Origin of the sequence: Pseudomonas sp. Sample_16 (assembly GCF_004307665.1) — a bacterium.
GTDB lineage: Bacteria > Pseudomonadota > Gammaproteobacteria > Pseudomonadales > Pseudomonadaceae > Aquipseudomonas.
This window is the reverse complement of record NZ_RCOB01000057.1, coordinates 1-56459: the sequence shown is the minus strand read 5'-3', so window position 1 is coordinate 56459 and position 56459 is coordinate 1. Positions and strand designations below refer to the sequence as shown.

At 58.6% G+C, this 56459-nt stretch carries 54 protein-coding genes and 1 pseudogene (1 of these 55 running past the window's edge); 31 read left to right on the top strand and 24 right to left on the bottom strand.

The window, feature by feature from the left end; all coding sequences use genetic code 11:
* Both D8U69_RS08355 and D8U69_RS08350 read left to right on the top strand, forming a co-directional pair.
* The coding region annotated (locus D8U69_RS08355; RefSeq protein WP_130907096.1) for a carbon starvation CstA family protein crosses the window boundary (this coding region is incomplete at its 5' end): on the top strand, positions 1-439 show 439 of its 1448 nt. 1009 nt of the annotated region lie to the left of the window's left edge.
* A gap of 2 nt (positions 440-441) precedes the next feature.
* Complete coding sequence (locus D8U69_RS08350; protein WP_056856655.1) at positions 442-639, top strand: YbdD/YjiX family protein; 198 nt, start codon at positions 442-444, stop codon at positions 637-639.
* A 64-nt stretch (positions 640-703) separates the two neighbouring features.
* Here D8U69_RS08350 and D8U69_RS08345 read toward each other — a convergent pair whose 3' ends face one another.
* The gene (locus D8U69_RS08345; protein ID WP_056856654.1) at positions 704-904 is read right to left on the bottom strand and encodes a hypothetical protein; all 201 of its coding nucleotides are present in this window, start codon (positions 902-904) and stop codon (positions 704-706) included.
* 242 nt (positions 905-1146) lie between these two features.
* Here D8U69_RS08345 and D8U69_RS08340 point away from each other — a divergent pair, with 242 nt between their 5' ends.
* A complete protein-coding gene (locus D8U69_RS08340; protein ID WP_177434557.1) occupies positions 1147-2301 on the top strand; it encodes a diguanylate cyclase in 1155 nt (384 codons plus the stop codon).
* On the opposite strand, the gene D8U69_RS08335 is transcribed toward D8U69_RS08340, so the two are convergent.
* Complete coding sequence (locus tag D8U69_RS08335) at positions 2236-3801, bottom strand: aldehyde dehydrogenase (NADP(+)) (RefSeq protein WP_130907094.1); 1566 nt, start codon at positions 3799-3801, stop codon at positions 2236-2238. The two genes, D8U69_RS08340 and D8U69_RS08335, sit on opposite strands and share 66 nt — an antisense overlap.
* A gap of 7 nt (positions 3802-3808) precedes the next feature.
* Complete coding sequence (locus tag D8U69_RS08330; RefSeq protein WP_056856651.1) at positions 3809-4432, bottom strand: isochorismatase family cysteine hydrolase; 624 nt, start codon at positions 4430-4432, stop codon at positions 3809-3811.
* 99 nt (positions 4433-4531) lie between these two features.
* Here D8U69_RS08330 and D8U69_RS08325 point away from each other — a divergent pair, with 99 nt between their 5' ends.
* Together D8U69_RS08325 and D8U69_RS08320 are read left to right on the top strand one after the other, a co-directional pair.
* The gene (locus D8U69_RS08325) at positions 4532-5059 is read left to right on the top strand and encodes a helix-turn-helix domain-containing protein (RefSeq protein WP_056856650.1); all 528 of its coding nucleotides are present in this window, start codon (positions 4532-4534) and stop codon (positions 5057-5059) included.
* 136 nt (positions 5060-5195) lie between these two features.
* Entirely contained in the window at positions 5196-5522 is a 327-nt protein-coding gene (locus D8U69_RS08320) for a hypothetical protein (RefSeq protein ID WP_056856908.1), read from the top strand.
* Positions 5523-5553: 31 nt separating this feature from the next.
* Here the strand turns inward: D8U69_RS08320 and D8U69_RS08315 are convergent, their stop codons facing one another.
* Complete coding sequence (locus tag D8U69_RS08315; RefSeq protein ID WP_130904571.1) at positions 5554-6552, bottom strand: LacI family DNA-binding transcriptional regulator; 999 nt, start codon at positions 6550-6552, stop codon at positions 5554-5556.
* A 177-nt stretch (positions 6553-6729) separates the two neighbouring features.
* Between D8U69_RS08315 and D8U69_RS08310 the strand changes: the two genes are divergently transcribed.
* The 4 genes from D8U69_RS08310 to D8U69_RS08295 all read left to right on the top strand — a co-directional run bounded on the left by D8U69_RS08310 (position 6730) and on the right by D8U69_RS08295 (position 12650).
* Positions 6730-7896 (top strand): Gfo/Idh/MocA family oxidoreductase, encoded by a 1167-nt coding sequence (locus tag D8U69_RS08310; protein ID WP_130907093.1) that lies wholly within the window; start codon positions 6730-6732, stop codon positions 7894-7896.
* A gap of 14 nt (positions 7897-7910) precedes the next feature.
* Positions 7911-8993: a sugar phosphate isomerase/epimerase family protein gene (locus tag D8U69_RS08305; RefSeq protein ID WP_241668647.1), complete on the top strand. Its 1083-nt coding sequence runs from the start codon at positions 7911-7913 to the stop codon at positions 8991-8993.
* A gap of 46 nt (positions 8994-9039) precedes the next feature.
* Positions 9040-10275, top strand: coding sequence for a nucleoside permease (locus tag D8U69_RS08300; RefSeq protein WP_130904569.1), 1236 nt, complete (start codon positions 9040-9042; stop codon positions 10273-10275).
* Between the two features lie 170 nt (positions 10276-10445).
* On the top strand, positions 10446-12650 hold the full coding sequence (locus tag D8U69_RS08295; RefSeq protein ID WP_130907092.1) for an OsmC domain/YcaO domain-containing protein: 2205 nt from the start codon (positions 10446-10448) through the stop codon (positions 12648-12650).
* Positions 12651-13115: 465 nt separating this feature from the next.
* Here D8U69_RS08295 and D8U69_RS08285 read toward each other — a convergent pair whose 3' ends face one another.
* Positions 13116-14045: a LysR family transcriptional regulator gene (locus tag D8U69_RS08285; RefSeq protein ID WP_130904568.1), complete on the bottom strand. Its 930-nt coding sequence runs from the start codon at positions 14043-14045 to the stop codon at positions 13116-13118.
* Positions 14046-14152: 107 nt separating this feature from the next.
* On the opposite strand from D8U69_RS08285, the gene D8U69_RS08280 reads away from it, so the two are divergent.
* From D8U69_RS08280 to D8U69_RS08255, 6 genes are all read left to right on the top strand, one after another.
* The gene (locus tag D8U69_RS08280) at positions 14153-14905 is read left to right on the top strand and encodes a 3-oxoacyl-ACP reductase family protein (protein ID WP_130907091.1); all 753 of its coding nucleotides are present in this window, start codon (positions 14153-14155) and stop codon (positions 14903-14905) included.
* A 376-nt stretch (positions 14906-15281) separates the two neighbouring features.
* Complete coding sequence (locus D8U69_RS08275; RefSeq protein WP_130904566.1) at positions 15282-16532, top strand: OprD family outer membrane porin; 1251 nt, start codon at positions 15282-15284, stop codon at positions 16530-16532.
* A gap of 160 nt (positions 16533-16692) precedes the next feature.
* Positions 16693-18048, top strand: coding sequence for an MFS transporter (locus tag D8U69_RS08270; RefSeq protein ID WP_056856641.1), 1356 nt, complete (start codon positions 16693-16695; stop codon positions 18046-18048).
* Positions 18049-18133: 85 nt separating this feature from the next.
* Complete coding sequence (locus D8U69_RS08265) at positions 18134-19108, top strand: AraC family transcriptional regulator (RefSeq protein ID WP_130907090.1); 975 nt, start codon at positions 18134-18136, stop codon at positions 19106-19108.
* A 95-nt stretch (positions 19109-19203) separates the two neighbouring features.
* Positions 19204-20310, top strand: a complete 1107-nt coding sequence (locus tag D8U69_RS08260; protein ID WP_130907089.1) for an NAD/NADP-dependent octopine/nopaline dehydrogenase family protein — start codon at positions 19204-19206, stop codon at positions 20308-20310.
* Entirely contained in the window at positions 20310-21308 is a 999-nt protein-coding gene (locus tag D8U69_RS08255; protein WP_130907088.1) for a 3-hydroxybutyryl-CoA dehydrogenase, read from the top strand. Before D8U69_RS08260 ends, D8U69_RS08255 begins: the two co-directional genes overlap by 1 nt.
* 29 nt (positions 21309-21337) lie before the next feature.
* Here D8U69_RS08255 and D8U69_RS08250 read toward each other — a convergent pair whose 3' ends face one another.
* From D8U69_RS08250 to D8U69_RS08230, 5 genes are all read right to left on the bottom strand, one after another.
* Positions 21338-21781, bottom strand: coding sequence for a DUF6130 family protein (locus D8U69_RS08250; protein ID WP_130907087.1), 444 nt, complete (start codon positions 21779-21781; stop codon positions 21338-21340).
* 30 nt (positions 21782-21811) lie between these two features.
* Positions 21812-26254, bottom strand: coding sequence for a response regulator (locus D8U69_RS08245; RefSeq protein ID WP_130907086.1), 4443 nt, complete (start codon positions 26252-26254; stop codon positions 21812-21814).
* Positions 26255-26292: 38 nt separating this feature from the next.
* Positions 26293-27447: a two-component system response regulator gene (locus D8U69_RS08240; protein ID WP_130907085.1), complete on the bottom strand. Its 1155-nt coding sequence runs from the start codon at positions 27445-27447 to the stop codon at positions 26293-26295.
* A 114-nt stretch (positions 27448-27561) separates the two neighbouring features.
* A complete protein-coding gene (locus D8U69_RS08235) occupies positions 27562-28236 on the bottom strand; it encodes a MarC family NAAT transporter (protein ID WP_056856634.1) in 675 nt (224 codons plus the stop codon).
* A 48-nt stretch (positions 28237-28284) separates the two neighbouring features.
* Positions 28285-28863: a hypothetical protein gene (locus D8U69_RS08230; RefSeq protein WP_130904560.1), complete on the bottom strand. Its 579-nt coding sequence runs from the start codon at positions 28861-28863 to the stop codon at positions 28285-28287.
* 403 nt (positions 28864-29266) lie between these two features.
* On the opposite strand from D8U69_RS08230, the gene D8U69_RS08225 reads away from it, so the two are divergent.
* From D8U69_RS08225 to D8U69_RS08215, 3 genes are all read left to right on the top strand, one after another.
* The gene (locus D8U69_RS08225) at positions 29267-29569 is read left to right on the top strand and encodes a metalloregulator ArsR/SmtB family transcription factor (protein WP_056856632.1); all 303 of its coding nucleotides are present in this window, start codon (positions 29267-29269) and stop codon (positions 29567-29569) included.
* Positions 29570-29631: 62 nt separating this feature from the next.
* On the top strand, positions 29632-30606 hold the full coding sequence (locus tag D8U69_RS08220; protein WP_130904559.1) for a zinc-dependent alcohol dehydrogenase family protein: 975 nt from the start codon (positions 29632-29634) through the stop codon (positions 30604-30606).
* 42 nt (positions 30607-30648) lie between these two features.
* Positions 30649-31017, top strand: a complete 369-nt coding sequence (locus D8U69_RS08215) for an antibiotic biosynthesis monooxygenase (protein ID WP_130904558.1) — start codon at positions 30649-30651, stop codon at positions 31015-31017.
* Between the two features lie 231 nt (positions 31018-31248).
* On the opposite strand, the gene D8U69_RS08210 is transcribed toward D8U69_RS08215, so the two are convergent.
* Both D8U69_RS08210 and D8U69_RS08205 read right to left on the bottom strand, forming a co-directional pair.
* Positions 31249-32382 (bottom strand): aminotransferase class V-fold PLP-dependent enzyme, encoded by a 1134-nt coding sequence (locus D8U69_RS08210; RefSeq protein ID WP_130904557.1) that lies wholly within the window; start codon positions 32380-32382, stop codon positions 31249-31251.
* Positions 32383-32601: 219 nt separating this feature from the next.
* Positions 32602-33057 (bottom strand): GFA family protein, encoded by a 456-nt coding sequence (locus D8U69_RS08205; protein WP_130904556.1) that lies wholly within the window; start codon positions 33055-33057, stop codon positions 32602-32604.
* Between the two features lie 104 nt (positions 33058-33161).
* On the opposite strand from D8U69_RS08205, the gene D8U69_RS08200 reads away from it, so the two are divergent.
* On the top strand, positions 33162-34049 hold the full coding sequence (locus D8U69_RS08200; protein ID WP_130904555.1) for a LysR family transcriptional regulator: 888 nt from the start codon (positions 33162-33164) through the stop codon (positions 34047-34049).
* 718 nt (positions 34050-34767) lie between these two features.
* On the opposite strand, the gene D8U69_RS08195 is transcribed toward D8U69_RS08200, so the two are convergent.
* From D8U69_RS08195 to D8U69_RS08170, 6 genes and pseudogenes are all read right to left on the bottom strand, one after another.
* On the bottom strand, positions 34768-35310 hold the full coding sequence (locus D8U69_RS08195; protein ID WP_130904554.1) for a CbrC family protein: 543 nt from the start codon (positions 35308-35310) through the stop codon (positions 34768-34770).
* Between the two features lie 150 nt (positions 35311-35460).
* Positions 35461-35985: a DUF4303 domain-containing protein gene (locus tag D8U69_RS08190; protein WP_177434276.1), complete on the bottom strand. Its 525-nt coding sequence runs from the start codon at positions 35983-35985 to the stop codon at positions 35461-35463.
* 20 nt (positions 35986-36005) lie between these two features.
* A complete protein-coding gene (locus D8U69_RS08185; protein WP_130904552.1) occupies positions 36006-36338 on the bottom strand; it encodes a hypothetical protein in 333 nt (110 codons plus the stop codon).
* A 56-nt stretch (positions 36339-36394) separates the two neighbouring features.
* Positions 36395-36763: a hypothetical protein gene (locus tag D8U69_RS08180; protein ID WP_130904551.1), complete on the bottom strand. Its 369-nt coding sequence runs from the start codon at positions 36761-36763 to the stop codon at positions 36395-36397.
* Between the two features lie 46 nt (positions 36764-36809).
* Positions 36810-37556 carry a DUF1963 domain-containing protein gene (locus D8U69_RS08175; RefSeq protein WP_130904550.1) on the bottom strand — a complete coding sequence of 249 codons (747 nt, stop codon included), beginning with the start codon at positions 37554-37556 and terminating at the stop codon, positions 36810-36812.
* A gap of 327 nt (positions 37557-37883) precedes the next feature.
* A pseudogene (locus tag D8U69_RS08170) lies at positions 37884-39315 on the bottom strand (IS1182 family transposase).
* Positions 39316-39471: 156 nt separating this feature from the next.
* Between D8U69_RS08170 and D8U69_RS08165 the strand changes: the two are divergent.
* From D8U69_RS08165 to D8U69_RS08155, 3 genes are all read left to right on the top strand, one after another.
* Positions 39472-40026: a GNAT family N-acetyltransferase gene (locus tag D8U69_RS08165; protein WP_130907084.1), complete on the top strand. Its 555-nt coding sequence runs from the start codon at positions 39472-39474 to the stop codon at positions 40024-40026.
* Between the two features lie 321 nt (positions 40027-40347).
* Positions 40348-40662, top strand: coding sequence for a hypothetical protein (locus D8U69_RS08160; RefSeq protein ID WP_130907083.1), 315 nt, complete (start codon positions 40348-40350; stop codon positions 40660-40662).
* Positions 40663-40794: 132 nt separating this feature from the next.
* Positions 40795-41082 carry a hypothetical protein gene (locus D8U69_RS08155; RefSeq protein ID WP_241667746.1) on the top strand — a complete coding sequence of 96 codons (288 nt, stop codon included), beginning with the start codon at positions 40795-40797 and terminating at the stop codon, positions 41080-41082.
* A 321-nt stretch (positions 41083-41403) separates the two neighbouring features.
* Here the strand turns inward: D8U69_RS08155 and D8U69_RS08150 are convergent, their stop codons facing one another.
* From D8U69_RS08150 to D8U69_RS08140, 3 genes are all read right to left on the bottom strand, one after another.
* On the bottom strand, positions 41404-41814 hold the full coding sequence (locus tag D8U69_RS08150; protein ID WP_130904548.1) for a DUF5329 domain-containing protein: 411 nt from the start codon (positions 41812-41814) through the stop codon (positions 41404-41406).
* Between the two features lie 25 nt (positions 41815-41839).
* Positions 41840-43414 carry a phospholipase D family protein gene (locus D8U69_RS08145; protein WP_130907081.1) on the bottom strand — a complete coding sequence of 525 codons (1575 nt, stop codon included), beginning with the start codon at positions 43412-43414 and terminating at the stop codon, positions 41840-41842.
* Positions 43415-43737: 323 nt separating this feature from the next.
* Positions 43738-44559, bottom strand: a complete 822-nt coding sequence (locus D8U69_RS08140; RefSeq protein WP_130904546.1) for an AraC family transcriptional regulator — start codon at positions 44557-44559, stop codon at positions 43738-43740.
* 95 nt (positions 44560-44654) lie between these two features.
* Here D8U69_RS08140 and D8U69_RS08135 point away from each other — a divergent pair, with 95 nt between their 5' ends.
* The gene (locus D8U69_RS08135) at positions 44655-45611 is read left to right on the top strand and encodes a threonine dehydratase (protein WP_130904545.1); all 957 of its coding nucleotides are present in this window, start codon (positions 44655-44657) and stop codon (positions 45609-45611) included.
* 214 nt (positions 45612-45825) lie between these two features.
* Entirely contained in the window at positions 45826-46287 is a 462-nt protein-coding gene (locus D8U69_RS08130) for a hypothetical protein (RefSeq protein ID WP_056856622.1), read from the top strand.
* A 77-nt stretch (positions 46288-46364) separates the two neighbouring features.
* Here the strand turns inward: D8U69_RS08130 and D8U69_RS08125 are convergent, their stop codons facing one another.
* Positions 46365-47393, bottom strand: coding sequence for a D-cysteine desulfhydrase family protein (locus D8U69_RS08125; protein ID WP_130907080.1), 1029 nt, complete (start codon positions 47391-47393; stop codon positions 46365-46367).
* Positions 47394-47619: 226 nt separating this feature from the next.
* On the opposite strand from D8U69_RS08125, the gene D8U69_RS08120 reads away from it, so the two are divergent.
* Both D8U69_RS08120 and D8U69_RS08115 read left to right on the top strand, forming a co-directional pair.
* Positions 47620-48840: a YbfB/YjiJ family MFS transporter gene (locus D8U69_RS08120; RefSeq protein ID WP_130907079.1), complete on the top strand. Its 1221-nt coding sequence runs from the start codon at positions 47620-47622 to the stop codon at positions 48838-48840.
* Positions 48837-50072, top strand: a complete 1236-nt coding sequence (locus D8U69_RS08115; protein WP_130907078.1) for an MFS transporter — start codon at positions 48837-48839, stop codon at positions 50070-50072. The genes D8U69_RS08120 and D8U69_RS08115 overlap by 4 nt, the downstream gene beginning before the upstream one ends.
* Here the strand turns inward: D8U69_RS08115 and D8U69_RS08110 are convergent.
* Positions 50056-50937: a LysR family transcriptional regulator gene (locus tag D8U69_RS08110; RefSeq protein WP_130907077.1), complete on the bottom strand. Its 882-nt coding sequence runs from the start codon at positions 50935-50937 to the stop codon at positions 50056-50058. The genes D8U69_RS08115 and D8U69_RS08110 overlap by 17 nt on opposite strands.
* Before the next feature lie 260 nt (positions 50938-51197).
* On the opposite strand from D8U69_RS08110, the gene D8U69_RS08105 reads away from it, so the two are divergent.
* The 4 genes from D8U69_RS08105 to D8U69_RS08090 are packed head-to-tail and all read left to right on the top strand — an operon-like array spanning position 51198 to position 54802.
* Entirely contained in the window at positions 51198-51512 is a 315-nt protein-coding gene (locus D8U69_RS08105; protein WP_056856618.1) for a DUF485 domain-containing protein, read from the top strand.
* Positions 51509-53182, top strand: a complete 1674-nt coding sequence (locus tag D8U69_RS08100; RefSeq protein ID WP_130904540.1) for a cation acetate symporter — start codon at positions 51509-51511, stop codon at positions 53180-53182. Before D8U69_RS08105 ends, D8U69_RS08100 begins: the two co-directional genes overlap by 4 nt.
* Positions 53183-53239: 57 nt before the next feature.
* A complete protein-coding gene (locus tag D8U69_RS08095) occupies positions 53240-53794 on the top strand; it encodes a cytochrome b/b6 domain-containing protein (protein ID WP_130904539.1) in 555 nt (184 codons plus the stop codon).
* Between the two features lie 3 nt (positions 53795-53797).
* Positions 53798-54802 (top strand): nitronate monooxygenase, encoded by a 1005-nt coding sequence (locus tag D8U69_RS08090; RefSeq protein WP_130907076.1) that lies wholly within the window; start codon positions 53798-53800, stop codon positions 54800-54802.
* 202 nt (positions 54803-55004) lie between these two features.
* Here the strand turns inward: D8U69_RS08090 and D8U69_RS08085 are convergent, their stop codons facing one another.
* Complete coding sequence (locus tag D8U69_RS08085) at positions 55005-55892, bottom strand: LysR family transcriptional regulator (RefSeq protein ID WP_056856614.1); 888 nt, start codon at positions 55890-55892, stop codon at positions 55005-55007.
* A 115-nt stretch (positions 55893-56007) separates the two neighbouring features.
* Here D8U69_RS08085 and D8U69_RS08080 point away from each other — a divergent pair.
* A partial coding sequence (locus tag D8U69_RS08080; RefSeq protein WP_130907075.1) for an MOSC domain-containing protein occupies positions 56008-56459 on the top strand: 452 nt, incomplete at its 3' end.

Sequence of the window (56459 nt, the reverse complement as noted above, 5' to 3'; positions counted from 1 at the left end):
CACCTTGTGGCCGTTGTTCGGTATTTCCAACCAGATGCTGGCCGGTATTGCGCTGATGCTCGGCACCGTGGTGCTGATCAAGATGAAGCGCCAGCGTTACGTCTGGGTCACGTTGCTGCCAGCCGTTTGGCTGCTGATCTGCACCACGACGGCGGGCTTCATCAAGTTGTTCGACGCTAACCCGGCAGTCGGCTTCCTGGCCTTGGCCAAGAAGTACAGCGATGCCTTGGCCAACGGTCAGGTATTGGCGCCAGCGAAAAGCATCGACCAGATGCAGCACGTGATCTTCAACGCCTACACCAATGCAACGCTGACCGCGCTGTTCCTGTTCGTGGTGTTCAGCATCCTGTTCTTTGCGCTCAAGGTCGGCGTTGCCGCCTGGGGTACCAAAGAGCGCACGGATAAAGAAGCGCCGTATCAAGCGCTGCCGGATGCCTGATCATGTTCAATGACCTGAGTCGTCTCGGCAAATACCTCGGTCAGGCCGCGCGCCTGATGGTGGGCATGCCTGACTACGATAACTACGTCGAGCACATGCAAACCAAGCACCCGGACCAGCCGTTGATGGACTACGAGGCGTTCTTCCGCGAACGCCAGGAGGCCCGTTACGGGAGCAAGGCTGGACCGAAGTGTTGTTGAGTGAATAAAAAAACCGGCCTGAACAGGCCGGTTTTTTTATGCGCAATTCTGTAACGCCAGCGGATCACGCCGCCAGGCGAGCCGAGGCATGGTCACTGTGTGTAACCTGAACCTCGGTATTTCGTTCGCGGGGCGCCAAGTCCCGCCGTTGTTGTGCCTGCATTGCCCGATCAGCCAGTTTGGCCTTGTGGATCAGGCGACAGAATACGAAGGCGGTGGCGATTGACAGCAATGGCCAGTAGATGAACAGCGCTTTCATGGACATGGCGTTTCCTCATGCTGCCGATGTTTTTGGTGACTACCGAGTGTGTATGGCAGTGGTGTAATGTCATTGTGACATCTTTTCATGAAAAAGACTGTTCATTTCTTGTGTATCGGCATGAATAGTCGCTAGGAATGGCCATTTCAAAGTCACTTCCAAACCAAAGCGGGATAGCCGTTTGCCAGGGGTATCGGTATGCTCTGCGCGTCGTCTGAATGCCATCGATTAATAACTACAGTGATGCCATGAGCCAATCAGAATCGCGTGCGAATGTTCTAGCGCTTTATCCGGAAGACTCCCGCGAGGCCGCAGCGTTGCTCAAGCAAGCCGTGCCCCTGATGGTTCGCCACAACATTCCGCCCAATCCTGTGCATTACGCGCTCTGGTACACCTATAGCAAGGGGCTGGATCCGGAGCTCAACCGGCACCTGGACCGGGTTGTGCGGGACTTCGACGGTTGCCCGCCAGAATCCGCCACCCGGCTGTTTCGCGAATACATCATTCGTGACGAGCTGGAAGACGCCCGCGCCGAGCAGCACCAGGTCATCAGTCTGGTCGACGGGATGGAGCGCGACATTTCGCGTAGCGTGCAGGGCAGTCAGAACTTCCAGAACCGCTTGGGGCAGTGCCTTGAAATGCTCGACGAACCGGTCAGCGATCGCTTGCCGGGCATTCTCAATGAGCTGCAGCAGAGCACCCGCGTGATGCAAAGCCAGCAGGAGCACTTCCTCGGCCAGTTGCAATCTGCGCAAAACGAAATCAAGACCCTGCGCGACAAACTGGAGCGCGCCCAACGGGCCGCCACCGTCGATGGCCTGACCGAACTGCTCAATCGCACAGCGTTTACCCGTTTGCTGCAGCAGGCACTCGGCAAGGCCTCCCGGGCGGTGGCGCTGGTCATGCTCGACATCGACCATTTCAAGCAATTCAACGATCAGTACGGTCACCCATTGGGCGACCGCGTGTTGCAGCATGTCGGGCAAGTGTTGCGCGGCGCGCTGCCCGCCAATGCATTCGCAGGACGTTACGGCGGCGAGGAGTTCTGTGTCGTGCTCGAGGGCTGCGCCGATCTGGCCGCCGCCCATGCCTTCGCCGAACACCTGCGCCTGAAAGTGCAATCCCTGCGGATCAAGGCGCGTGGCACCGATACTGTGCTGGACACGATCACCGCGTCTTTCGGTGTCGCCTTCGCACAGCCCGATGACAATCTGGAAAGCCTGGTGACCCGCGCTGATGACGGACTGTATGAAGCCAAGCGCAACGGTCGCAATCAGGTGCATGCCTTGCAGAAAAGCCCGGCATCGTCTTGCGGTTGCGTCGCGCCGGATTTCTGTTTACTGACCGTCCACGCTGCGCGGCACGCCGAAGGGGTTGCTGTCACGCAAGACCTCGGGCAGTAGCGCGTCAGGGAAGCCCTGATAGGACAACGGACGCAAAAAACGCTCGATCGAGGTCATGCCCACCGAGGTGAAGCGGCTGTCTGACGATGCCGGAAACGGTCCGCCGTGAATGGTGGCGTACGACACCTCCTGCGGATGGGCGAAAGCGTTGACCACGATTCGCCCGGTACGACGCTCGAGGATCGGCAGCAATCGGCGGGCCAGTTCAAAGTCTTCTTCCTCCAAATGCATTGCCGCGCTGAGTTGGCCGCGCAGTGCACGCGCTACCGCGAGCATTTGCGCCTGATCCTTGACCTTCACCAACAGCGCTGCCGGACCGAACACTTCGTGTGCCAGGGCCGATTCGCTGAGGAAGCGATCGCCGTCCACTTCAAGCAAGGCCGACTGGCCATCCAGGTCTGCCACCGCCGCCGTGCCTTCAGCGACAGGTTGAGCGCCAGCGTTTTGCAGGTGGTCCAGACCGCTGAGGTAGGACGCGTGAATGCCCGGCGTCAGCATCGGACGCGCTGGTGCGTCAGCCACACGTTTGATCATGGCGGCACGCATGGCTTCGAACCCGGCGCCTTCGATGGCAATCAGGATCGCCGGCTTGAGGCAGGCTTGCCCGACGTTGACCAGCATGCGCTCGACAAATCCGTCACCGATCTGCGTGCCGCGCACGGCCAACGCCTGGGGCAGGATGAACGTCGGGTTGACGCTGGTCATCTCGGTGAACACCGGGATGGGCTCGGCGCGCAGCTGTGCGCGGCGGTACAGCGCCATGCCACCCTGTTCCGAACCGGTGAAGGTCACGGCCTTGATCAATGGATGGTCGACCAGCGCCTCGCCGATGGCATTGCCGCCGCCACGCACCATGGAGAACACGCCTTCGGGCAAACCGCTGTCCTGCACGGCTTTGCGAATGGCCAACGCTTGAATCTCCGAGGCACCAGGATGCGCGTTGTGCGCCTTGACGATCACCGTCGCGCCGGCCGCCAGCGCTGAAGCAGTATCGCCACCGGCTACCGAGTAGCTGATGGGAAAGTTGCTCGCACCAAAAATGGCCACCGGGCCGAGGGCGATTTTCTGCAGGCGATGATCCATGCGCGGCCGTGGCTGGCGATCAGGCTGCGCCGGATCGATGGCCAGTTGCAGGAAGCGACCTTTGCGCACCACTTCGGCGAACTGACGGAACTGGGTGGCAGCCTTCGCCGCTTCGCCCTGGAGTTGCGCCTCGGGCAGGCCGGTTTCCAGTGCGGCCCGCGCCGCCAAGGGCTGGGCGAGCGCATCGAGGTTAGCGGCGATGCGCTCGAGGAACGCCGCGCGTTCAGTCAGTGAAGTATGGCTGTAGTGGTCGAACGCTTCGTCGGCAAGATTGGCCGCCATGTCCACTTCGTTGACGCCACCGAAGGCGAAGTCCGGCTCGATGAGCAGATTGGTCGCTGGGTTGAGCGCTTTCATGGTCCCGGCACTGGCGGGGACTTCGCTGGCGCCGATCAACAGGTTTCCGGTCAGTTTCATGTTTGGCTCACGGCTTGAGGGTGGCGATCAGTTGCTCGGTCGTCACAATCGAATGGGCATACGTCGGGCCATTCAGTTCATGGGCGGCGTGCATCATTTCCGGTTTGAACGCGGCGGTGGCGTCGCGTACCAGGGTGACGTGATAGCCGAGTTCCTGGGCGTAACGGGCAGTGGCCTCAATGCAGGTGTTGGCGAGGAGGCCGACGATGATCACGTGAGTGATGCCTTTCTGTTTGAGCCGAAAATCCAGGTCGGTATTGGCAAAACCGCTGGAACCCCAATGCTCCTGGACGATGATGTCGCCTTCCTGTGGCGCGAAATCGGGATGCCATTCGCCACCCCATTCGCCACGTGCGAAGTGATGCATGTGCTGGATCTTGCATTGGGTGGGGCTGGGGTGATCCCAGTTTTCGTAGTCGCCGTGTTCCCAGCGACGGTGCGGTACGATGACCACCGGAATGTCGAGGGCGCGGACGGTGCGGTCGAGGCTGCGCAGGTTATCGAGCAAGCCGACCTGCTTGGCGATGGGCTCGAGCAAGGGGAAGATCTTGCCGCCTTCGGACAGGAAATCATTGTAGGGGTCGACCAGCAGGTAAGCGGTCCGATCAAGCGGGTAGGCTGCGTTGGACATGACGGATACTCCAGGAATTTAGACTGACCCATGCCATGGGATTGCCTTGGCATGTTGTTAGTATGATAATCATAGTAACTAGGAAAGAGGCAAGCCCGTATGGCGGTAAAGAAGAATAGTCCTGAAACGTTGTGCCCGATTGCACGGGCCGAGGACATCGTCGGCGATCGCTGGACCGTGCTGGTTTTGCGCGAGTTGTTCATGCGCAATCATCGTTATGACGAGATTCAAGTGCAGACGGGCGGCACGCCGCAGATGGTCGCGGCGCGTCTTAAAAGCCTGGAGGCTGACGGGATGGTTGAGCGCCGCGCCTACAGCGAGCGGCCGCCGCGCTACGAGTACCACCTCACTGCCAAGGGCGAGGCGTTTTACTCGGTGGTCCTGGCGTTGCGTGCCTGGGGCGAGACCTGGTGCAAATCCCCGGACGAGGGGCTGGCCGTGCGTCATATCCACCGGGTCTGCGGCCAGCCTGCGGGACTCGGGCCGTTGTGTGCCCATTGCGGCGAGTTGCTGAGTCGTGAAACGCTGATCAGCGAGCCCGCGCCAGCCTACATCGAAGAACGCGCTGCACGGCGCGACGCTTTCAAGGGCAAGCGCGGGACGGTGGTCGATAAACTCGAACAGTGAGGCGCAGGTGGCATGAGGCCGCTAACGCCGACTATTCGTTCGAGTAATAGTGACCATCATTGATCACAAGTTCTGTTGCCTGCAGCAAACAGTGAAAATTGCGCCCAACTCAAACGCTTTTAACGGAACCGGCGCGATGAAGATTTTAACTCCACTGGCCCTTGTCGCATTTGTGCTGTTGTCGGGTTGTGCCTCCACGCCAAACGACCCGACGCTGACATTGCAGACGAAAAAAGCACCTGAAGAATACGCAGAGTGCGTTCTGCCAAAACTGCATGAAGGTGCACTGCACACCACCGTCTCGGAAACTCAGCGCAGTTACCGGATCGTGGTCTCGAGCAAGGTGGCTGCCGACGACGTTCTCGAGGCCTACAAAGGCAAAGTGTTCCTGTACGAGCGCGCTTTGCTGGCGTCGACGTTCGGTCCTTCCCGGCTTGAACGCGCTGCCCAGGAATGTCTGTGAGGCACCGCTAGCAGGTTCGCTCCCGCCGGGATCAGGTTCGCGCCGCTGTGCTGCTGCGCAACGTCAACTCAAATGGCAACACCACATGCCGCTGTGCCAGCGGTTTTTTCTCGATCAGCGCGATCAACATTTCGACGGCTGTCTGGCCGAACATTTCCGCCGGTTGCGCGATGGTCGTCAGCGGCGGGTCGCAGTAAGCCGCGAAAGGGATATCGTCGAACCCCACCAACGAAACATCCTCTGGCACGCGCAGGCCTTGTTGCTTGATGTGCTTGAGCGCACCGATGGCCATCTCGTCATTTTCGCAAAACAACGCGGTGGGACGATCGGCCAGTTTCAGCATCGCTGCCGCGCCGTCATAGCCGGCTTTGAGGCTGAAATCACCGTGGCAGATCAAGGCAGGATCGGAGGCAATGCCCGCCTGATCCAAGGCAGCCTGATAACCCGCCACGCGATCGCGGGTCAGCGGGCTGCTTTTCGGGCCTTTGATCAGGCCGATGCGGCGGTGGCCGAGTGCGATCAAATGTTCAGTCATGGCCTTGGCGGCGGCGCGGTTGTCGAGGCTGATCGTTGGATGGCGACCGCCCTGGATGACTTCGCAGGCGTTGACGATGGGCGGCAGTTCGGCGTTGGGGAAGGGCGCCTCGAACGGGTCGTAGGCACGCAGCTGGATCACGCCATCGGCTTGGTGGTTGTACACCAGTTCGGCGAATTCCCGTTCGATTTCCTCCCGCCCCTGGGTGTCGCACAGTAGCAAACGATAGTTTGCGGCCTGAGCAGCCTGTTGCGCACCGCTGATGACCCGGGCGAAGAATGTATTGGCGATGGCCGGCACCAGAATCACCAGATTGCCGGTCCTGCGCGAGCGAAACTGCACCGCCATCAGGTTCGGACGGTAACCGGCCTGTTCCACGGCGGCATTGACCTTGTCGCGGGTTTCGGGGAGCACGCGCTCGGGCGACTTCAGTGTGCGGGACACCGTGGCCACCGAGACACCGGCCAACCGGGCTACTTCGCGGATATTGGACAAGACCACCTCGTTTTCAAACAGCGCGGCCGGCGAGCTTACCGCAGGTCGGTCATGGGCTGAAATGTTCGTCAAGTTTTAACCGGGGTTTGACAGGTCACTGAACTGAGCCTAAATTTCCGCCACGATGTAACCGGTTACATCATGACCGGATTCCAGCCCAGATAGAGAAAAAATGCAATGAACGCTGTCGTGCCAAAAATAAGAATGGGATTTGTCGGCGGTGGCGAAGGTGCCTTCATCGCCAAGGCCCACCGTCAGGCCGCCGGGCTCGATGGGCGCTTTGAACTGGTGTGTGGCGCGTTCAGCCGCGACGCCGAAAACAATCAAGGCACCGGCGCAGCGCTGGGCTTGGCGGCGTCACGCTGCTACAGCGACTGGCGCCAAATGCTCGAAGCCGAACGTGCCTTGCCAATGGAACAACGCATGGAACTGGTGGTGATCGTCACCCCCAATCATCTGCACGCGCCGGTTGCCAGCGAGGCGCTGAGCGCGGGGTTTCATGTATTCAGTGAAAAACCCGCAGCGTTGAATCTGGCCGAACTGCACACCCTCAAAACGGTGGTCGAGCGCAGCGATCGTTTGTACGGCCTGGCCCACACTTATCTGGGTTATCCCATGGTCTGGCAAGCGCGGGACATGGTGCGCAGTGGTGTGATCGGCGCCGTGCGGAAAGTGATTGTCGAGTATCCCCAAGGCTGGCTGAGCCAGGACGTCGCCGGGCAGGGCAACAAGCAGGCCGCCTGGCGTGATCTGCCTGAGCAGTCCGGTTTGGGTGGATGCATCGGTGATATCGGCACCCACGCGTTTTCCCTGGCCGAATTTGTCGCGGATCAACCCATTGAGCAGCTGTGCGCAATGCTGGGTATCCATATTGACGGCCGACAGCTGGACGACGATGCCTCGATGCTGTTCAAGATGGCCGATGGCGCCAGTGGCGTGCTGATTGCCAGCCAGGTCTGCGCGGGCGAAGAGAACCCGTTGAAGGTCCGTGTCTACGGCGACAAGGGCGGGTTGGAGTGGCGGCAGGAGGAACCGGCCAGCCTGATCCACCGAGCACTCGATCAGCCGTTGCGCATCCTGCGTTCCGGGGTCGGCCAGGCGTGGTTGTGCGAAGCCGCCAGCCAGCGGATGCGCCTGCCCGCTGGCCATCCCGAAGGCTATCTCGAAGCCATGGCCAATCTGTACGGCGATTTTGCCAATGCGATTCGAGGTGAGGTTGCCGGGCATGACGCGCCGGGCGTGCCCGGTATCGACGTCGGCCTGCGTGGCATGGCGTTCATTGAAACCGTCATCGCCAACCATCGCGGCGACGCCAAGTGGACCGAACTGGTCTGTACCCCATGACGCTGGAGACCTCCATGACCGACTTTTCTCAATCTTCATCCGGCATGCGCGGCCCGGGGATTTTCCTTGCGCAGTTCATGTCCGCCGAGGTTCCGTTCGATACCTTGGCCAACATCGCCCGATGGGCGGCCTCCCAGGGTTACAAAGGTATTCAGTTGCCGACGCTGGGGACGCAGTTCATCGACCTCGCACGCGCTGCCGAAAGCCAGAGCTACTGCGACGAATTGAAAGCCGTGTGTGCCGACGCGGGTGTCGAAATCAGCGAGCTGTCGACCCATCTGCAGGGGCAACTGGTGGCAGTGCATCCGGCGTTCGATACGCTGTTCGATGATTTCGCGCCACAGCATTTGCGTGGGCAGCCCGAGGCGCGCACTGCATGGGCCATCGACCAGTTGAAACTGGCCGCGCGCGCCAGTCAACGTCTGGGCTTGAAGGCTCACGCGACGTTTTCCGGTGCGTTGCTGTGGCCATACATGTACCCGTGGCCACAGCGTCCGGCCGGTTTGGTCGAGCAAGGTTTCGCCGAACTGGCCAAGCGCTGGCTGCCGATCCTCGACTGCTTCGAAGCCGCCGGGGTTGACCTGTGCTACGAAATCCACCCCGGCGAAGACCTGCATGACGGCGCTTCGTTCGAGCGTTTTCTCGAGGCAGTCGATCACCATCCCCGCGCCGCCATCCTCTACGACCCGAGCCATCTGTTGCTGCAGCAAATGGATTACCTGGGGTTCATCGACCGCTACCACGAGCGCATCCGCATGTTCCACGTCAAGGACGCCGAGTTCCGCCCCGATGCCCGTTCGGGTGTCTATGGCGGTTACCAAGGCTGGGTCGAGCGGCCGGGGCGCTTCCGCTCGTTGGGCGACGGCCAGATCGATTTCAGATCGATCTTCAGCAAATTGACCCAATACGACTTCGACGGTTGGGCCGTGCTGGAGTGGGAATGCTGCCTGAAGGATTCCGCGCAGGGTGCCGCTGAAGGTGCAGCGTTCATCGAGCGACACATGATCACCAGGACGCGCAAAGCCTTCGACGACTTCGCCGGGGTGTCTGCTGATGAGCGTTTCAATCGGCGTTTGCTGGGGTTGCCCGACGCCTGATGCAGGTCCCTTGCTGATAAAAAACAACAATAAGACGGTGACTGTTATGACGTTGATGACCGCGCGACTGAGCGCAATGATGTTCCTGCAGTTCTTTATCTGGGGTGGTTGGTTCGTCACCCTCGGTACATTCCTTGCCAGCAATCTGGGCGCCAGTGGCGGGCAGATCGGCATGGCGTTTTCGACCCAGTCCTGGGGCGCGATCATCGCGCCTTTTGTGATCGGCCTGATTGCCGACCGGTTCTTCAATGCCGAGCGCATCCTCGCGGTGTTGCACCTGGTCGGCGCGGTATTGCTCTATCAGCTGTATCAAGCGCCTGACTTCAGCACGTTCTACCCGTTTGTGCTGGCCTACATGATGATTTACATGCCGACCCTGGCGCTGGTGAACTCGGTGGCTTTCCGCCAGATGAGCGACCCGGCCCTGGAGTTTTCGCGCATTCGCGTGTGGGGCACAATCGGCTGGATCGTCGCCGGTGTGGTGATCAGTTTTGTGTTCGCCTGGGACTCGCAAGCGGCGATTTCGTCTGGCGGGTTGCGCAATACGTTCTTGATGTCGGCGATCGCCTCGCTGCTGTTGGGGCTCTACAGCTTTACCTTGCCGCGTACCGCGCCATTGCAGCCGGAAGCGGGGCGTGTCGGTCTCAAGCAAATGCTCGGGCTGGACGCCCTCGGTCTGCTCAAGGATCGCAGCTACCTGGTGTTCTTCATCGCCTCGATCCTGATCTGCATTCCACTGGCGTTTTACTACCAGAACGCCAACCCGTTCCTGGCGGAAATCGGCGTGACCAATCCCACGGCGAAAATGGCCATCGGGCAAGTCTCCGAAGTGTTGTTCATGCTGCTTCTGCCGCTGTTCATCCATCGCTTCGGGATCAAGCTCGCGCTGTTGGTGGGCATGCTGGCGTGGGCCTTGCGCTATCTGCTGTTTGCCTACGGCAATAACGGCGACCTGGCCTTCATGCTGTTCACCGGCATCGCTTTGCACGGCATCTGTTACGACTTCTTCTTCGTTTCGGGCCAGATCTACACCGACGCCAAGGCCTCGGAACGTTTCAGGAGTTCGGCCCAAGGCTTGATTACGTTGGCGACTTACGGTCTGGGCATGCTGATCGGTTTCTGGGTGGCGGGGCAGGTGACCGATCACTACGCCACGACAGCGGGCGGCCATGACTGGAAGCACATCTGGTTGTTCCCGGCAGGTTTTGCATTGGTGATCTTTTTCTTCTTCTCCCTGGCGTTCAAAGGCCGGGAGGCTGTGGAGGTGCAAACTTCGGTTTGATGATCACCTGCCAGCGCACATTCGCCGTCCGCCTGCGCGCGGGCGGTGTCGGCAACGAATTCGCCAGCGGTCTCTCCCGCTCAGCGGCCATGACTGAAAAGCACAAGACTTGCAGCTGAAAAGCCGGATAATGGCCGCCATTCGTTTAGCTCGTATTCTGGTAATCCCGTATGGAAATCAAGGTCAACTTTCTCGACAACCTTCGACTTGAAGCCAAGTTCGATGACTTCACCGTGGTTGCCGACCAACCCATCCGCTACAAGGGCGATGGTTCGGCACCGGGTCCATTCGATTACTTCCTGGCTTCGTCGGCGTTGTGTGCGGCTTACTTTGTGAAGTTGTACTGCCAGACCCGCAACATTCCCACCGACAATATCCGCCTGTCCCAGAACAATATTGTCGACCCGGAAAACCGCTACAACCAGATCTTCAAGATTCAGGTCGAGTTGCCGGCCGACATCTCCGACAAGGACCGCCAGGGCATTTTGCGCTCCATCGACCGTTGCACGGTGAAGAAGGTGGTGCAAGCCGGGCCAGAGTTCGTGATTGAAGAAGTGGAGAACCTGGACGCCGATGCCCAGGCGTTGTTGATGCCTGCTTCCATGTCCGAGGCGGGCACCTACATCGTCGGCAAGGACCTGCCGCTGGAACAAACCATCGCCAACATGTCGGGCATTCTGGCCGGCCTGGGGATGAAGATCGAAATCGCTTCGTGGCGCAATATCGTGCCCAATGTGTGGTCGTTGCATATCCGCGATGCGCACTCACCGATGTGTTTTACCAACGGCAAGGGCGCGACCAAGGAAGGCGCGTTGGCGTCGGCGTTGGGCGAATTCATCGAACGCTTGAACTGCAATTTCTTCTATAACGATCAGTTCTGGGGTGAGGAACTCGCCAACGCGGCGTTTGTGCACTATCCGGACGAGCGCTGGTTCCAGCCTGGCCCTAAAGATGAACTGCCGAGCGAAATCCTCGACGATTATTGCCTGAAGATTTACAACCGCGATGGCGAGTTGCGTGGCTCGCACCTGTACGACACCAACTCGGGCAATGAAGAACGCGGCATCGTTTCGCTGCCGTTTGTGCGCCAGTCGGACGGCGAAGTGGTGTATTTCCCGTCCAACCTGATCGAAAACCTGTACCTGAGCAACGGCATGAGTGCCGGCAACACCTTGGCCGAGGCGCAGGTGCAGTGCCTGTCGGAAATCTTCGAGCGCGCGGTCAAGCGCGAAATCATCGAAGGCGAGTTTGCCCTGCCGGACGTGCCTGCCGAGGTGCTGGCGAAATACCCGGGAATCCTCGCTGGCATTCAGGCGCTGGAAGAGCAGGGCTTCCCTGTGCTGGTGAAGGATGCGTCACTGGGTGGCGAATTCCCGGTGATGTGCGTCACCTTGATGAACCCGCGCACCGGCGGCGTGTTCGCTTCGTTCGGCGCGCACCCGAGCCTGGAAGTAGCGCTGGAACGCAGCCTGACGGAACTGCTGCAGGGCCGCAGCTTCGAAGGCCTGAACGATTTGCCCCAGCCGACGTTTGAAGGCCATGCGGTGACGGAGCCGAACAACTTTGTCGAGCACTTCATCGATTCCAGCGGTGTGGTGTCGTGGCGCTTCTTCAGTGCCCAATCGGACTACGAATTCGTAGAGTGGGACTTCTCGGGCCAGGGTGAAAACTCCAATGCCGAGGAGGCCGCGACTTTGTTCGGTATTCTCGAAAACATGGGCAAGCAAGCGTATATGGCGGTATATGAGCACATCGGTGCAGTGGCCTGCCGCATTCTGGTGCCGGACTATTCGGAAATTTATCCGCTCGACGATCTGATTTGGGACAACACCAACAAAGCCCTGTTCTTCCGTGCCGACATTCTGAACCTGCACAGCCTCGACAAGGCCGGCCTGAAAGCACTGGTCAAGCGACTGGAAGACAGCGAGCTGGATGACTACACCGATATCACCACGCTGATCGGTATCGAATTCGACGACAACACCGCCTGGGGCCAGTTGACGATCCTGGAGTTGAAACTGCTGATTTATCTCGCTCTGCAGAAATACGAAGAAGCGAAAGAAGCGGTGGAAATGTTCCTGCAATACAACGACAACACGGTCGAGCGCGGCTTGTTCTACCAGGCCGTGAACGTGGTGCTGGAGATGAAGCTGGACGAAGACCTGGAACTGGAAGACTACGAAGCCAACTTCCGCCGCATGTTCGGCAACGAGCGGATGGACGCAGCCATCGGTTCGGTGGAGAGCACCGTGCGCTTCTATGGCTTGACGCCGACGAGCATGAAACTCGAAGGCCTCGACCGGCACCAGCGGCTGATCGACAGCTACAAAAAACTCCATGCAGCGCGGGCCAATATGACGGCTTTTTCCAACTGACAGGTCTGCTGCACCAATCCGTGTAGGAGCCAGCCTGCTGGCGATGGGCCTGAAGACAGCGCGTTCATTCAGGCAGAGCGCGTCATCGTTGACGACCATCGCGGGCAAGCCCGCTCCCACAGGGGATCTACTGTGGTCGAAAATCCCGATCACACCGGGATCCACTGTGGGAGCTGGCTTGCCAGCGATGGCGCCGGCACATTCAGCACTTCTGTGACTGATACCCTGCTTTCGTCGGAACGCCGCCAGGAGCGAGCCCGCTCTCACAAGGCTTGGGAGCCGAGCACAAAATCTTCCGCCAGCCCCAAAACCTGTAGGAGCATGGCTTGCCCGCGATGGCTGCCTGGCTGCCAGCCCATCTCTGCCAGATGTTCCCAAATCCTCGCGATCTTCCAGACGAGGCGCGTCTTCGTTGATGCCCATCGCGAGCAGGCTCGCTCCTACAGCAGCATCGGCTTTTTACATTCAGCCCTCGCTTGCTGAAAACATTCGCGCCAGCTGTCGCTGTTCGAACACCTCACTGACGAAGTCGATGAACACTCTTGTCTTGGCTGGCATCAGGGCGCGAGTGGCGAAGTACATCGAAATGGTTCCCGCGTCGGCGTACCAATCCGGTAGCAGTCGCACCAGGTCGCCGCGCTCGATCCAGCTCAGCACATCCGGGACTGCGAGAAAGCAGACACCCAAGCCCAGCAATGCGGCCTCGCGCATCGCCGCCGGGTCGTTGACGACAATGGTCTCCTTGAGACGGGCGGTCATTTCTGCGCCTTGCTTGTCGCGCAGGGTCCAATGCCTGACACGACCGGTGCGGCCGGAGCGCATTACGATTCCATTCAAGTCTTCGAGTGCGCCTGGATGGGGGGGTGAGGTTTTTCCACGCATGTATTGCGGTGATGCAACCGCGATGACATGAGCCGCAGAAAGTCGGCGCGAGATGACGCCTTGAGCCAGTTCAAAGCCTGCACCAATGGCCACGTCAAACCCCTCGGCGATCAGGTCTACCTGCCTGTTCTCGAAATGCCATTCCGGGCGAACCAACGGATACCGGGCCAAAAACTCTGGTAGCAGTGGCAGAACGTGGCTGATGCCAAAGGTGGGGGGCATGCTCACTTTCAACAGCCCGGCGGGCTCACCGTGGTCCGCGGCAATCGAGCTGATGGCGTTTTGCAACGCGTCCAGGTTGCCGCCAATGCTTGTCAGAAAATGCTCTCCGGCTTCGGTCAGCGTCAGCTTGCGTGTCGAACGATGAAACAATCTCACGCCGATGTTTCGCTCGAGCATCGCCACATTGCGACTGACGGCGGCGGGGGTCAGCGCGAGTTGGCGCGCGGTAGCCGAGAAGCTGCCGGACTCTGCACTACGGACGAAACATTCGAGATTGGCCAGGGTTTCCATGGGTCACCTGATACTAATGCTTGAAAATGATGCTAATCATTGCACGCTAATCAATTCATTTTCAGCAAGCCATGATGATTTCACCCTAACTCAAGAGTGAAATGTTCATGACAACTCAAACACTCCCGCTTGCTGGAAAAGTCGCCTTGGTGACCGGTGGTTCCCGTTCGATTGGTGCTGCGATTGCCAAGCGTCTTGCCGCTGACGGCGCACGGGTTGCGCTAACCTACAGCGCCTCGCCTGACAAGGCTGAAGAAGTCGTAAAGGCCATTAACGCTGATGGTGGACGCGCCATTGCCATTTTCGCTGATGCCGGCGAGCCCGCTGCCGTGCGTGCAGCCGTTGCGCAAACCGTAGAAACATTGGGTGGTATCGACATTCTGGTGAACAACGCCGGCCTTGCGCTCGGTGGTCCGATCGAGGACATCGAGTTTGAAACCTACCAGCGCATGATCGCCGTCAATGTCACTGGCGTTTTTATCGCCACTCAGGAAGCAGTTCGCTACATGAAAGACGGCGGCCGGATTATCCACATCGGCTCTTCCATGACCCGTTATGCCGCGTTCCCTACGGCGTCCCTCTACACCCTGACCAAAGGCGCCATCAGCGGTTTCAATCGCAGCCTCGTGCGTGATCTGGGACCTAAAGGCATCACGGTCAACACCGTTCACCCAGGCCCGACAGACACCGACATGAACCCGGATGGCGGCCCGGTGAGCGACATCGTGAAACCAGGCATCGCGGTGGGGCGCTACGGTCAATCCCACGAAATTGCCAGTGTTGTCGCGTTCCTCGCAGGGCCTGAAGCCTCCTTCGTCACTGGCGCAGACATCGTCGCGGACGGTGGTTTCACGGCCTGATCCAGCTCTTCATTAAACAGCCGCAATCCAATCGTGCGCAGGATCTGCGGCTGTTTTTGTAAGGGAAATCTTTACCCGGGTTGGAGATTTCCCCCCTTCGGATGCTGTTCGTCTTAATACCGCTGCGGTGATGACTGACTTACCTTGCACAGACAAGAGGCGTGTCGTCGCAGCGGACCTTTCCCTGAGTCCGCCTGGCGTTTTACCCATAACAACAAGAGGCCTGGCAATGCTCGATTCAAACGTCCCGTACATCTCCCCTGCAAACCGCCGGTATGTGACAGGCATCTGCCGGTAACTGCTTCTGGCGACTTTTAGTTTGACACTGCTCCTATAAATACAGTGCCCCGAGCACATACAGATGTGGAGATGTTAGATGCATCAGGTAAAGCAATCTTGCCGCGGGCTCGGTATGGCCGGCGTGCTGGGGATGATCTGTGCGCCTTTGGCGGCACAGGCCGATGTCATTGATGACAGTCATTTCAAAGTGGATACCCGTAACTTCTACTTGCACCGTAACTACACCAATCACAATGCCGCGGATTCCGAAGTGCACAGTTGGTCGCAGGGCTTCGATGCGCAATTCACTTCCGGTTACACCGACACGGCGCTGGCCATCGGCCTCGATGTGGATGCGCAATACGCCCTGCGCCTGGATTCGTCTGGCAACGACGGTTCGCTGCCCTACAGTGTGAGCGACCAGCAGACGGCCGATGACTACAGTCGCGCCGGTGCAACCTTGAAAATGCGCTACAGCAAGACCGAGTTGAAGGTGGGGGATCTTCGCCCGCAATTGCCGGTGGCGTTCGATGACCCCAGTCGGCAGTTGGACACCATCTATCAAGGGGCCGTGGTTGAGTCCAGGGAAATCGACAAGTTGACGCTGACCGGAGGCCGTTTCTGGTCTGCGGTGACACGTGAGTCATCCAACCACGAGAAACTGTACAAGTACGGCTCCACCGATAACCTCGACAGTGACGGCCTGGATTTCGGCGGCGCCACTTACGACATCAGCAAAAACCTGCAAGCCAGTTACTTCTATGGCGTGTTGCACGATATTTATCAGCAACACTACTTCGGCCTGATGCATATGGCTGATCTGGGCAACGGCTACAAACTGAAAACCGATTTGCGCTACTTCAATAACAATGAAGATGGCAGTGCGCTGAACGGTGAAATCGACAACCGTTCCTATGGTGCACTGTTCAGTTTGCTCAAGGGCGCGCACATGTTTGGCGTCAGTTACCAGCGCATGCTCGGTGACAGCGTGTTCCCGACGATGAACGGCTATATCCCGCAACCCTACCTCGTGCACTGGTCATCTCTGGGCTTTGTGCGCCCGGACGAAAAGTCCTGGTCGGCGCGCTACAGCTATGACTTTGCCGGAATGGGCATGCCGGGCTTGAAGTTCTTCACCCGCTACACCAAAGGCACCAACTGGGACCGTGGTGGCAACCTCAGCGACAACGAAGAAAGCGAGCGTTTCCTGGGACTCAACTACGTGGTGCAGAGCGGGGCGCTGCAAGGCCTGGCACTGGACTTGCGTAACATCGATGTGAAGCAGAAATACGGCTACGACTACAACGAATTCCGTGTCGCCACGACCTACACCTGGAAGTTCTGGTAAACCCGGTTCACCCAGTGATTGTCCCCATAACAATAAGAGGCCTGACCATGATCGAACCCCTCATCCTTTACATCTGCCCCGCAACTTCCCAGTCGCTGCGCCGTGCAGCGTCACCCGGTGCGCTGCGCGCATGAGCGGATTCCAAAAGGAGCAAACACTAGTGAATATCCAGGTCGATAACGCGGTCCTGCAGCAGAAGAAGACTTACCTTTACGAGTGGTACGTGGTCGGCTTGTGCATGATCGCCTACATCTTTTCATTTGTGGATCGGCAGATCCTGGCGTTGATGATCGAACCGATCAAAGCCGATCTGCAAATCAGCGACACCCAGTTCAGCTTGCTGCACGGGTTGGCGTTTTCATTGTTCTACGCGTTCATGGGCATGCCCATTGCTTATCTGGCTGACCGCTTCTCCCGGCCGAAAATCATCGCCATTGGCGTGGTGTTCTGGAGCCTGGCGACGGCCGCCTGCGGCCTGAGCAAGAATTTTCTGCACATGTTTCTCGCGCGTATCGGCGTGGGTGTCGGCGAAGCTGCGCTATCGCCTTCGGCATACTCGATGTTCAGCGACATGTTCCCCAAGGAGAAGCTCGGCCGCGCAGTGGGTATCTACTCGATCGGCTCGTTCGTTGGTGGCGGCCTGGCCTTCCTGGTCGGCGGCTATGTGATCGCGATGCTCAAGGACATGAACACCATCGAAGTGGCCTTTCTCGGCGCGATGAAAGCCTGGCAGTTGGCGTTCTTCATTGTCGGTCTGCCCGGCATCCTGGTCGGCCTGCTGATCTGGCTCACCGTGCGCGACCCGGCGCGCAAAGGCCTGCAGGTCGATGCGCAGGGGCGGGCAAAGAAGGTCGCTCTGAGCGATGGCTTGCGTTTCCTCGGGCGCCACCGTGCAACGTTCACCTGCCATTACCTGGGCTTTTCGTTCTACGCCATGGTGCTGTTCTGCATGATGAGCTGGAGCCCGGCGTTGTACATCCGCAAGTTCGGTCTGTCGCCCATGGAGGCGGGCTACATGCTCGGCACCGTGCTGTTGCTGGCCAACACCGCCGGCGTGCTGTTCGGTGGATGGCTCACCGACTATCTGGCCAAGAAGGGGCACCAGGACGCCGCCATGCGCACCGGCGTCATCGGCGCCCTCGGCATGGCGGTACCGGCCGTGCTGTTCCCGCAAGTCGATCAACTGTGGCTGTCGGTCGCGCTGTTGGTGCCGGCGATGTTTTTTGCCTCGTTCCCGATGCCGGCGTCCACGGCGGCCATGCAGATCCTCGCGCCGAATCAGGTGCGGGCACAGGTCTCGGCAGTTTTCCTGCTGATCAGCAATCTGTTGGGGTTGGGTTTGGGCACTACGCTGGTGGCTCTGTTGACCGACCGCTACTTCGGTTCGCCGGCGGCGGTGGGTTCGTCGATGTCCTTGGTCATCGCCGGCGCGTCGGCGTTGACCGTGCTTCTGCTGTGGCGTGGTTGCCGTCGATTCCGTGAAAGCTATGCCCGGGAATATCCGGCTCACGCGTGATCGGTCATAGTCCATGATCGGCGCCTCGGCCTCGCTCCTTTCGACGGGAGCGGGGCCTTGGCGCTCCAGGTCAGGAGGATCCTCGATGTTGAATGACGTACACCTGCTGGAACGGCACAGCCTGCTCAGCTCGGCCGATTACCGTGAGATCAAGGACAAGGTCAGCCACTACCTGTGCCCGCACAGTTTCAACGTGCTGCGTGACGCGCCGATCCAGACCCGGCTCAACGGCGTGTTCTTCGGTGATTCGGCGCTGCTCGACTTGCGCTATGGCGCGCCGGTGGAAATCACCATCGGCGACGTTGCCGATCAATACCTGTTTCGCATTACCTTGCAGGGCCATTGCGAAGTGGCCCACGGCCGGCGCAGCGCGGCGATGCAGTCGGGCTACCTGAGCGTGTCCTCGCCGTTCGCGCAAAGCCGCATCGTCACCGATGGGCAATGCCGCAACCTGATCCTGCGCATCGACCGGGATGCCCTGGAGACCCAACTGCAACGCTTGCTCGGCCGCAGCCTGCGGCAGTCGGTGATCTTCGATGTCAGCGTCGACCCGCTGGGCGCCGGCGTTGTCAGTCTCTACCACACGCTGGACTACATCTGTCGGCTCTACGGCGATGGCGTGGACGGTTCGCGCCTCGCCAGCGGGCTGTCCGAATACCTGATGCAATTGCTGCTGACACAGTTACCGCACAACTACTCCGCGGACCTTTTGCTCGACAAGCGTGCGCCGCTGCCGCATCACGTGAAGAAGGCCCGGGACTACATCGAGGCGCACCTCGACGCACCGATCAGCCTGGCCACCCTGAGCGAGCTGTGTGGCGTTTCGGTGCGCACCTTGCAAAACGGCTTCAGGCAGTTTCTCCAGCAGGCGCCGGTGGAGTACATCCGTGACCGGCGCCTGGCGGTGATCCATGAATCGCTGAAGCAGGGCCGGGACGGTGAAACCGTCACCGATATCCTGTTGCGCCACGGCATCAACAGTTTCGGGCACTTTTCCACGGCCTATCGGCATCGCTACGGCTGCTTGCCGTCGGACACCCTGCGGCGATGCAAGCATTGAGACTTCTGCGCAATCCGTAACGCGGCTGCGCAATCGGGTAAGTGCGCGGCAGCCCGGCTCGATAGCATCGAGTCACTTACAAGAGGAGTGACTCGATGAATATTACGGTGCTGGGTGGTGGACATGGCTGTTACGCCGCTGCTGTGGAAATGGCTGAAAAGGGACATCAAACCCGCCTGTGGCGTCGTGACAGCGCCGCGCTCAAGGAATTGCAGGGCATTGGCAGCCTGACCATCAAGGACTATCGGAGCACTCGCCAGTTATCCGTGGGAAAGCAGGGCGACAAGCTGTCGTTGACCGATGACCTGGCCGAAGCCCTGGGCGATGCGCAACTGGTGATTATTCCGCTGCCGTCGACCTCCCACGAAGACCTGGCCAAACATGTAGCGCCACACCTGCACGACGGTCAGGTGGTGTTTTTGCCACCGGGCACGTTCGGCAGCTACGTGTTTGCCAAGGCCATGGCCGATTTGGGCAACCAGAGCAAAGTCGCCTTCGCCGAAACCGGTACGCTGCCGTACCTGGTGCGCAAGCATGGCGCCAGTGACCTGGTGATCAGTGGCTACGCCACGCGCCTGCCGACCGGCGTATTCCCCAGCAATCTGTCCGAGCACGCCTTCGCGGTACTGCGTGAGGCCTACCCGAGCGTGGAACCGATCGAAGACGCCCTCAGCGGCGCGTTGATGAACGCCGGTCCCATCATCCACCCGCCGTTGATCATGATGAACGCCGGTCCTCTGGAGCACTTCGAAGCCTGGGACATTCACAACGAAGGCACCCAACCGTCGATTCGCCGCGTGACCAACCAGCTCGACGCCGAACGCATGGCCGTACGCGAAGCCCTGACTTATGGCGCGCCGCATTTCCCCTTGGCCGACCACTACAACACCCACCAAGGCGACGAGTGGATGTACGGTCGCGGCGCCCACGGCAAGTTGACCGACAGCGGCGACTGGCGCGAAGACATCGACCTGCAGAAACACCGCTACATGCTCGAGGACACTCGCCTGGGCCTGTCTTTCCTGGTGTCCGTGGGGCGCTGGGCCGGTGTGCCGACCCCGGTGGCGCAGGGCTTGCTGAGCATTGCCTCGGTGGTTGCCGAGCGTGATCTCTACGCCGAGGGCCGCACCCTGGAAAATCTCGGTCTGGTTAAGCTTGACCGGGTGCAAATGACCGAACTGCTGACCAAGGGTTTTAACTGATGAACGCCCCCTTGCCTCATGTCAGCGTGGTCGGTGCCGGGCGGATGGGCGAGGGCATTGCCCTGGCGTTCATTCATGCGGGCCTGCCGGTCACCCTCATCGATATCAAGGATCGCGCCGAGGCAGAGCGTCACGATTACTTCGAGCGTGTACGCAACAGTATCCGCGGGGAACTGCAAACGCTGGTACGCCTGGGCGTGCTTCAACCGGAGCAGGCGGACATCGCGCTTTGCCGATTGACGTTGCAATGCCGGTCCGGGGCCGCAGCGACATTGCGCCTGTGCGACCTGGTGTTCGAAGCCGTGCCGGAAGTCATCGCGGTCAAGCAGCAGACCTTCGCCTGGGTCAGCGAGCATGTTCCGGCGTCGACCATCATCGCGTCTACGACCTCGACCTTTCTGGTCACCGAGTTGAGCGAAATGGTCAGTCAGCCACAGCGCTTTGTGAACGCGCACTGGTTGAACCCGGCCTACTTGATGCCGCTGGTGGAAGTCAGCCGCAGTGCAACGACTTGCCCGCAGGTGGTCGAACGTCTGCTGCAATTGCTCAAGCGCATTGGCAAGGTGCCCGTGGTGTGCAACCCGGTGGCCGGCTACATCGTGCCGCGCATCCAGGCGCTGGCGATGAACGAAGCCGCGCGGATGGTGGAAGAGGGCGTGGCCAGCGCAGAGGATATCGACACCGCAGTGCGCGTCGGTTTCGGTTTGCGCTTCTCGGTACTCGGGCTGTTGGAGTTCATCGACTGGGGCGGCGGCGATATTCTCTACTATGCCTCGCGTTATCTGAGCGGGGCGCTGGCACCGCGTTTCGAGTCGCCACAGGTGATCGCCGACAACATGCAAAACGGCCGCAATGGCTTGCGCGATGGTCAGGGTTTCTATGATTACCGAGACCTCGACGTGGACGCCTACAAGCAACAGCGACTCGGCGATTTCGTTCGCAAGCTGGCGTTGTCGGGGCTGACGCCGGCATTCGACGGCGCCTTGAAGCAGGGTTGAGCATCAGGGCCGGCAACCGGCCCTGACCGCTACGGTTTCTTCAGCGGGACGGTAAAATTCACCGTCGTACTGGTCAGGATTTTGTGCGTCGGATCGGCGACCTCGAGCAGAACCTTGTGTGGCCCGGGCGTCAGCCCAACCAGGATGATCGGGTCTTCACTGGTGTGCGCCCATGTACCTTTCCAGTCGTCGACGGTCACGTGCAGATGACTCAGCCGAGGCGATACATCAGCCGCCGCTTTACCAAAGACCGGCATGATCCTGGCGTGCGCCGCTCGATACTGGATGATCACAACACCACGTGCGAGCGGCTCGGCAAGCGGGGGGTAGGCAATCAGTTCGGGTGCTGTTTCGGATTCCAGGGGCAGAATCGCCGGCGGCGGGTTGGTATCTGCTGGCGTTTGCGCGCACGCGGCTGTGCCAAAGAACCCGGCAAAAGCCAGGGCTATCAGGTTTTCTTGAGCGAGGAACATGGTGGTTACTCCCGCGAGATGTCTTCCAAATTAAAGTTGGCTTCCCCCAAAACTCCCCAGCTGACTGTCATCGATGGATAGTTTGACTTCGCTTTGCAACAACGCCAAGGCCCGGTCAAAGTCAAAGCGCTCAAGCTCATGCGCCACCCGGCTCAGGCGCTTGGCCAGTGCGACATCGAGCGCCAACCGACGGATCTCCTCGAGCGCTTCAAAGGCGGCGGTGTCGCTCTCAGCCAATAATTGCCCGAGCCGAGTGAGCTGCTGCTTGAGCTCCGTTGAGGGTTGAGACGCCTGCTGCGCAATCGGTGGACTGGCTGCGCCAAGACGAGCAAGCGCGTTCAACACCGGCATCAAGCATTGTTGCACCTCAGCCAAATGGCTCTGCACGACACTACTCGTTTCGCCAGCCCGGCAGGCTTGCTCCAACTGCGCAGCGGTCTGCGCTAAAGCCTTGGCCCCAATGTTGCCGGCGCAACCGCGCAGGGTATGAGCCGCGCGCATGGCCGCGGCCGGATCGGTGTCGGCGAGGGCTGCCTGGAACTGCTCGACAAAGCTGATCTGGGCTGCATGGAATGTGCGCAACAGCCGCAGGTAAAGGGCGCGCTTGCCTGAACAGGCGGCTAATCCTGCGACCTGATCGATACCTTCAAGCTCAGCGGGCAACTGTTCGGATGTTTCGGGATCGTTCACCTCCTGCTCCCGGCCTCGACGACCGCGCCTTGGTTTGATCCAGCCGGCCAACGTGGCGAACATGGCCTCGACGTCCAATGGCTTGGTCAGGTGGTCATTCATGCCGCAGGCGATGGCGCGTTCGCGGTCTCCGGTCATGGCGTCGGCGGTCATGGCGATGATCGGTAGTGCGGCCAGGTGCGACTGCTGACGAATCCGGCGGGTCGCGGTATAGCCGTCCATTACCGGCATCTGGCAGTCCATCAGCACACCGTCGAAATCGCTGTCGCGTGCCAGCAGATCAAGTGCCTGTTGACCATCAAAAGCCAGTTCCAGCGTTATGCCGGCCTCTTGCAACAAATCGCACGCCAGCTCCCGGTTCAGCTCATTGTCCTCCACCAACAGCAGCCGCGCGCCTTTCAAGCGTGCGATATTGTCAGCGCTCTGCTCGCTGCGTTCACTGGCGCGTGTGCCGGTTTGCGGCAGTTTGCCGAACACGCTGCCTATGGCTTCGAGCAAGGTGGAGGGAGTGACCGGTTTGGTCAGTACCACCGGCAGTTGCACGTGCTCGCGCCTGGCCTGTTCAAGCAACTCCTCGCGGTCGAGTGCCGTGACCATGATGACTGACGGTGTACGCGCCAGATTGGCCGAACGCATCTGGCGGACCGTCTCGACGCCATCCATGCCCGGCATCCGCCAGTCCATCAGAACGACGTCGAAGGGCAACGAATTCTTCTCGGCCTGCGCCAGCATGCGCAGGGCCATGCGACCACTTTCGGCGACGTCCACTTCGACACCGAAGCTGTGCGCCATGCCCGAAAGAATCTCCCGGGCACTGGCGTTGTCATCGACCACCAACACGCGGATACCCAGCAATTCATCGGCGGTGAACATCCGTCGCGCAGGGGCATTTGCCTGTACGCCCAGACGTACGCAAAAGTGAAACGTCGAACCGCTGCCCAGTGCGCTCTCGACCCAGATACGTCCCTCCATCATTTCCACCAGACGCTTGGAAATCGCCAGGCCCAGGCCTGTGCCGCCGTACTTGCGCGTTGTAGAACTGTCGGCCTGCATGAACGACTGAAAAATTCGCTGGCAATGCTCTTCGCTCATGCCGATACCGGTGTCGCGCACCCAGAAGTGCAGTTCGACCTTGCCCTCGGCAGTTCCCAGGCGCTCGATGCCCAGCACAATTTCACCCTGTTCAGTGAACTTCGTCGCGTTGTTGCCCAGGTTGGCCAGGATTTGGCCGAGGCGCAACGGGTCGCCAATCAGCGCGGTCGGCAAATCGGCGACCGTGCTGTAGAGCAGCTCCAGGCCTTTGTCCTCGGCCTTCAGGCCCACCACGTTGGTGAAGTTCTCCAGCACGTCTTCGAGGCGGAATGGAATGAGTTCCAGGTCCATCCTGCCAGCCTCGATCTTGGAGAAATCGAGGATGTCGTTGATGATTCCCAGCAGGCTTTCCGCCGAGCGATGCACCTTCACAATGTAGTTGCGTTGCCGGTTGTCCAGATTGGTGCGCAGCGCCAGATGACTCATGCCGATAATGGCGTTCATCGGTGTGCGGATCTCATGGCTCATGTTGGCGAGGAATTCACTCTTGGCCCGTGTCGCCTCTTCGGCGATTTCCCGGGCGTGCTGCACGTGTGCCTCGGCGGCCTTGCGATCGGTGATGTCGTAATACCAACTGGCGCTGATGCGGCGCTCACCCAGCGTCAAAGGAACAGCCGAGAGCAAGACCTCGAAACGTTCTCCTCCATCGCGCTGCAGACTGGCCTCGAAGTTCAAAACCGCGCCCCTGGCGGCGGCGTCCAGGAAGCGCCCGCGTGCTTGCGCATCGCACCAGAACTGGCTTTCATCCATCTCGCCCAATTGCTCGCGGTCGACGCCAAACAGGCCCTCCAGCTCCGGGTTGCAGTAACTCAGGCGCCCCTCATCGTCACGGATCAGCATGGCCACCGGGCTGCTGTCCAATACCGCACGCAACTGCGTTTCGCTGGACTTGAGCGCCGCTTGCATTTGCCGACGCTCGCTGACATCGCGAACCGAAGCGCATATGCACGTGCCACGACCTTCCAGCAGCGGCAAGTGCGACAGGCCGATCTCTACGGAAAACAGGTTGCCGTCCTTGCGAAGGCCCTTGAGATCCTCCAGCTTGGCGCCCATCTGCCGGGTGCTGCCATGGGCAATGAAGCCATCGCGCAAACTCACATGCCGCCCGCGTGCGGCTTCAGGCACCAGGCGCTCGATGGACTCGCCCACCAACTCGCCCGGGGCATAACCGAACAGCGTGTCCAATTGCGGATTGGTCATCAGGATTGCGCCTTCGGCATTGATGACGATCATGCCGTCCGGCGCGGCCTCGAGGATCGCCCGATACCAGGCCTTGGTGGCACGCAAGGCGCTCTGTTGCTTTTCCAGTTCCTGCGATTGCAGCTCCAGGCGCAAGGCCTGCTCACCCATTTCATCAGCCTGGCGACGAGTTTCGATCAACAAGGATTGCACCGCCAAATTACGTTCCATCACCGCCATGGCACCGGCGAGGCGCGGCATGGCCTCCTGTAATAACGCCTGTTCACGAGGCCCCAGCGGTTGATGACCCGCCAGTTCGAGCACGCCGAGCAAACGTTCACCGCGTAATACCGGCTGAACCAGCAGATAGCTGGCCGGCACTTCACCCAACTGCGAATGCAAGCGTCCCAGCGACTGGCCAAGTCCCTGCAATTCACGCGGCGCCCGATCCAGCGCGCATTGCCCCAACAGGCCGGCTCCCATCATCACCGTCGGCGCCGGCGGGTAATCAGGATCGGTCGCGTAGCTGCCAATCAGTTGCAGGCTTTCATCCTGCTCTTGCACGCTATAGAGCACGCCCCGGCATACACCCAACATGCTCGCCATATGCCGCAAAAAGACCTGCGTCAGCTCCCGTGGCGTTTCCGCTTGCGGCAAATCGGCCTGCAGCTGCTCGGTTTGCGCCTTGACCCAGCGTTGGCGCTCCAATTGTTGCGACTCGGTTTGCAGCGTCGCGATGGCACGCGCCAGATCCCCCGTTTCATTTTGCAGATCGGTGTGGGGGATCGTCCCATCCAGGTGGCCGGCGGTCAGTTCGTCTACGGCGGCGCGAACCTGGTAGAGGGGCAGGCGAATCGAGCGGCTGATCAACCAACCCATCAACCACGCCAGTGCCAGGCCACCGAACAGCAACACATAAGTGAGCCGGGTACTGCGCCCGGCGGATTCGGCGATCTGTTTGGCCGTGTCATGAATGGAGGCCTGTTTGACGCTCGCCACTTGTTTGAGCAAGTCGTCTGCGCGCTCATCCAGGCTTTGGAACACGACACTATTGATCAGCCGAGTGGCTTGCACTTGATCCCCGGCACTCGCCAGTTCCAGTGCGGTCTCACCGTCGTGCAGTAAACGCTTCAGCAAAATCTCGAATGTGGCGAACCGCTCCTGGTTCTCCTGGCGCCAGAGGGTCGGTTGGATTTGCAGCAGCGCTTCTTGCAGATGTTGCCGAGACTCGCGAAATTGCGTGACGCCCTTGCTACGAACAACTTCATTGCCACCATCGACGGCATGCTGCAATCCCTGTACGAGATGCGGCATCAGCACTCTCGCTTCCTGCAGCGGTTCGATGCCCGCCAACTCTTGCCGGTACAGCCTCTGCATATCGGCTTTCAACAAGTCTTGGGCACGCAGGCTTTGCACGCCGAGTATCAGAACCAGCGCCCCTAATGTCCCGAAGCCGAGGATCAATTTGATGCGAAGCGGCAGACGTTCCAGCAGCGCGAGCACTCTGGTCATGGCAATTCCCGTTAATGAAAAACCGACGTGTTCACCGCTCAGGGCTTTTGCGAAAGGCGTTGCAGGTCGGCCAGCCTCGTCATGTCCTGATCGCTGTCCGTAAACCGCTCGGCAATGGCATGGAATTGCTCGGCATTGGCAAGGAAGGCATCGCACACGTCAGGATCGAAGTGGCTCGCGCGCCCCTGACGAATGATCTCCACGGCCTGTTCGTGCGGCATTCCGGCCTTGTACACACGACGACTGATCAACGCGTCATAAACGTCCGCCACCGCCATCAACCGGGCACTGACTGGAATTTCTTCGCCGACCAATCCCTGCGGATAGCCGCTGCCGTCCCACTTTTCCTGGTGGCTGTAGGCGATTTCCTTGGCCACGCGCAGAAAGTCCACTGAAAGCCCCAACTGGTCCTCGGCACGCTGAATAGCGTCGCGGCCCAACGTGGTGTGGGTCTTCATGATTTCAAATTCATCCGCAGTGAACCGCCCCGGTTTGAGCAGGATGTGATCCGGAATGCCGATCTTGCCGATATCGTGCAGCGGCGCCGACCTGAACAACTGGCGGATGCTGTCATCGTTGAGCACTGGATTGAAACGCGGATGATCGCGCAGCAATTCAGCCAGCAGCCTGACGTAGTGTTGGGTGCGGCGGATATGGTTGCCCGTCTCGTTGTCGCGGGTCTCGGCCAGAGAAGCCATGGCGTGGATAGTGACATCCTGAATGGCCACCACCTCGCGAGTGCGGCGCTGGACCTCCTGTTCGAGGAATTCATTCTGGTCGCGAAGGAAGTCAGCCGCAGCCTTGATCTTCAGTTGGGTCTGCACCCGAGCCAGGACCAATGACGGACTGATGGGTTTGGTGATGTAGTCGACAGCGCCCAACTCCAGGCCGTGGATTTCGTTTTCCAATGACGCCAGTGCCGTGAGGAAAATGATCGGGATGTCGCGGGTGCGTGCGTCTTGCTGCAGCTTGCGTGCGACCTCATGACCGGACAGCCCCGGCATCATGATGTCGAGCAGGATCAGGTCCGGCAGTGGATTGTTTTGCAGTATGCGCAACGCCGTTTCGCCGCTGTTGGCGGCCTTGACCCGATATTTGTCCTTGAGCAGATCGGCCATCAACATCAAGTTGTCTGGCGTGTCATCGACCACCAGAACGGTGGTCGCAGGATAAACATCCTGTTCAATACCCATGTCTTTTGGCTCCGCTGCCCTTTGAAGGATTGCCCAAAGTCCTTCCATTGCAGTCAAGCGTAGCTCTATTCATCGCGTTTGCTGCTGGAGTAACCGTTGTACTTGAGTTGTCCGTTACGAATGCTGGAACAGATGAGCATTGCTGTCGATGATGGTCTGGATGATTTCCACTGAACCATTAATGGCGAATTGCGCGCCCATGCACACCAGAAGAAAACCCATCAGCCGTGATATGGCATCAATGCCTGACTGTCCCATGATTTTCATGATGATTCCCGAACCCCGCAGGCATACCCAAAGAATGAGTGCGGTGAACAGGAAAATCAGCGGTGGGGCGACCACCAAGACCCAGGCAGGAAACAAGGTACTGTTTTTGATCGTGGCGGCGGAGCTGATGATCATCGCAATGGTGCCAGGCCCGGCGGTACTCGGCATGGCCAGCGGGATGAAGGCAAAGTTCGGTTGTTCCTGTGGGCCGTTGCTCAAGGAAGAGGGGGCAACAGTCGGCGGAAACAACATCTTCAAGCCCATGATGATAAGAATTCCGCCACCGGCCATACGCAAGCCCGGGATGGAGATGTTAAACGCATCCATCACAAACGCGCCTACGTAGTAGGTCACTGCCATGATCAGAAAAACATAGAACGACGTCAGAAAAGCCTGGGTGTTTTTTTCCTTGTGACTCAACCCTTTACTCAAGGCGAGAAACAGCGCAACTGTCGTAGGCGGGTTCGTCAGTGGCAGCAGTGCCAATAACCCAAGGCCGATTGCGTTGAACAGATCTGTCATATCGAACTCAAGTCCTGTTGTTCGGGGCCACGTTATCGGCAAACGCAATCAGCGTGAGGTTTTGACCGTCATGACTTCGGTATAGATGGCATCGATTGTCTGCCCCACCTGAAGCTTCTTCATTCTTTCCTGAAGCTTCGGATCTTCGACTTTCAGGACAGTCGCTTCGCCCTCTGGCGGAAGCAAGGTCACCTCATGCTGTTTCAAGTCAATGCGGGTGATCTTGGACGTGACCTTGACCTCGCGAACCGCTTCACCGCCGGGATTGGGATTGTCCTTTGTGGCGCGGATAGTCATCGATTCCTTGCTAACGCCGGGTGTGCCGCCCACATCGGTATCGAGCACATACGCCACCGAGCGAACCACATGGATGTCGACCGTGTCGCCGACTTTCAGATTGTGCAGGTTCTTGGCCTGGTCTGTGAGTTGGATGGGCACCGGACTCTTGTCGCGTCCTTCGATGGTGACCTGGTGGTTGGCGGGATCAACGGCCAGTACACGGGAAACAATATGGCCCTGCATGGAATTGCTGCCCAACGGTATGTCGTCGGCATGGGTTGTCAGGCAAAGCGTCGAGAAGAGGGAGGCGAGGGCAATGGCGCAGGAAAGGGAGCGGGTTGATTTCATGGGCTGCTTTTCCGTGGAAATTGGAAAGGGCGAATCCGTGCGCAACAAGTTGGTCACTCGGTTACACGTCGATGCCTCTAGTTAAGCGGCCATTCCTGGCTTTAGCCAACATCTGGGCTGAGTAAGCGCCGAGATGGCACGTCCCGTCACTGGCAGTGAGTTCAACATTGACGGCGGACTGCTGGTCCGGTCGGCCGTGACACCATTGGTTGTGGAAGACACTTCGAAGGCCACAGAACAGGAAAGCCTGCCGCGTTCTGGGGGGAACTTCCTCTAGCCAAAGGGGGAGGTCCCACGCACACCAGCCTCCGAAGCCTGCTTTTTGGGACGGTTGCAATTAAAAGCACAGAATTGTCTGAATTCTCATATTGACATATCGATAAATCTCGATATCCTCGGGTTTATGGAATTGATCGAAATATTCAAAGCCCTCTCAAACCCTACGCGTCTTGAAATCTTGAAAGGTTTGAAAGATCCCGTAAAGAACTTCCCTCCACAGGATGAAGGTGACGTTCTCACGGTCGGAGTGTGCGTCAGCAGTATTCAAGAAGGCATCGGGCTGTCGCAGTCAACGGTGTCCGGTTACCTTGCCACGTTGCAGCGTGTGGGCCTGGTCGAAGTCAGGCGAATAGGTCAGTGGACCTATTACAAACGAAATGAAGCAACCATCAATGCGCTTGCCGAGATCATAGGGAAAGATCTGTAATTTTTTTACCGTAACATATCGAGATATCTCGATATCCCATTTTGTCGATACGAGGATTCATTATGAAAGCGATGATACTTAAAGCATTTGGCGGTCCTGAAGCGTTTGAACTCTGCGAGGTGCCCAAGCCTGTGCCGCGCGCGGGGCAAGTCCTGGTGCGGGTACACGCAACCTCCATCAATCCGTTGGATTACCAGGTTCGACGTGGCGACTATCCCGACCTGGTGCAACTGCCGGCCATTACCGGGCACGACGTATCTGGCGTTGTCGAAGACGTTGGGCCGGGCGTGACGACCTTCGTTCCAGGAGACGAAGTCTGGTACACCCCGCAGATATTTGATGGGCCAGGAAGCTATGCCGAGTACCACGTCGCTGCCGAAAGCATTGTCGCGAAGAAGCCACCCACGCTGAGCCATCTTGAGGCCGCAAGCCTGACCTTGGTTGGCGGGACGGTGTGGGAAGCGCTGGTCGTGCGTGCGGCGCTCAGAGTCGGTGAAAGCATTCTTGTACACGGCGGCGCCGGAGGCGTTGGTCATATCGCGATCCAGCTGGCGAAAGCCATGGGAGCAAGAGTGTTCACAACCGTACGCGCAGCAAACGCTGAGTTCGCCCGCAGCTTGGGTGCCGATGTGATCATCGACTACGAAAATGAAGATTATGTTGACGCCGTCATGCGGGAAACAGGCGGCCACGGCGTTGATGTTGTTTTCGACACCATCGGCGGCAACACATTGTCCCGCAGCCCCGACGTGCTCGCTCAACTTGGCCGTGTCGTCTCGATCGTGGACATAGCACAGCCACAAAATCTCGTTCAGGCGTGGGGCAAGAATGCGAGTTATCACTTCGTTTTTACCCGGCAAAACCGCGGCAAGCTGGATGAGTTGAGCGCATTGATTGCGCGCGGCCAGCTGCGGCCACACGTTGGCGCTGTCTATTCGCTTGCGGACATTGCGCTCGCCCATGCTCGGCTGGAAAGTCCGAACAACGGTATTCGAGGAAAAATTGCGATTGCAGTCGAGCCATCGCTTATCGCGTAAACGCATGTTTTTTAATCGTTCAAGTCAATTGAGAGGAACACCATGATCTATGAGATCGCTCTGCTCCCCGTTCACAAGGAACGCATTGAAATGTTCCGACGTGCATTTGCCGAGGTCGCACCTTTGCTCCGCCGCGCCAAAGGTTACGGCGGCCACTTGCTCGCGCAGGGAATCGAAAGCCCTGAGCGGTTCAACCTGATCGTGAGATGGCAATCACTTGAAGATCACACGCCGGGCTTCGAAGCGAGCGAAGACCATCGGCTGTTCATGATGGGCTTGGAGGAATATTTTTCGGCAGAACCGACGGTCTACCACATTGAGGGGGCAGCCTTTATGACTGACGAACATGATGGTTTAGACCATTCCGTTGGCATGGCTGCTGCCAGCGCATCAAGAGGTTTGTGGCCTTGAAGCCAGTTTCGTTTTCTCAAACTGCTTAGCGGTAATGCTGTTCACTTAAGGACGAACACCCGTGGCGAGGGAGCTTGTCGGATCGCCGCACCGTCCCGCTGGGGCGCGAAGCGGCCCTAAAAGGGACTGCTGCGCAGCCCAGCGGGAGCGAGCTCCCTCGCCACAGGATGCTAATGTTCGCTTAAGTGAACGGCATTACGACCCTCGGCGGGGGCAATTGATGATAAGGGCTTAGTGAGCCATCACCTCGTCCAGCGCCTGCTCAAGGGTGCTGACCGTGCGCTCGATATTGTGCAGCTTTTCGAGGCCGAACAGACCGATGCGGAAGGTCTGGAAGTCGGCCGGCTCGTCGCATTGCAACGGCACGCCGGCGGCAATCTGCAGACCGTGGGCGGCAAATTTCTTGCCGCTCTTGATGTCGGCATCATCGGTGTAACTCACCACGACACCAGGGGCCTGAAAACCGGCTGCGGCCACGCTCTTGATGCCTTTGCCAGTCAACATGGCGCGCACCCGATCACCCAGCGCCTGTTGTTCGTCGCGGACCTTGTCGAATCCGTAGGCTTGCATCTCTTTCATCACTTCGTTGAACCGCGCCAGGGAATCGCTGGGCATGGTTGCATGGTAGGCATGTCCGCCTTGTTCGTAGGCCTGCATGATCTGCAGCCACTTTTTCAGGTCGCAGGCGAAGCTGCTGCTCTGCGTCTGCTCGATGCGCTCGAGAGCCAGAGAACTGAGCATCACCAGCGCGCAGCAAGGGGAGGCGCTCCAGCCTTTCTGCGGAGCGCTGATCAGCAAGTCGACTGCGCATTTGTGCATATCCACCCAAATCGTGCCTGAGGCGATGCAGTCGAGCACCAACAGGCCACCTACCGCATGCACGGCGTCGCCAACGGCGCGAATGTATTCGTCGGGCAGGATAATCCCGGATGAGGTTTCAACGTGGGGGGCGAAGACCACCTGTGGCTTCTGCGCCGCGATGGCCGCCAGCACTTCGTCCAGAGGGGGCGGGGCGTAGGCTGCCTGGCGACCCGTCTCGACCGGTCGGGCTTTAAGCACCGTGGTGGCCGCCGGAATGTTGCCCATCTCGAGGATCTGGCTCCAGCGATAACTGAACCAACCGTTGCGTATCACCAGGCATGGCTGGCCGCTGGCAAACTGTCGCGCCACCGCTTCCATGCCGAATGTGCCGCTACCCGGGACCACCGCAACCGCCTCGGCGTTGTAGACCTGTTTCAGGGTCGTGGAGATGTTCTTCATCACGCCTTGAAACGACTGCGACATGTGATTGAGCGAGCGGTCGGTGTAGACCACTGAGTACTCGACCAGCCCTTCGGGATCGATACTGGGATATAGCTTTGACATGGAGTGACTCCTTTGGCAGAGATATCAGTGGTATCGACCCTGCCCTAAGCCTTGGCAAATGACAAGATTGCTCGGGATCCAATGGCGACTTCTGTCGGGCGGTTGGCAATATCAGGTTGATTACAGGATCTGGCAGTGCTCGCAGGTGGCTGCTGGTCGGAGGAGGGTGGGCATTGAAGATTCCTGCCCCCCTTCGTTCGGTCGATAACGACTCGTTACTTATAGTGCAGCTATAGGTACCTGTTTGCTGATGGCCACTGCAAATTCTTCGGCAGTTGGGCTTTCCGGCCACTGCGCTACGCCTTCCGGCAGCGAAATCCACGGCTGCTTACGCTTGACCCAAATGTGCGCCAAGGGCGTCAAACGGTCTGCGCCGTGGAGTACGCCGGCACGCAGGACACGCATGCCCGGGGCGGCGTCAGTCTCATTGAACAGGCGGGTGAAACACGTACTGCAGGCGTACTGCGTAGAGGTATGTCCTTGTGCAGTATGGATGTACGTCGTGGTGCTTCCCGAGATCTCAATAGCCTGAGCGGCACAGAGCATATGCAAGGCAAAAGCACTGCCGCTCCAGCGCTGGCAGTCAAGGCAATGGCATGCGTACAACGGTGCAAGTGCTTCAATCTGCAGTTGAAGATGGACTTGTCCGCATCGGCATTGACCAGTGAAACCCATGGTATTGCTCCTTATACTGCTGCGTTACGAAAGAGACGTGCATCATCCACGTTCCTCAAACCCGGCAGAAGACAATAAACGGAGCAACCGTTGGTACGAAATAGATGAGCGGCCTTGAATGGGAAAGTCAGCGAGTGTTCCTGGCAGTGTTGCGCAGTGGCAGCCTGTCAGGCGCCTCCAGATTGCTGGGCATTGCGCAGGCAACGGCTCGTCGACGCCTGGAAAGCCTTGAAACGGGTCTGGGGGTGAAGCTGTTCACCCGAACCTGCGCTGGCCTGGTGCCTACTGCATCGGCACGTGGGCTTGTTCACCATGTCGAATCCATGGCGATGGCTGCCGAGGCGTTCAATCGCATGGCCAGTGCTGAAACGGACGTATCGTGCGGCACTGTCAGGCTCACCAGCAGCGCCTTTTTGGGCGTTGAGGTACTCCCCGGATTACTGCGCGAGTTTCATTACAAGCACTCAACGTTGAAGCTTGAAATCAGCATCAACGATTCGCTGGAGAACATTGCCCGTCAGGAGTCAGACATCGCTGTGCGGCTCGTGCGGCCCAGAGAAGCCGAAGTCGTCGTGCGACGTGCAGGGGCTCTGCGAGTCGGCCTCTACGCAAGTGCCCAATGCCTTGAACGCTATGGCGAACCTGCAAGTCTCGAGGCCCTGCGTCGTGCGCCGCTGATTGGCCCCGACCGACGCTCCACCGACAGGCGTCGGCTGATCGAGGCGGGACTGTGTGAGGACCAGCCATTTTCTATTGCCACCGATAACCACCTGGCTCAACTCGCTGCGCTGAGAAACGGCCTTGGGTTTGGCTTATGTCCAGCCACCGTCGCAGCGACCTATGGACTGATCCGGGTTTTGCCTGACAGCTTCGGCTTCGACGTTGATGTTTGGATTGCCATGCACAATGACCTGCGCAACGTCGGGCGCATTGCCAAAACATTTGAAGCCCTGAGTGAGGCGCTGTCGCTTTACCTGGACGAAAGCGCTTAGCCGAGAACGGCCAGGAGATGCCATTCGAAGCGGGCGGCTTTCGGCCAAAACCGGTCACTCACAAAATAGACTCTCTCGGTGGACCACCTCACAGTGTTGCGCATCGTAGCGGCGATCCGGCTTACTATCGAACGCAGAAAGACAAACGAGGACATATCGATTGAACGCCGTAAGCGAATATGAAGATTGGCTAGTAAATGATCTGGCTCGCTCCGAAAAGGACGAATGGTGTTTGACAAATGCCAGAGAGGAGATCGTGACGAGGCTGAAACCGGACGAAGCTTATGCTGCACTCGTAAGCGCGCTTGAGCTCACGGTAAAGCAAGACAGTCCATTCTACTTTGCGAACTGTTGCTGGTTTGTCCTTGCTCTGGCTCGCAAAGCTGACACAACGCAGTTCCCTTCAGACGCATTTTCAATTATCCCCGCTCTCGAATCCAAAGCCAGGCTGCTGTGTGAACAGCATGCACTCGAAGGAGTGTTCACGTGGTTTCGTATTAACCCTTGGACAGCCTATTGAAGTTGAAACCATAGGACGTAATACGTCATGCTTTCCAAGCAAAAAAAAACACATCTGGCTTTGCTTGTTTTTTCTTTTCCCAAAGGGCCGCTTTGGGTCGATTAGCGACCTCCACGCATTGCGACGTGAGTTCTTGGCAACTGGGTCAATTCGGCGTCGGCGACAACAGGATCGAACTCAATGCGCTTGGTTTTTCGTTCAATGGTTGTCTTGATAGGCACCCAACGCAGAGCAATGGCGGCATCTGAAGAGGTAGGCGGTAGGGCCGTGGTCCTTGTCCAGTGCACTGAAGAACGTGTTCCATTGAGGTCCATCCTCCAGCCCCGTCGCGTCCTGTACGGCAGTCATTGCTTCTGCCCCTAATGCAAGCAGCTCGGCATGGCCTGCCTTGCCGATGAACTCGCCTGCGTCATTGCAATGGGTAAACCATCGTTCCTGCTGCCAGCCATTAAAACCGGGTGTGCGCTGGCTCAACTCGGCGACCTGCGCTTCATCAAGTTCTTCTTCAGCGTCCAGACCAATGCAGTCTTCATCGACAAAGGTTGCGCTGAGCCGTTGGTGGGCGCTCCCATCGGCAATGCACCAGGGACAGATGCAGGCTTCGTAATCTTCGACGGCGTATACCGGCCCCACATAGATGTAGCCGCGAGCCTGGTCGCAGCTGATGCAGGTGTTTGTGGAGGGATTTACCGAGCCGCTGGTAACAGGGTCTGGGTGGTAGGTGAACTGTGGCAGATTCATTGGAAGGTCCTTGATCCAAAGTCATGCCCTGAGCCGGAAGCGTTAGCGCACATCGCAGTATTCTTCCTTGAACTTGAGGGCAATTGGGTAACACCAGTCAGATTGCGAACTGTGGTGATGGTTCAAAATGCCTTTATCTACATCGATACATCACCCGTCCGAGTGTTGCTCCAGCCAGGACTTGAATTCGCCGGCCTGCTCAGGGGTGTTCAACGCACAAATCCAGGCGATTTCCTCAGGTGCGCTTTCAAAGTCAGATACTGAAAACACATGGATGGCGTGCTCGAAAGTCGAGCCAGTGAGCTTTTGCATGGCTGCCACACATAACGCAAAAACCTGTCTGCGATGCTGTTCGAAATTTTCCCGGGAGCTTGCGTCGGCCATGCTCCACAGCGTTTTCGACAGGTCCGCGAAGAAGTGTCCGCCAAAGGCTTCGTGGCTCCACTCGGCGGGAGACCACTTGAAGTACTGGCGGTCATCGGGGTTTTCAGCCTGCACACGTGCCAGGTGGTCTTTGGTATTAAAGGCCGGCGCCAGGCTTCGCGCATCGGCGTCTGAATACAACGCGAATCCGCAGACCTCGGCGTTCGGGAAGTCCTTGCGAAATTGTTCGATTGCCTTGAGGGACGCTTCCTGAATCTTTCGTTGAAGACGTTCGCTACTGAAGCTCAACATCGGGCTTCTCGCTGTACGGGTCATGAGTCGTCGCCAGGCTTGAGCACGATGAACGCATCGTTCTGGTAATAGTATTTAAACGCTATGAAGTAATCATCCAGTGTGGCTTGGACCCGTTGTTGGTTCGTGTTGGAAATAACATCCTCGATCATGGCCGTTTCCAACGTTTCCACCCAGCCTTCATTGAGTACCTGCGGTGGCAGGTGTTCGTTGGAGTCGGCAGGGAAATCCCGACTGTCCAGTGAGAACGCGCCGAGTGTGTCCAGCGTCCACCCGGTATTAGGCAAGTAGAACCAGGCATTGGGCATGTGCTCGATCTGCTGTAGAACTTCGCGGATGCTGTAAGTGTTCATAGGATCCTCATGACGGGTTGCTCAATGATGTGGTCCAGCGCCGGTGATGGGCGGGATTAGCCCACAACTTCTTTGATCAAGGCATCCATGGATGAAAAGGACAGCCCATCGGTGATGGATGGGCACCCCGAGTCCAGCAGATAAAAACGCTCTATCGCCGATCTGTCCACCAGTATCAGCCGGCCGCCTGAGTCATCACCGATCAACAGATATCCGGGGAAGTACTCTGCTGTTTCGTATGTCTGTTGACGCTCGGCTATTTCATCCGTCGAATAAATCTTCACGAGTTCTTCGATCATCGCGCCGTCGCAGGACGACCAGAATCCGGTTATCCATGAGCCCGGTTTGATGGATAGCTGTTGCACTGCCCGGGTGATTTTTTCGACCCCGGCAGGCGGATTTTTTTCTGTGTAACGCACGTTCATTCGGATGCACCAGATAAAGGATTTCTACAGCTGCCGGGGCAGGGCCTCACGCCGTGCCAACGAAAAAAATACCCGGCGCCTTGGCCTGACTGTCTTTTTTACGAAGGTAAAGATACGCAACCGCATCGGTCAGATAAAACAGATCAGTAAAGGGTGCCTGGAAATCATTTGAGTAAAACTGACAGAAAAATGCGTAGTCGACGGCAAGTTGCGGAGGCAGTTCAGCCCACTTCGGTGGCACTATGGCGACCAGAGAACAAAGCGGGATATCGTGCTCGGCCAGTACTTTTTCTCTGAGCATGACCGCGACTTGGGGAATACCCGGAACAGGACTGTGCAGCTCATGGTCGCAACCTGAGACCACTGCGGTATAGCCACTCACCTGCGAGCCCGATTTCGATATAGCGCCGTCGTAAGTGATGTTGTCCAGGAAGTACGCCGAAGGGCTGTAGGTGGAGAACACGTACAACAAGCCGTCCGAGGGCAGGCACTGAGCAGCGGTGCAGTCGAAGGCCTGACGGCAGTCGATGGTGGCGACCAGTGTCAGCGGGTCACCGTCGGGGTTGATCGGCCACTGTTCAATTCGCGCGACTTGCCCTCCCAGGGAAATGCCGCTGGTCGCTGCCGTATGCTCCTTCGAGAACTGCATTTCCAATACAGATGCCATGACTTCCCTGGTTGCCGAGTGGTTATCTTTAGCGCAACTGATGCATCGCCCCGGCTCAAGGCCGGTTGAGACATGGGCTGGCGGCGTCGCGGGTGAAACTGCGCTCTTGGGCCACGGCCGAGTCATAGCATTCGACGGTCATTTTTACGCCCCTGCTATAAACAGTTTGATTATGCCATCGGTGTAATTGATCGTCCGGTCCCTTTGGGGGCGAAGACTAAAATATATCGACAATGACCGTCCGCTTCTGGCCGATTTCTGCCTGTCGCGAAGGGCAGCAAACGGCCCAGAGTGTGTAAAAACGCAATGGCTGCGGTGCAGTAATCGGTAGCTCTTCACTGCACTGAAGACTTGTAGGGGCCTCAACCAAGCCAAATTGGTGTTACTGGTTTTGCTTGGGGTTTTAGCCCCCGGAGCACATGCCAGATGCACTATCAGGCCGCTAAAAAGGCCTCAGGCCTTCATCGCCGCCATCAAGGCATCGCTGCCCAACAGCCGCAACACGCGTTTGAGGTTATAGGCGAGCACATGCAGGCTCATCTCGGTACTCACTCGGCCTAGGGTTCTGATAAGGAAATGCGTGGCGCCCATCCAGGACTTCAATGTGCCGAAGGTATGCTCAACCGTTTGGCGCCGGATGCGCATCATTTCTGGCGCTTGATCAAGGCGACTTTGCATCGCCTCGAGTACTGATTCATGCTCCCAGCGGCTAACTCGCCGCTCAGAACTGGGCGTGCACTGCTGCTTCAACGTGCAACTCTTACAGTGTGAGCTCCAGTAACGATGGAACTTCAGCCCTTTCTCAACGTGTGAAAAACGCCAGATCAAGCTTTGCCCAGCAGGGCATCGATACTCGTTCATTGATGCGTCATAGATGAAATCATCTTTGCCGAAACGGCCAGCCGCTGTCGCTCCCGAGGTCACCGTCTTGGGTACGAAAACGGTGACTCCAGCCTCATGGCACGCGAGAATTTCTTCACCCTTGAAATACCCTCTGTCTGCGACTGCCGACAGTTCTTCGACACCCATGGCCGCTCGGGCATGCATGGCCATAGAACTCAGTTGGTCTCGATCAACACCATCATTCGTTACTTCGTGCGCCACGATCAGGTGGTGCTTCGCATCGACCGCCGTTTGAACGTTGTAGCCGACCATTCCGGTTCCGCGCGTTTTCATTGATCGAGCATCAGGATCGGTTAGCGAGATCTGTTTATCCGGTGTTTGGTTTAGCTGTACCTCGATTTCCTTGAGCTCCTGCATCTTGGCTTTTAAGGCCGCGATCTTGTCATGGAGCCGTTCGGCTTTGACCTGGGCAACGGAAGGCTCGCGACGGTCTGCGGTATCGAGTGCTGTCAGATAGCGATTGATACTGGACTCAATTTCCTCCATTCGCCGCTTAAGCTTGGCGCTGGTGAAGTTCCGATCCCGATTGTTGACCGCCTTGAACTTGCTGCCGTCGATGGCAACGAGCGCTTCCGAGAACAATCCCAGTTGCTGGCACAGCACCACAAATTGACGGCAGACTCCCCGGATTGCCTTGCCATTGTCTTTGCGGAAATTGGCGATGGTTTTGAAGTCGGGCATCAAGCGACCAGTTAGCCACATCAATTCGATGTTGCGCTGGGCTTCTCGTTCCAGGCGCCGGCTTGATTGAATGCGGTTGAGGTAGCCGTAAATGTAGATTTTCAGCAGGATCTCAGGGTGGTAAGCAGGCCGACCAGTATCGGCTGGAATGACACCTTCAAAACCCAGCTTGGCTAGGTCAAGTTCGTCGACAAAGACGTCGACTACACGCACCGGATTGGTATCTCTGACGTAGTCGTCGAGGCTCTCGGGGAAGTAAGGTGCCTTGGCCTCGATGTTCACCTTGGATAAAGCGCTTCATGGGCGATCCCTGCGATGAAATCCTCAGAAATCATAGCAAGGGTTCACGAAGGCGTTTTTCACACTCTGGGCCAGAAGCGGACACTCGACACTCCAGCTAATGGTCTGAGAAAGTACCGATCACACCCGCCACAGTGCTCGCGAAGGATTTCATGCCATGGATTGCCCCCCCACACTTTACACCAGCCGCCTGATCCTCACGCCGCTTCAACTGACTGATGCGGCGGCGGTGCAGCAGTTGTTCCCCCAATGGGAGGTCGTCCGATATCTGGACAGCCGCGTCCCATGGCCATATCCGCAGGATGGCGGGCTGATTTACGTGCGCGATATGGCTCTACCCGCCATGGCCGCGGGACGAGAGTGGCACTGGATGATTCGCACGCTCGCTCAACCTGAGCGCAGCATCGGTAGCATCAGCCTGTATGACCAGCCTGGCAACCACAGAGGCTTCTGGCTCGCCCCGCAGTATCAGGGGAACGGCTACATGCGCGAAGCCTGCAAGGTCATCAACGCCTACTGGTTCGAAACATTATTGCGCCCGGTCATGCAGGTGCCCAAGGCCGTCGCCAACCACGCTTCGCGCAAGGTGTCCCAACATGAAGGCATGCGCATGATCGAGACACGGGAAGGACGTTTTGTCTCCGGGGCCATGCAGGTTGAAGTATGGGAGATGACGCGAAGCGAGTGGCTCGCCGCAAGGACTGAATCTTGACCTGGTTTTCTGTCAATGCGAGCTACAGGCCCCTATCGGCCCAGACTGTGTAAAAACTCTCACGGGGGCTCGACTGGTTAAAAACGACCAAAAAATTGCGAGCCTATGTAAATTTCAGGTCTGTTGACCCCACGCGCTTTTCTAGATTGACATAGGAGCGCGCACTTCGATTTTTGGTCGGCGTTTTTACACACTCTGGGCCAAAAGCGGCCCTTGGACAACCTGATGGCGAAACAGTAGCTTATGCAGCGAGACTGACAAGAAACACTCGGCAGCGGGACTCACTTCCCATACCGTGTTTCACTTGAAGGATGTTAAGAAATGGGACCGAAAACCGAAGAACTGATCTGCGTTCTTGATCAGCTTGCAGCAATGCTTGAGAGCGATGGAGATACTCACTGGAGCCTGTGGATGCGTAAGGCAAGAGCATGCTTAATGGATTCTGATTACTCCGGAATTGAGTACCTACAGTCAGCCTATGGCGGAATGGGCTCATTCAATGATCTCATTCTTGGTCAAAGCCATGACAATGGCGTCCTTTGCTGGAAGCCGGGCCATGTTGAGCTAAACGAAAAATTCGATGAATTACGCAATGAAGCCGCGAAGCTCTCCGATTTCATAAAGCGAAATACATAGAGGGGCGCGGTTATCAAACTACGTTATTCAAAGGGGTCAGGCCGGCCACCGGCGCATCTCACTTTGATCAGCTCCGTAGACTCAGTAACGGGCAATCTGGTGTTTGCCTACACGGAAGTCGGGGAGCACAGAGTGCATTACACATCACATGCCGAGCTGTTGTGCATGCTCAACATCCTTTTGCGTCAGCGCGTGCCCATTGCTGTCGGAGGCATGCTCCCGGGACCTGCCGACGAAGTCGACATGTTAATAGCGAACGAAGTACTTGAAGGCCCCTACATAGAACTGTCCTGGTCCGGTCCCCAGCAATGGACTCTGCGCGAAATCGACTCCACCACTGCTGAATGGCAGCCAGTACCTGATGCTCAAAGTATGGCGAATGTGTCATTCGATCCGAAGTCCCTGAAACGCTCTGGCTGAATTGGCTAAGAAATTAATACAAGTTCGGGCAGTTCTTCGCTTCTGGCCGCAATCGCCTGCGGTCGCGACAGACAGCATTGGGTCGGTTGTTGCCCTTTGCGACATGCAGCAATCGGCCCAGGCTGTGTAAAAACGTGCACTGAGATCGACCCGAGAAAAAATCGACCTCCTGTAATCGCGTATACGCCACGATCGCCTATTAGTTAAGGGGTCAAACACCCCTAAAACTTCCAGAACTTACGTTTTTACACAGCCTGGGCCAAAAGCGGACGGTCAAGCGCCTCTTTGAAGCAGGATAAGAGATGTAGCACCGTGAGAAAATCAGTTGCTGCCCTTCTTGAGTTGCCGTTGCCTCTGCAGCTCTCTCTTCAACCAGGTGCTGGCCGGTTCCACGACTTCTGAACATCGCACCTCATAGGCGCGGCCACTCATACTGCTTTTAGTGGCAGCAAGCTCGATGAAGTCTTCTGCGCTGTGCACCTTGTTCTTGTCTTCGAGATAATCCAGCTTCTTCTGCAGATGCGCCCGAGCCCGGGAACCTGGGTATTGGTTTCCATTGCGCACAAACTGACACTCACTGTGTTCGACAAAGTCCAGCAAGCCTTTTATCTCTTGATTGACTTGAGGTGTGCGCAGAACTTGCCCTTCAGTGACGATGGCGAAAAGGCTGATACCCGCGGCCATTATCAAGCGGCTGATCAGCAGAGCCGTGCGCCTCATCCACATCTGCATGATTAACTCCAGTGCTCAACGTTGGCTATAACATCTTCTCCAGCCCAATCGTGCTGCTCAGCCACGAATTGAAGCGTCGCCACCAACTCCCTGGCTCCGTGGTCAATGTATGCGGTTTGCCGTTGTCCTCGGTAACCCAGACCAACTGGTTCTTTTCCAGCAGGACATGATAGCTGAGGGGAGGTGACATACCTTCCAGGGCCAGTTCGCGCACCCGTCCGGCAAGTTGCGGATTATCCACCAACACCCCGACTTCGGTGTTCCACAGTATTGAGCGCGAGTCAAAATTGAACGAGCCGATGAACGCTTTCTGCTGGTCGAAAATCATCGCCTTGGTATGCAGGCTGGAGTCGGAACTATTGGAGGATCCGCTGTGGAACAGGCGCGGTCCGCTGTCGCTGTTGCCATTGTCGCCGGACTGGCGGCGCAATTCGAACAACTGCACACCATGCTTGAGCAAGGTTTTGCGATAAGGCGCGTAACCACCGTGTGCAGCGGGTACATCGGTGGCTTCCAGTGAGTTGGTCAGCAAGCTGATCGACACGCCGGCGTCGGCACGACTGGTCAGGTACACCACGCCGGGTTGGCCAGGCACCATGTAGGCTGAAACCATGATCAGTTCCTTGGTGACCCCGTTCAGCTCGGGTGCCAACTGAGTAGTCAAAAGCAAGTACGGGGGTGGTTCGCCTTCCGACAAGACCTTACTCGGTGCATCCCACATCGCAATGTTCCAGGCCCAGATCAGTTCCCCGCGCCAGACATGCAGGCGAGGATGAGTGGTGTAGCTCATCAATTGTTGGTAGAGCGCGTGATTCTGGATGCGCGTTTCTTCCAGGGATTCGTCCAGCCGGGTCCGCGTATTCTTCAGGTCCTTGGTTGTCGGCATGGTCCAGAGGAACTGCTCGATCGGCTTGCTCAGGGCACTGTTCCAGTACTGGTCAAAACTATGTCCCAGTTGTTCTGCAACCGGTCCGACACTGAGCATGTCGATGTCGGTGAAATTCTTGTTGGGTTCGGCATCGAAATACTCGTCCCCCAGGTTGCGCCCCCCGACGATGGCCACGCTGTTGTCCACCACCCACAATTTGTTGTGCATGCGCCGGTGTTGTTGCGACAGGTTGAACAGCCGGCCCATTGTTCGCGTCACGACGGTGCTGCGGCCCAGGTGCAGCGGATTGAATACCCGGATCTGAATCTTGGGGTGCGCAGCCAGCGACGCGATAATTCGGTCCAGGTCATCGCTGGTGGTGTCATCGAGCAGTATCCGCACGCGGACTCCGCGGTCGGCGGCGTCGAGCAGTTCGCTCACCAGTATCCGCGTACTGATACCGTCGTGAACGATGTAGTACTGCAAGTCGAGGCTGCGTTGAGCGTTGCGAATCAGTTCGGCGCGGGCGTTGAACGCTTCAGCGCTATCGGATAGCAAGCGAAAGCCCGACTGGCCTTGATGCGGGGCTGCCTGGGCCTGGATAGACCGCCCGAATGGCGAGTCGCTTGCAGGCAAGGCTTGACTGGGTATGTGAGGGGCGTTGGGGGTCGTACAGCCACCAAACAGCAAGGTGAGCAACAGCAGAGCAAGCAGGGGCTGTTTGATTCCCACGGAGCGTACTCCGAGTAATGCGATCAGGGATGCCGGGTCCCGAAGAATGGTCGGTTGGTGCCACCAGCACTGCGGTGGTTTCGACCTTGCGCACTGTTTCTTCGATCTGCGGATTTGTTTTTGGAGAGTAGTTCATCCCGGTGGCAATTGCGGTGTTTGCATGACGCGCAAAAGAGGGTGTCGCCAGCAATCGACAAGAAAAAAATCAACTGCCAAAGCTTATGAAAATGACAGAGCGACGCATTTTCATGGCAGCGCAGACACAGGTGTCCAGCGCGCAGGTTTAGTCAGGGAGAGCTGGTGAACCGCGAGAGAATCAGGTGCTAACTAAATTGCGAGTTTCTGCGCAACTGCGCCGGACTCACACCCAGGCGCTGCCTGAACACAGTCGCCATGTGCGCCTGGGAGTTGAAACCGCAACGGTAGGCGATTTCCGTCAGCGTGGCGGTCGAGTCGCGCATCAGGGCGCGGGCTTTGGCGAGACGTCGGTCGATCAGGTAACTGTGCGGGCTATTGCCGGTGGCACGTTTGAATGCCCGCATGAAGTAGCCTTCGGACAAGCCCAGCAATTGCGCCATTGCCTGAACTCCCAGCGGGCCATCGAGGCCAGCGTCAATGAACTCATCGAGCAAACGCAGGCGATTGCCGGTTATCGCGTCAGCGCTCGGGGTTGCGCATTTGGTGTTAGCCGTCGTCCTTTGCGCCAAGGCGAGCGCCCAGGCCTCCCAGTCATCCTCCACGGATGCCCGCAACAAGGCGCTGCGCAGTCGCAGGGCGAGGTTCGTGGCTTGCGGGTCGATGCGGTTGTTGAAGGCACGGTCGCCCGCCAGCGCGATACCGTCAGTGCGCAGCACTCGCAGGTACTCGCCGCCCCTTGGGGATTCGGATAAAACGTCACACCCGGCAGGTACAAACGCCAGGCCGTTAGGCACGGCATTGAAGGGCAGTACCCGGTCGCTGCCGATTGCGTGCACGCCTCGCTGGCTGTCGTAGGCAAAGCCAATCGCCGATTGAGGCGCGACATAGCGGGTCGCGTAGGCGCAGCCGGGGAGCAATTCGATCAGCCACGGCCCGACTTCGACACGGCGAACCGGTTCAGGCGGTGGGGGTGACGGTTGGCGGTTTCGATGGCTCATGAAAACCATACTAATCAACCGCGGGTAGAAAAGTCAGGTCAGTTTTCTGAAAGCCGGTAGAGGGCGGCGTATCTACACTGGGCAAAACCTCAGGGGAGCAACTCATGCACAGACTGACTCGCGACGACATCGAACAAGCGGCCCAACGTGTTTATCAGGTCATGCCTGCCACTGCCCAATACCCTTGGCCCTTGCTGGCGCAACGGTTGGGTTGCACGGTGTGGGTCAAGCATGAAAACCACACGCCGACCGGTGCGTTCAAGGTGCGCGGTGGCATTACCTTCATGCATTGGCTTAAACGCGAGCATCCCGATGTGCAGGGCATCGTCAGCGCCACCCGAGGCAATCATGGACAAAGCCTGGCACTGGCGGCAGGTGCGGTGGGCTTGCGCGCCTTGATCGTCGTGCCGCAAGGCAATTCCCTGGAAAAGAACAACGCCATGCGCGGCTTCGGCGGCGAAGTGGTGGAGTATGGCCGCGATTTCGATGAGGCCCGCGAAGAGGCTGCACGCCTGGCACAGGCCCAAGGCCTGTACCTGGTGCCGCCGTTCCATCCTGAGCTGGTCAAAGGCGTGGCCACCTATGCGCTGGAGCTGTTCAAGGCTGCGCCGGACCTGGATAGCGTCTACGTGCCGATCGGCTGTGGTTCGGGGATTTGCGCAGTAATCGCCGCCCGTGATGCGCTGGGTTTGAAGACTGAAGTGGTGGGCGTGGTGTCCAGCGAAGCTGCCGCCGCGAAGTTATCGTTCGACACGGGAGCAATATGCGAAACCGCCTCGGCCGATACCTTTGCCGACGGCCTGGCGGTGCGCAAACCGATTGCTGAAGCCTTTGCTGTGTACGCCCAAGGCGCGGCGCGAATCGTATCGGTCAATGATCAGCAGATTGCCGAGGCCATGCGGGTGTATTACACCGACACCCACAACCTCGCCGAAGGGGCGGGCGCAGCGGCCCTGGCGGCGCTCATGCAGGAGTGTGAAGCGATGCAGGGAAAACGGGTTGGCGTGATTCTGTCCGGCGCCAACGTCGACCAATCGGTGTTTGCGAACGTGATTGGGTAAAGCAGTGCCTGGGCAAGTGTATCGCTGTGTATCCGCAGCCCTTGTTCGGAGACTGGCTTACAAATGCCCTGCAAGCCGATACATCCTGGATACACGGTTGCAGTCAAATAGCCCTGCCTTAGCGAGAAAGCAGATGCGCCTCGCACCACGGCTTATCGCCCTTAGTGGCAATGACCTTAGCGGCCTGGCCGCACACAGTATCCGGAGAATCACCATGTCCCGTATGTCGAACAAATCCCGTATTGGCCTGATCGCTGTTGCACTGGCCGGCAGCATGAATCTGGCATCGACCGCATTCGCTGCCGACGCTCTGCCTCAGGGCTATCAGCTGGCCTCGGCGGAAAAAACCAGTGAAGGCAAATGTGGTGAAGGCAAATGCGGTGCCGACGAAGCTGGCGCGAAAGTGACCAAGGCTGGCGAAGGCAAGTGTGGTGAAGGCAAATGCGGCGACGCTTCGTTCGCCCGTACCGACACCGATCACGATGGCCGCGTTTCGCTCAAGGAACTGCTGACCGTAGCCCCGCAAGGTGGTGAAGAATTCAAGGCGATGGACACCAACAACGACGGTTTCCTCTCCGAAGGCGAGGTCTACAAGTTCCGCACCAATCAATACACCTCCAACGGCAAGAAAGTACCGACCGAACTGTTCACCAAGATGAGCAAGGCCCAAGGCTGATCACTCGACACAGCTGTAAAAAAACCTCCCCGGGTTTGTGCCCGGGGAGGTTTTTTTATGTCTGGTGAAGTGCCAAGTCAGACGAACGCGCTTCGATAGGCAAACAGCCCGGGCAAGCCGCCAGTCATGACAAACAACAGGTTACTGCCCTGCGGGAATTCACCTCGGCCAATAGCGGCCAGCAGTCCGGCAAACGCCTTGCCACCGTAAACGGGATCGGTGAGCAAGCCTTCTGTTGAAGCCAGCAGGCGCACGGCTTCCAGCATCGCGTCGGTGGGCGCACCGTAGGCGTCGCCGCGTTGGCTGCCGTCGACGTTGATTGTGCTTTCAACCAGTGTTGCGGTGGGATCGAGCAGGTGCAAGGTCTGCCGGGTTTTTTCAAGCGTCGTGGCCAGCGCTTGTTGTTCGTCTGCCAATACCGAGTAACCGACAACCTGCGTTGCCGAGCGGGCGAGCGTCATGCCAGCCAGCAAGCCCGAGTGGGTTCCGGCACTGCCATTGGGCACGATGATCCGTTCGAACCGCAGGTCCAATGCGTCAGCCTGATGCAGGATCTCGGCTGCGCATGCGGCGTAACCCAGGGCGCCCCGGGGACTGGACCCGCCCAATGGCATGACAAAGGGCTTTTTCCCCAATTCCCTGAGCTTTGCCACCAACTCGGCGGCGTAGGCATCCGCGGTCACGCCCCGCGCCAGTCGGTGCACGCTGGCGCCAAACAGATCGTCCAGCAGAACATTGCCGTTGTGGCAGAAATCGTTATCGGTGCGCACCGCTGACGGCGTCAGAATCAGTTCGCATGCCAGGCCATGGCGTGCGGCGACCGCGGCGGTCAGCCGCGCATGATTGGATTGAAAACCACCCCAGGTCACCAGCGTATCGGCGTTTTCGGCCAAGGCTTGCCCCAGCAGAAACTCCAGTTTGCGTAACTTGTTGCCGCCACCGCCGAGGCCGGTGAGGTCATCGCGTTTGACGTAGACGTTGCACCCATTGAGTTCGGGCAACTGGCTCAGGCGGGTCAGTTTCTGGATCGGTGTCGGGCCTTCGAGCAAAGTCACCCGTGGGTAGGCAGCCAGCGCGGCATCAAGATGATTCAAGTCGTGGGGCATGGAGTTTCGCTCGTGGAGGGAAAGAACGCAGTGCATCGGCCACTGTAAAAAAGCCCGGGGGTGAAGATATAGGGTGGTTGCGGAATTACTGTTGATACACGGTGTAACTAACGGAGCGTGTGTCCGCCTTATCTGTAAGAAAGATAACCGATACCTGTTTAATTCGTTTATTAAGATATCTTGCGCGCGCGTACAGTCGGCCCAACTGAAGAAAGAGGGCCAGACGATGAACACTGTGAAGTCAATCACGACCGGTATCGCGTCACCACCCGCCAGCGTCTGGCGCGGAACGGTGGCCGGTTTTTCGGCCAGCCTCGTGGGGATCGGCCTGGCGCGATTTGCCTACACGCCGTTGCTGCCAGCGCTGGTCGGGGCGCATTGGTTCGACGCTTCCCGGGCGGCCTACCTGGGGGCGGCGAACCTTGCCGGCTACCTGGCGGGAGCGATTTTCGGCCGCTCACTGGCGGCGAAAACCTCAACCCGATTTACCCTGCGGGCGATGATGCTACTGGCAAGCATCGCGTTTTTTGCCTGCGCCTGGCCGGTGTCTTTCGCCTGGTTTTTTGCCTGGCGTTTTCTTTCGGGCGTTGCCGGCGGGGCCTTGATGGTCCTCGCCGCGCCAACGGTCCTGGCCCACGTTCCGCCATCCCGCCGAGGCCTGGCCGGTGGCCTGATCTTCATGGGCGTGGGCGTCGGAATCGCGGCTTCGGGGACGCTGGTGCCATTGTTGTTGCAGCAGGGTCTTGAACAGACCTGGCTCGGCCTCGGCCTGATCTCCCTGTTGCTGACAGTGCTGGCCTGGTGGGGATGGCCGACCGCGGATGCCCCGGTCAGCGGCACCTCACATCCGCGTCACTTTGCCGCTAACCGCACACTCAAGGCGCTGTATGCCGAATACGCACTCAACGCTGCCGGTTGGGTGCCACACATGATTTTCCTGGTGGATTTCGTCGCTCGCGGCCTGGGCCAGGGTTTGCAAACCGGTGCGCAATATTGGGTGCTGTTCGGCATCGGCGCGACCGTCGGGCCGTTGTTGGCCGGGCTGCTGGCGGATCGGGTCGGCTTCGGTCGCGCATTGCGAGTGTCGTTCATCATCGAGGCCGTTTGCGTCGCAGTCCCGGCTTTCGGGGTTGGCAGTGTCTGGCTGATGGCTTCCAGTGTCATCGTCGGCGCCTTTGTCACCGGAACCGTGCCGTTGGTACTGGGCCGCGTGCATGAAATTCTCGCCCATCATCCGGCTCGACAGACGTCAGCCTGGCAAACCGCCACAGTCGGATTTGCACTGTTCCAGGCCGTCGCCGCTTATGGCCTGTCGTTCCTGTTTTCCTCCAGTGGCGGCAATTACAGTCTGCTGTTTCTCATCGGCACGCTGGCCATGTTGCTGGCCTTCGTCATCGATGTGCTGGCGGCTTTCCAGCGTCCGACAGCGGAGCCTCTGGTGAAATGAATTATGCCGAGCGCAATCGACTTTACTGGCGTCGCAATCTTGCCGTTTGTGTGTTCGGTTCGTTCACCACGCTGGTGAGCCTGAGCATGCTGTTGCCGTTCCTGCCGCTCTATGTGCAACAACTGGGCGTGACCAGCCAGGCCGATGTGGTGCAGTGGTCCGCCGTGGCGTTCGGCGCAACGTTCTTTGGCACGGCGATTACCGCGCCGCTGTGGGGGCGGCTGGCCGATCGTTTCGGGCGCAAGCCAATGCTGGTGCGAGCGGCCATCGGCATGGCCATCGTCATGTCGCTGATCGGCCTGGCACGGGACGTCACCGATCTGGTTGCACTGCGACTGATCGCCGGGCTGATCGGCGGCTATGCGTCAGCCTCTATCGTCATGATCGGTTCCCAGGTGCCGAGGGAAAAGGCCGGTTGGTCCTTGGGCGTGCTGTCGACAGGGGCGTTGTCCGGTAATTTGATCGGGCCGCTGGTGGGCGGATTCCTGCCGCAATGGGTAGGCATTCGCGGCACGTTTTTCGTCGGTGGCGCGATGATTGCGCTGGCGGCGGTCACCACCATCGCGCTCATCCGCGAGGACTTCAATCGGGCTCGTGATGGTGCTCGACGAGTCGACAACAATCAGGCACCGGATGAACGTTCCCGATGGCCTGTCATCGGCGCACTGTTGCTGACCGCAATGATGGTGTTGCTGGCCAACATGTCGATCGAGCCGATCATCACCGTTTACATTGGTCACCTTGGCGTCGCCCTGGATGAGCAGGCGCGGATTGCTGGTGTGGTGATGGCCTGTTCGGCGCTGGGCAGTATCTTGACCGCCGCCAGGCTGGGGGCACTGGCCGACCGGGTCGGTAGCTGGAATGTGATCATTGGCTGCTTGCTGCTGACTGGCCTGCTGATGGTCCCTCAAGCGTACGTCACGCAATGGTGGCAACTGGCGGTGTTACGCGGGCTCATGGGCATGAGCATTGCCGGGCTGCTGCCGGCCATTGCCAAGCTGATCCGCCATTCGGTGGCGGAACACAACACCGGCAAAATTCTCGGTTACCTGCAATCGGCGCAGTTTTCCGGGCAGGTGATCGGGCCATTGATCGGTGGCCAGATCGGCGCGCATTTTGGCTTGCACCAGGTGTTTTTGCTGACCGCCGCGCTGCTGGTGTTGTGCGCCGCCGTCAACGGCTGGGTGAAAACCCGTTTGATTGCGGTGCCCGTCGTTACAGCGCGGCAGTGACGCCTTCCACGCGCACACTGTGCAGAAAGGTCGCCAGCGCACTGGAAAAATAGCCGTCGAGGCGGCGCACGAACACTGTCTCCACGTGAGCCAGTTCCGCGGGCAGTTCGTGCACCGCCACCAGGCCCGCGCGCGCCGCGTCGGCGATGACGCCTCTGGGCAAAAGCGTGATGCCGACGCCGGCGGAAACGCAGGCAATGATGGCTTCGATCGAGCCGAATTCCAGCGGCTCGGGAGCCAGCACGCCGAGCTGGGTCAGCAGCGTGTCCAGGCGTTGCCGATAGGAGCAGCCAAGGCGAAATACCACGGTCTTGAGATTCTCGACCAAGGCGACATCGTCGATGCGCAGCATCGTTGGTGAAGTGATCAGCACCAGTTCTTCGCGAAAGGCGACTTCAGTGTGCAGTTCCGGGTGATTGACCGGCCCGACCACGAACGCCCCCTCCAGCTTACAGTCGAGGACGTCCTGGATCAGGCTGCACGTGGTGCCGGTGCGCACCACCGGGCGGACCTCGGGATAGGCCTTGGCGAACCGGGCGATCAGCTGTGGCAAACGTAACGCGAGGGTGGTTTCCAGCGTGCCGATTTCCATCACGCCTTTGGGATGGCCGTCATCGCGGGCAGCGCTGGAGGCGTCGGTCAGCAGTTTCGACAAGCGGGCGGCGAAAGGCAGGATGCGGCGGCCGGCGGGCGTCACCTGCACGCCTTTGGCGCTGCGCTGGAACAACGCAACCCCGAGCTCGTCTTCCAGCGAGCGAATCCTCGAAGAAACATTCGACTGCACGGTGTTCAGTTCGGAGGCGGCCTTGTTCATGCTGCCGTGGCGTGCCACCGCGTCCACCACCTTGAGATCCGCTACATCCATCGACATCACCTATCTCAAAAAGTAATAGCCATTGCTATGGCTAACGCTACAAGGAGATTAGAGACGAGGTCCATTGAAGACAAGTGAAACGACGCTTTAGATTCACCAAAAACGATCAACGGAATCATTAATGATCATTTTACATGATCACCTGCCAGGCATAGGTTGAAGGGGCACAGATACCGCAGCCAGTGGCGGATCGAGTCTGAATCTGAGGCTGTGGAACAACAATAACGCAACCACTGCTACACGGAGTCAACGTGAATCATGCAACCGAGTCAGCCAGAATTCGCAACCACCCCCGGTACAAGGATTTGGTCTCACGGCAGCGACGGTTCGTCACCTGCCTGACCGCCGCAACCCTTGTCCCGTACTTCACGTTCATCCTCGTCGCCGCTTTCGCTCCCCAACTATTAGCGACGAAGGTTTCCGCCACCAGCATCATCAGCATCGGTTGGCCTTTGGGTGCGGTGTTCATCGTCGGGGCCTGGTTGTTTACCGGGCTCTATATTCATCGTGCCAACGGTGAATTCGATGACCTGACCGCAGAAATCCGCGCGGGGGCCATCGTATGAAACGCCTGCTCGTGAACCTCATCCTTCCGGTTCTGTTGTGCGTATTCGCCGCGCGCGCCATGGCCGGCGACGTCATCCAGAACGTCGAAAAACAACCGATCAACATCACGGCGATCAGCATGTTCCTGGTCTTCGTCGTGACGACCCTGGGCATCACCTATTGGGCTGCGTCCAAGACCAAATCCATGGACGATTTCTACACCGCCGGCGGTGGTATCAGCGGTTTCCAGAATGGCCTGGCACTGGCCGGTGACTACATGTCGGCGGCGGCGTTGCTGGGGGTCACCAGCATGATCTTCTTCAACGGCTTCGACGGTGTGCTGTATTCGATCAGCTTCTTTGTCGCCTGGCCACTGTTGTTGTTTCTGTTCGCCGAGCGCATCCGCAATCTGGGGCGTATCACCATTTCCGACATCGCCTCGTTTCGTCTCGACCAAAACCGCATCCGCACTCTGACCGCTTTCGGCTCGCTGACGGTGGTGTGCTTTTATCTGGTGGTGCAGATGGTGGGGGCAGGGCAGCTGATTCAGCTGTTGTTCGGCCTGCCTTACAACTATGCAGTGATTGCCGTCGGCCTGTTGATGGCGGTGTACGTGACGTTTGGTGGCATGGTTGCGACGACGTGGGTGCAGATCATCAAGGCCGGGTTGTTGCTGGTAGGCGGCACGCTATTGGCCTTTCTGGCGCTCAGCAAATTCGGCTTTTCCTTCGATCTGCTGTTCGAAAAAGCCGTGGCTGCGCACCACGATGGCGAACGGATTCTGCTGCCGAGCAAACTGGTGGCCGATCCGCTGTCGTTGATTTCGCTCGCATTGGGATTGGTGTTCGGCACGGCCGGACTGCCGCACATCCTCATGCGCTTCTTTACCGTGCCCGACGCCAAGCAGGCGCGCAAATCGGTGTTCGTCGCCACGGGGTTCATTGGCTTTTTCTACCTGATTGTCGCGGTGCTTGGGTTGGCTGCCATTGTCATCGTCGGACAGGATCCGGCCTTTTACGAAGGCGGCAATCTGGCGGGCAAGTTAATCGGCGGCGGCAACATGCCGGTGATGCACCTGGCCAAAGCCGTGGGTGGCGATCTGTTGCTTGGCTTCATTTCCGCCGTGGCGTTCGCAACGATTCTGGCGGTGGTGTCCGGGCTGACCATGGCGGGCACATCGGCGATTTCCCATGACCTGTATGTGATGGTAGTCCGCAAGGGCAAAGCCGATGCCAGCGACGAGCGTCGCGTGTCGCGTATCGCTTCGGTGGGCATCGGTATCGTCGCGGTGGTGCTGGGGATTCTGTTCAAGGACCAGAACATCGCGTTCCTCGTGGCGCTGACGTTTGGCGTGGCCGCGTCGGTCAACTTCCCGATTCTGGTGCTCTCTATGTACTGGAAAGGACTGACCACCCGCGGTGCGCTGATCGGCGGGGTCGCTGGTTTGGTGAGCGCGGTCGGGCTGGTCGTGCTCTCGCCGGCGGTGTGGGTCAAGGTGCTGGGCAATGCCGAAGCGATCTTTCCCTACGACTACCCGGCGATCATCTCGATGAACGTGGCGTTCTTCTTCACCTGGCTGGGCTCCGTCACCGACCGCAGTCACGGTGCAGTGCTTGAGCGCGAGCGTTTCGACGACCAGTTGATCCGTGCCCAGACCGGGCTCGGGGCCGCCCAGGCGGTCAATCACTGAGATCGTCGCGGCGACTTTTCCCTTCCTGATTTGCGACCTCTGCAAAAGGAGTCAGCCATGCAACTTAGAGACAATGGCTTGAGATTTTCACCCATCACCGTGGCCTTGCACTGGGTCGTGGCGTTTTCCCTGCTGGCGATCTTCGGCCTGCAACTGTTGATCAATATCGCCGCCAGCGAAGCCCTGCAACTGCAACTCGGCAGGCTGCAAAACCTGGTGGGCCTGGTGCTGTTTCTCGTCTCGATCTATCGATTCTGGGCGCGGATCACTTCGTACCATCCACTGCCGGTGGGCACGCCGAACCCTATCGAAGTGATCATCAGTCGCTCGGTGGCGGTGTCGCTGGCCCTGGCGATGGTGCTGCTGCCGATTGCGGTCTGGGCTTCACGATGCGCAGCCGGTGAAGTGGTGGAATTGCCGGGTGGGTGGTGGATTCCGAGCATCCTGCCGGTCAATGAGTCACTCAAGCATGTGGTCGATGTGCTGTTCAACATCGGCGCCTCGGCGTTTCTCGCCGGCCTGGCGCTGCACATTTTCGGCGCGGTCAAAAATCACTTTCTCCTGAAGAACAACACGCTCAAGCGGATGCTGGGCAAACATGTGGAGCTGTGAGTCATGAACCAGGACAGACTTGATTTTGCCGGTAACGCCATTACCCGGCTCTGCGGCGTTCAGTACCCGATCTTCCTCGGCGGCATGGCGGCCATTTCCGGGCCGCAACTGGTAGCTGCCGTGGCCAATGCGGGGGGGATGGGGGTCCTTGGCGGCTTGCGTCTGCCGCCACTGACCTTGCGTCGCTGGATACAGGAAACCCGTGCCCTGACTGACCGACCTTTCGGCGTGAACCTGGTGCCGCAATTCGGTGGCCCGGATGTGTTCGAAGCGCAGTTCCAGGTGATCCTCCAGGAAAAGCCCAAACTGTTGTCGCTGTTTTATGCCGAGAAGTATGCCGCCGACATGATCCCCCGGGCCAAGGACGCCGGGCTGATCGTGATGGTGCAAGCGGGGTCGGTGGAACTGGCCAACATCGCCATTGCCCAGGGTGCGGACATCATCATCGCCCAGGGCAGTGAGAGTGGCGGGCATCTCAATCGCGGCACGATCGGCATCATGCCGTTGTTGACCTCGATCCTTGCGGTTTGCGAAGGCCGGCCGGTTCTGGCAGCGGGCGGCATCGCCCAGGGTGACGACGTCCGGGCGCTGATGTCGCTGGGTGCAAGCGGGGTGGTGGTGGGCACCGCGTTCATCGCCACCGATGAATCCAATGCCCATCCGCTGTACAAACAGAAAATCGTCGAGGCGACCACGGACGACACCGAGTACCGTACCGGTTACTCATTTGGCTGGACCTACGGCACACCCCATCGAGTGATTCCCAATCGGGATAAATGGAACCTGTTGCGTTTCATCGGCGGCGGCGCCCGGGCCATCGACAAGCCAAGGATGGCCGAGAAACTGTCGCTGTATGCGGGGCAGGGCGTGGGCAAGATCCACAGCGTTGTGCCGGCGGCGGAGCGTGTGGCGGAGTTGGCGCGGGGTTTGGAGCGGCTACCGGTCGCCGAGCTTGCCGCGACCGGGCGGTTCTTGCAGGAGCCGAGAAGGACACTCGGCTGGCAGTAGCAGATTCAACATCACCGCTGACTGACGCAAAGCCTTCGCGAGCAGGCTCGCTCCTACACTGGATTTTTGCCAGGCACAAAATTTGTGTGCAGCGCAGATCCCCTGTGGGAGCCAGCCTGCTGGCGATGACGATGGCAAATCCAACATCACCGTTGACTGACCCCGCGCTATCGCGAGCAGGCTCGCTCCTACAGGTTTTGATTCACGCCACCGCCGGCCGGGCGATCTGTTGTTGTGCCAAGCCGATGAAGGCACTCATCGCCGAGGTGATCATCGTGTCGTTACGGCGAATGAACACCGTGGAGACATTGGCGAATTCCGCTGGCAGTGTGTGGCAGCGGATCGCATGGCGCACGCTGCAATTTTCTGCGATGGACTTGGGCAACAGGGTTACGCCCATTCCCGCGGCGACGCACGACAGGATACCGTCGAGCGTACCCAGTTCCATGATCTGGTTCGGCACAAGGCCGACCTGATAAAACCAGTTCTCCAGCGTCGAGCGATAGAAGCACCCGGTGCGAAACACCAGCACGGTTTGCTGAGGCATTTTTTCGATGAGGGCGGGCAGGGTTTCAAACTGATTGCTGCTGACCAGCACCAGTTCTTCGGTGAACACCTCTTCCTGGGCCAGCGCCGAATTCTGATGAAATCCGCCGACAAATGCGCCATCGAGCCGATGCGCTTCAATCGCCTTGATCAACTCCACCGTGGTGCCCGTCAGCAGCGATAACTGCACGTCGGGGAACTGTTCGCGGTACTTGGTCAACACTTGCGGCAAGCGGATGGCGGCGGTTGTCTCCATCGAGCCCAATCGCAACAAGCCCGTCGGGCTGCCGGTGTCCATCAATGCGCTGCGGCTTTCCTCGGTCAGTTGCAGAATGCGGCGGGCGTAACCCAGGAAAGTTTCGCCCGCCGAGGTCAGCACCACGCCGGACTTCTTGCGGATGAACAGCTCGCGATTGAGCTCTGCTTCCAACTCTTTGACGCGCATGGTGACATTGGATTGCACCGTATTCACCTGCACAGCCGCGGCGGTGAAACTCCCCAGTTCAGCCACGGCGCAGAAAATCTTCAGCTGGCGCATTTCCATGATCGTTACCACCCATCATATAAAGTGATTGTGAACATATTTAATGATCACTTTACGAGCATTTCAGCGAATTAGTAAAGTGCTCGAAACGTTATGAAACGAGCGCAGTCCGCCGATGAAACTGACTTCAAACATTGAACATGTCTTCGCAGGAGGCTTGGCTGTCTTGCAGCCCGAAGGCCAGCAAACCGGCATCTACAAGCAACGCCGTGAAGGGCCGGTGCGTGTAGAGAGACAAGGGATTGTCGGCGATCAGCATGGTGACAGCCGCGTGCACGGCGGTCCGGAAAAAGCCGTTCATCAGTATGCGGCGCAACACTATGCGCGCTTGGCTGAAGCGTTCCCTGGCAGTGCCTCTGAGTTGAAGGCGGGCAGTCTCGGGGAAAACCTCTCTGCACTCGGGCTGTGTGAGGTCAGCGTGCACATCGGTGATGTGTTCCAGGTCGGCAGCGCGGTGTTGCAGGTGTCGCAACCGCGCAGCCCTTGTTGGAAGATCAATCACCGGTTTGATGCTGAGCACATGTCGATGTTTGTCGCCAGGGAACGCATCACTGGGTGGTATTACCG

Excerpts from the sequence above, each read along its gene's own strand:
- D8U69_RS08350 (WP_056856655.1), top strand. The coding sequence starts at position 442 with ATGTTCAATGACCTGAGTCGTCTCGGCAAATACCTCGGTCAGGCCGCG.
- D8U69_RS08345 (WP_056856654.1), bottom strand. The coding sequence starts at position 904 with ATGTCCATGAAAGCGCTGTTCATCTACTGGCCATTGCTGTCAATCGCC.
- D8U69_RS08340 (WP_177434557.1), top strand. The coding sequence starts at position 1,147 with ATGAGCCAATCAGAATCGCGTGCGAATGTTCTAGCGCTTTATCCGGAA.
- D8U69_RS08335 (WP_130907094.1), bottom strand. The coding sequence starts at position 3,801 with ATGAAACTGACCGGAAACCTGTTGATCGGCGCCAGCGAAGTCCCCGCC.
- D8U69_RS08330 (WP_056856651.1), bottom strand. The coding sequence starts at position 4,432 with ATGTCCAACGCAGCCTACCCGCTTGATCGGACCGCTTACCTGCTGGTC.
- D8U69_RS08325 (WP_056856650.1), top strand. The coding sequence starts at position 4,532 with ATGGCGGTAAAGAAGAATAGTCCTGAAACGTTGTGCCCGATTGCACGG.
- D8U69_RS08320 (WP_056856908.1), top strand. The coding sequence starts at position 5,196 with ATGAAGATTTTAACTCCACTGGCCCTTGTCGCATTTGTGCTGTTGTCG.
- D8U69_RS08310 (WP_130907093.1), top strand. The coding sequence starts at position 6,730 with ATGAACGCTGTCGTGCCAAAAATAAGAATGGGATTTGTCGGCGGTGGC.
- D8U69_RS08305 (WP_241668647.1), top strand. The coding sequence starts at position 7,911 with ATGACCGACTTTTCTCAATCTTCATCCGGCATGCGCGGCCCGGGGATT.
- D8U69_RS08300 (WP_130904569.1), top strand. The coding sequence starts at position 9,040 with ATGACGTTGATGACCGCGCGACTGAGCGCAATGATGTTCCTGCAGTTC.
- D8U69_RS08295 (WP_130907092.1), top strand. The coding sequence starts at position 10,446 with ATGGAAATCAAGGTCAACTTTCTCGACAACCTTCGACTTGAAGCCAAG.
- D8U69_RS08285 (WP_130904568.1), bottom strand. The coding sequence starts at position 14,045 with ATGGAAACCCTGGCCAATCTCGAATGTTTCGTCCGTAGTGCAGAGTCC.
- D8U69_RS08280 (WP_130907091.1), top strand. The coding sequence starts at position 14,153 with ATGACAACTCAAACACTCCCGCTTGCTGGAAAAGTCGCCTTGGTGACC.
- D8U69_RS08275 (WP_130904566.1), top strand. The coding sequence starts at position 15,282 with ATGCATCAGGTAAAGCAATCTTGCCGCGGGCTCGGTATGGCCGGCGTG.
- D8U69_RS08265 (WP_130907090.1), top strand. The coding sequence starts at position 18,134 with ATGTTGAATGACGTACACCTGCTGGAACGGCACAGCCTGCTCAGCTCG.
- D8U69_RS08260 (WP_130907089.1), top strand. The coding sequence starts at position 19,204 with ATGAATATTACGGTGCTGGGTGGTGGACATGGCTGTTACGCCGCTGCT.
- D8U69_RS08255 (WP_130907088.1), top strand. The coding sequence starts at position 20,310 with ATGAACGCCCCCTTGCCTCATGTCAGCGTGGTCGGTGCCGGGCGGATG.
- D8U69_RS08250 (WP_130907087.1), bottom strand. The coding sequence starts at position 21,781 with ATGTTCCTCGCTCAAGAAAACCTGATAGCCCTGGCTTTTGCCGGGTTC.
- D8U69_RS08245 (WP_130907086.1), bottom strand. The coding sequence starts at position 26,254 with ATGACCAGAGTGCTCGCGCTGCTGGAACGTCTGCCGCTTCGCATCAAA.
- D8U69_RS08240 (WP_130907085.1), bottom strand. The coding sequence starts at position 27,447 with ATGGGTATTGAACAGGATGTTTATCCTGCGACCACCGTTCTGGTGGTC.
- D8U69_RS08235 (WP_056856634.1), bottom strand. The coding sequence starts at position 28,236 with ATGACAGATCTGTTCAACGCAATCGGCCTTGGGTTATTGGCACTGCTG.
- D8U69_RS08230 (WP_130904560.1), bottom strand. The coding sequence starts at position 28,863 with ATGAAATCAACCCGCTCCCTTTCCTGCGCCATTGCCCTCGCCTCCCTC.
- D8U69_RS08225 (WP_056856632.1), top strand. The coding sequence starts at position 29,267 with ATGGAATTGATCGAAATATTCAAAGCCCTCTCAAACCCTACGCGTCTT.
- D8U69_RS08220 (WP_130904559.1), top strand. The coding sequence starts at position 29,632 with ATGAAAGCGATGATACTTAAAGCATTTGGCGGTCCTGAAGCGTTTGAA.
- D8U69_RS08215 (WP_130904558.1), top strand. The coding sequence starts at position 30,649 with ATGATCTATGAGATCGCTCTGCTCCCCGTTCACAAGGAACGCATTGAA.
- D8U69_RS08210 (WP_130904557.1), bottom strand. The coding sequence starts at position 32,382 with ATGTCAAAGCTATATCCCAGTATCGATCCCGAAGGGCTGGTCGAGTAC.
- D8U69_RS08205 (WP_130904556.1), bottom strand. The coding sequence starts at position 33,057 with ATGGGTTTCACTGGTCAATGCCGATGCGGACAAGTCCATCTTCAACTG.
- D8U69_RS08200 (WP_130904555.1), top strand. The coding sequence starts at position 33,162 with ATGAGCGGCCTTGAATGGGAAAGTCAGCGAGTGTTCCTGGCAGTGTTG.
- D8U69_RS08195 (WP_130904554.1), bottom strand. The coding sequence starts at position 35,310 with ATGAATCTGCCACAGTTCACCTACCACCCAGACCCTGTTACCAGCGGC.
- D8U69_RS08190 (WP_177434276.1), bottom strand. The coding sequence starts at position 35,985 with ATGTTGAGCTTCAGTAGCGAACGTCTTCAACGAAAGATTCAGGAAGCG.
- D8U69_RS08185 (WP_130904552.1), bottom strand. The coding sequence starts at position 36,338 with ATGAACACTTACAGCATCCGCGAAGTTCTACAGCAGATCGAGCACATG.
- D8U69_RS08180 (WP_130904551.1), bottom strand. The coding sequence starts at position 36,763 with ATGAACGTGCGTTACACAGAAAAAAATCCGCCTGCCGGGGTCGAAAAA.
- D8U69_RS08175 (WP_130904550.1), bottom strand. The coding sequence starts at position 37,556 with ATGACTCGGCCGTGGCCCAAGAGCGCAGTTTCACCCGCGACGCCGCCA.
- D8U69_RS08165 (WP_130907084.1), top strand. The coding sequence starts at position 39,472 with ATGGATTGCCCCCCCACACTTTACACCAGCCGCCTGATCCTCACGCCG.
- D8U69_RS08160 (WP_130907083.1), top strand. The coding sequence starts at position 40,348 with ATGGGACCGAAAACCGAAGAACTGATCTGCGTTCTTGATCAGCTTGCA.
- D8U69_RS08150 (WP_130904548.1), bottom strand. The coding sequence starts at position 41,814 with ATGCAGATGTGGATGAGGCGCACGGCTCTGCTGATCAGCCGCTTGATA.
- D8U69_RS08140 (WP_130904546.1), bottom strand. The coding sequence starts at position 44,559 with ATGGTTTTCATGAGCCATCGAAACCGCCAACCGTCACCCCCACCGCCT.
- D8U69_RS08135 (WP_130904545.1), top strand. The coding sequence starts at position 44,655 with ATGCACAGACTGACTCGCGACGACATCGAACAAGCGGCCCAACGTGTT.
- D8U69_RS08130 (WP_056856622.1), top strand. The coding sequence starts at position 45,826 with ATGTCCCGTATGTCGAACAAATCCCGTATTGGCCTGATCGCTGTTGCA.
- D8U69_RS08125 (WP_130907080.1), bottom strand. The coding sequence starts at position 47,393 with ATGCCCCACGACTTGAATCATCTTGATGCCGCGCTGGCTGCCTACCCA.
- D8U69_RS08120 (WP_130907079.1), top strand. The coding sequence starts at position 47,620 with ATGAACACTGTGAAGTCAATCACGACCGGTATCGCGTCACCACCCGCC.
- D8U69_RS08115 (WP_130907078.1), top strand. The coding sequence starts at position 48,837 with ATGAATTATGCCGAGCGCAATCGACTTTACTGGCGTCGCAATCTTGCC.
- D8U69_RS08110 (WP_130907077.1), bottom strand. The coding sequence starts at position 50,937 with ATGGATGTAGCGGATCTCAAGGTGGTGGACGCGGTGGCACGCCACGGC.
- D8U69_RS08100 (WP_130904540.1), top strand. The coding sequence starts at position 51,509 with ATGAAACGCCTGCTCGTGAACCTCATCCTTCCGGTTCTGTTGTGCGTA.
- D8U69_RS08095 (WP_130904539.1), top strand. The coding sequence starts at position 53,240 with ATGCAACTTAGAGACAATGGCTTGAGATTTTCACCCATCACCGTGGCC.
- D8U69_RS08090 (WP_130907076.1), top strand. The coding sequence starts at position 53,798 with ATGAACCAGGACAGACTTGATTTTGCCGGTAACGCCATTACCCGGCTC.
- D8U69_RS08085 (WP_056856614.1), bottom strand. The coding sequence starts at position 55,892 with ATGGAAATGCGCCAGCTGAAGATTTTCTGCGCCGTGGCTGAACTGGGG.